At 43.6% G+C, this 57,671-nt stretch carries 54 protein-coding genes (1 of these 54 running past the window's edge); 28 read left to right on the top strand and 26 right to left on the bottom strand.

The features are described from left to right. From QVO88_RS07305 to glmS, 7 genes are all read right to left on the bottom strand, one after another. Window positions 1–1,019: part of a DEAD/DEAH box helicase coding region (locus tag QVO88_RS07305; protein WP_288177870.1), annotated on the bottom strand (this coding region is incomplete at its 3' end). 453 nt of the annotated region lie to the left of the window's left edge; the window shows 1,019 of its 1,472 annotated nt. Between the two features lie 30 nt (window positions 1,020–1,049). Continuing rightward, entirely contained in the window at window positions 1,050–1,259 is a 210-nt protein-coding gene (gene rpoZ / locus QVO88_RS07300; protein WP_022287844.1) for a DNA-directed RNA polymerase subunit omega, read from the bottom strand. Continuing rightward, window positions 1,249–1,893, bottom strand: coding sequence for a guanylate kinase (gene gmk, locus QVO88_RS07295; protein WP_022287843.1), 645 nt, complete (start codon window positions 1,891–1,893; stop codon window positions 1,249–1,251). Before gmk ends, rpoZ begins: the two co-directional genes overlap by 11 nt. Continuing rightward, window positions 1,886–2,143, bottom strand: a complete 258-nt coding sequence (gene remA / locus QVO88_RS07290; RefSeq protein ID WP_022287842.1) for an extracellular matrix/biofilm regulator RemA — start codon at window positions 2,141–2,143, stop codon at window positions 1,886–1,888. Before remA ends, gmk begins: the two co-directional genes overlap by 8 nt. Before the next feature lie 14 nt (window positions 2,144–2,157). Continuing rightward, a complete protein-coding gene (locus tag QVO88_RS07285; RefSeq protein ID WP_022287841.1) occupies window positions 2,158–3,036 on the bottom strand; it encodes a YicC/YloC family endoribonuclease in 879 nt (292 codons plus the stop codon). Window positions 3,037–3,176: 140 nt separating this feature from the next. After that, complete coding sequence (locus tag QVO88_RS07280) at window positions 3,177–3,824, bottom strand: HAD family hydrolase (RefSeq protein WP_022287840.1); 648 nt, start codon at window positions 3,822–3,824, stop codon at window positions 3,177–3,179. Between the two features lie 53 nt (window positions 3,825–3,877). Next, on the bottom strand, window positions 3,878–5,698 hold the full coding sequence (gene glmS / locus QVO88_RS07275) for a glutamine--fructose-6-phosphate transaminase (isomerizing) (RefSeq protein ID WP_022287839.1): 1,821 nt from the start codon (window positions 5,696–5,698) through the stop codon (window positions 3,878–3,880). A 236-nt stretch (window positions 5,699–5,934) separates the two neighbouring features. Between glmS and QVO88_RS07270 the strand changes: the two genes are divergently transcribed. The 4 genes from QVO88_RS07270 (at window position 5,935) to QVO88_RS07255 (ending at window position 10,201) form a co-directional block, all read left to right on the top strand. Next, window positions 5,935–6,534, top strand: a complete 600-nt coding sequence (locus QVO88_RS07270; RefSeq protein ID WP_022287838.1) for a hypothetical protein — start codon at window positions 5,935–5,937, stop codon at window positions 6,532–6,534. Further along, a complete protein-coding gene (locus tag QVO88_RS07265) occupies window positions 6,531–6,977 on the top strand; it encodes a YaiI/YqxD family protein (RefSeq protein ID WP_022287837.1) in 447 nt (148 codons plus the stop codon). The genes QVO88_RS07270 and QVO88_RS07265 overlap by 4 nt, the downstream gene beginning before the upstream one ends. 80 nt (window positions 6,978–7,057) lie before the next feature. Continuing rightward, entirely contained in the window at window positions 7,058–9,328 is a 2,271-nt protein-coding gene (locus QVO88_RS07260) for a glycoside hydrolase family 3 C-terminal domain-containing protein (RefSeq protein ID WP_022287836.1), read from the top strand. 6 nt (window positions 9,329–9,334) lie between these two features. After that, window positions 9,335–10,201, top strand: coding sequence for a helix-hairpin-helix domain-containing protein (locus QVO88_RS07255; protein WP_022287835.1), 867 nt, complete (start codon window positions 9,335–9,337; stop codon window positions 10,199–10,201). A 106-nt stretch (window positions 10,202–10,307) separates the two neighbouring features. Here QVO88_RS07255 and QVO88_RS07250 read toward each other — a convergent pair whose 3' ends face one another. The 4 genes from QVO88_RS07250 to QVO88_RS07235 form a co-directional block, all read right to left on the bottom strand. Then, window positions 10,308–11,027: an NPXTG-anchored protein gene (locus QVO88_RS07250; RefSeq protein WP_022287834.1), complete on the bottom strand. Its 720-nt coding sequence runs from the start codon at window positions 11,025–11,027 to the stop codon at window positions 10,308–10,310. Then, window positions 11,024–11,539 carry a hypothetical protein gene (locus QVO88_RS07245; RefSeq protein WP_022287833.1) on the bottom strand — a complete coding sequence of 172 codons (516 nt, stop codon included), beginning with the start codon at window positions 11,537–11,539 and terminating at the stop codon, window positions 11,024–11,026. The genes QVO88_RS07250 and QVO88_RS07245 overlap by 4 nt, the downstream gene beginning before the upstream one ends. Window positions 11,540–11,691: 152 nt before the next feature. Further along, window positions 11,692–12,204: a hypothetical protein gene (locus QVO88_RS07240; RefSeq protein ID WP_022287832.1), complete on the bottom strand. Its 513-nt coding sequence runs from the start codon at window positions 12,202–12,204 to the stop codon at window positions 11,692–11,694. Between the two features lie 18 nt (window positions 12,205–12,222). Continuing rightward, entirely contained in the window at window positions 12,223–12,762 is a 540-nt protein-coding gene (locus QVO88_RS07235) for a hypothetical protein (RefSeq protein WP_022287831.1), read from the bottom strand. A 338-nt stretch (window positions 12,763–13,100) separates the two neighbouring features. Between QVO88_RS07235 and QVO88_RS07230 the strand changes: the two genes are divergently transcribed. The 4 genes from QVO88_RS07230 to QVO88_RS07215 are packed head-to-tail and all read left to right on the top strand — an operon-like array spanning window position 13,101 to window position 15,529. Then, window positions 13,101–13,397 (top strand): hypothetical protein, encoded by a 297-nt coding sequence (locus tag QVO88_RS07230; RefSeq protein WP_022287830.1) that lies wholly within the window; start codon window positions 13,101–13,103, stop codon window positions 13,395–13,397. An 8-nt stretch (window positions 13,398–13,405) separates the two neighbouring features. Further along, window positions 13,406–13,771 (top strand): hypothetical protein, encoded by a 366-nt coding sequence (locus QVO88_RS07225; RefSeq protein ID WP_022287829.1) that lies wholly within the window; start codon window positions 13,406–13,408, stop codon window positions 13,769–13,771. Continuing rightward, a complete protein-coding gene (locus QVO88_RS07220; protein ID WP_022287828.1) occupies window positions 13,771–14,376 on the top strand; it encodes a flavin reductase family protein in 606 nt (201 codons plus the stop codon). Before QVO88_RS07225 ends, QVO88_RS07220 begins: the two co-directional genes overlap by 1 nt. 4 nt (window positions 14,377–14,380) lie before the next feature. Beyond that, complete coding sequence (locus QVO88_RS07215) at window positions 14,381–15,529, top strand: zinc dependent phospholipase C family protein (RefSeq protein ID WP_022287827.1); 1,149 nt, start codon at window positions 14,381–14,383, stop codon at window positions 15,527–15,529. Between the two features lie 42 nt (window positions 15,530–15,571). On the opposite strand, the gene QVO88_RS07210 is transcribed toward QVO88_RS07215, so the two are convergent. The 12 genes from QVO88_RS07210 to QVO88_RS07155 all read right to left on the bottom strand — a co-directional run bounded on the left by QVO88_RS07210 (window position 15,572) and on the right by QVO88_RS07155 (window position 30,538). Beyond that, window positions 15,572–16,354: a hypothetical protein gene (locus QVO88_RS07210; protein WP_022287826.1), complete on the bottom strand. Its 783-nt coding sequence runs from the start codon at window positions 16,352–16,354 to the stop codon at window positions 15,572–15,574. Further along, complete coding sequence (locus QVO88_RS07205) at window positions 16,348–17,046, bottom strand: ABC transporter ATP-binding protein (RefSeq protein WP_022287825.1); 699 nt, start codon at window positions 17,044–17,046, stop codon at window positions 16,348–16,350. The genes QVO88_RS07210 and QVO88_RS07205 overlap by 7 nt, the downstream gene beginning before the upstream one ends. A 60-nt stretch (window positions 17,047–17,106) precedes the next feature. Then, window positions 17,107–17,367: a stage V sporulation protein S gene (locus tag QVO88_RS07200; RefSeq protein ID WP_022287824.1), complete on the bottom strand. Its 261-nt coding sequence runs from the start codon at window positions 17,365–17,367 to the stop codon at window positions 17,107–17,109. Between the two features lie 107 nt (window positions 17,368–17,474). After that, entirely contained in the window at window positions 17,475–18,242 is a 768-nt protein-coding gene (locus tag QVO88_RS07195; protein WP_022287823.1) for a TIGR00282 family metallophosphoesterase, read from the bottom strand. Window positions 18,243–18,360: 118 nt separating this feature from the next. Continuing rightward, window positions 18,361–20,301: an ATP-dependent zinc metalloprotease FtsH gene (gene ftsH, locus QVO88_RS07190; protein WP_022287822.1), complete on the bottom strand. Its 1,941-nt coding sequence runs from the start codon at window positions 20,299–20,301 to the stop codon at window positions 18,361–18,363. A 38-nt stretch (window positions 20,302–20,339) separates the two neighbouring features. Then, entirely contained in the window at window positions 20,340–20,864 is a 525-nt protein-coding gene (hpt, locus tag QVO88_RS07185; protein WP_022287821.1) for a hypoxanthine phosphoribosyltransferase, read from the bottom strand. 99 nt (window positions 20,865–20,963) lie between these two features. Next, entirely contained in the window at window positions 20,964–22,289 is a 1,326-nt protein-coding gene (gene tilS / locus QVO88_RS07180) for a tRNA lysidine(34) synthetase TilS (protein WP_022287820.1), read from the bottom strand. Continuing rightward, window positions 22,282–23,643 (bottom strand): replicative DNA helicase, encoded by a 1,362-nt coding sequence (gene dnaB, locus QVO88_RS07175; RefSeq protein ID WP_022287819.1) that lies wholly within the window; start codon window positions 23,641–23,643, stop codon window positions 22,282–22,284. Before dnaB ends, tilS begins: the two co-directional genes overlap by 8 nt. A 2-nt stretch (window positions 23,644–23,645) precedes the next feature. Continuing rightward, complete coding sequence (gene rplI, locus QVO88_RS07170) at window positions 23,646–24,092, bottom strand: 50S ribosomal protein L9 (RefSeq protein ID WP_022287818.1); 447 nt, start codon at window positions 24,090–24,092, stop codon at window positions 23,646–23,648. Window positions 24,093–24,116: 24 nt separating this feature from the next. After that, window positions 24,117–26,093, bottom strand: coding sequence for a DHH family phosphoesterase (locus QVO88_RS07165; RefSeq protein ID WP_022287817.1), 1,977 nt, complete (start codon window positions 26,091–26,093; stop codon window positions 24,117–24,119). A gap of 47 nt (window positions 26,094–26,140) precedes the next feature. Continuing rightward, on the bottom strand, window positions 26,141–28,045 hold the full coding sequence (locus QVO88_RS07160; protein WP_022287816.1) for a ribonuclease J: 1,905 nt from the start codon (window positions 28,043–28,045) through the stop codon (window positions 26,141–26,143). A gap of 342 nt (window positions 28,046–28,387) precedes the next feature. After that, on the bottom strand, window positions 28,388–30,538 hold the full coding sequence (locus tag QVO88_RS07155; RefSeq protein ID WP_022287815.1) for a sugar phosphate nucleotidyltransferase: 2,151 nt from the start codon (window positions 30,536–30,538) through the stop codon (window positions 28,388–28,390). A gap of 159 nt (window positions 30,539–30,697) precedes the next feature. On the opposite strand from QVO88_RS07155, the gene QVO88_RS07150 reads away from it, so the two are divergent. Beyond that, entirely contained in the window at window positions 30,698–33,058 is a 2,361-nt protein-coding gene (locus tag QVO88_RS07150; protein ID WP_022287814.1) for an ATP-dependent helicase, read from the top strand. Window positions 33,059–33,160: 102 nt separating this feature from the next. Here the strand turns inward: QVO88_RS07150 and QVO88_RS07145 are convergent, their stop codons facing one another. Both QVO88_RS07145 and QVO88_RS07140 read right to left on the bottom strand, forming a co-directional pair. After that, on the bottom strand, window positions 33,161–33,373 hold the full coding sequence (locus QVO88_RS07145; protein ID WP_022287813.1) for a hypothetical protein: 213 nt from the start codon (window positions 33,371–33,373) through the stop codon (window positions 33,161–33,163). A gap of 56 nt (window positions 33,374–33,429) precedes the next feature. After that, the gene (locus tag QVO88_RS07140) at window positions 33,430–34,512 is read right to left on the bottom strand and encodes a nucleoside recognition domain protein (RefSeq protein WP_022287812.1); all 1,083 of its coding nucleotides are present in this window, start codon (window positions 34,510–34,512) and stop codon (window positions 33,430–33,432) included. Between the two features lie 91 nt (window positions 34,513–34,603). On the opposite strand from QVO88_RS07140, the gene QVO88_RS07135 reads away from it, so the two are divergent. From QVO88_RS07135 to gatB, 14 genes are all read left to right on the top strand, one after another. After that, window positions 34,604–34,885, top strand: coding sequence for a YabP/YqfC family sporulation protein (locus tag QVO88_RS07135; protein ID WP_022287811.1), 282 nt, complete (start codon window positions 34,604–34,606; stop codon window positions 34,883–34,885). Further along, complete coding sequence (locus tag QVO88_RS07130; protein WP_022287810.1) at window positions 34,885–36,072, top strand: sporulation protein YqfD; 1,188 nt, start codon at window positions 34,885–34,887, stop codon at window positions 36,070–36,072. Before QVO88_RS07135 ends, QVO88_RS07130 begins: the two co-directional genes overlap by 1 nt. 129 nt (window positions 36,073–36,201) lie before the next feature. After that, the gene (locus tag QVO88_RS07125) at window positions 36,202–37,161 is read left to right on the top strand and encodes a PhoH family protein (protein WP_022287809.1); all 960 of its coding nucleotides are present in this window, start codon (window positions 36,202–36,204) and stop codon (window positions 37,159–37,161) included. A gap of 7 nt (window positions 37,162–37,168) precedes the next feature. Continuing rightward, a complete protein-coding gene (ybeY, locus tag QVO88_RS07120; protein WP_117864595.1) occupies window positions 37,169–37,678 on the top strand; it encodes an rRNA maturation RNase YbeY in 510 nt (169 codons plus the stop codon). Further along, the gene (locus QVO88_RS07115) at window positions 37,665–38,168 is read left to right on the top strand and encodes a diacylglycerol kinase family protein (protein WP_022287807.1); all 504 of its coding nucleotides are present in this window, start codon (window positions 37,665–37,667) and stop codon (window positions 38,166–38,168) included. Before ybeY ends, QVO88_RS07115 begins: the two co-directional genes overlap by 14 nt. Then, entirely contained in the window at window positions 38,165–39,079 is a 915-nt protein-coding gene (gene era, locus QVO88_RS07110; protein WP_022287806.1) for a GTPase Era, read from the top strand. Before QVO88_RS07115 ends, era begins: the two co-directional genes overlap by 4 nt. Window positions 39,080–39,103: 24 nt before the next feature. Then, window positions 39,104–39,271 carry a hypothetical protein gene (locus QVO88_RS07105; RefSeq protein ID WP_195249467.1) on the top strand — a complete coding sequence of 56 codons (168 nt, stop codon included), beginning with the start codon at window positions 39,104–39,106 and terminating at the stop codon, window positions 39,269–39,271. Next, window positions 39,246–39,986, top strand: coding sequence for a DNA repair protein RecO (recO, locus tag QVO88_RS07100; protein ID WP_288177864.1), 741 nt, complete (start codon window positions 39,246–39,248; stop codon window positions 39,984–39,986). The genes QVO88_RS07105 and recO overlap by 26 nt, the downstream gene beginning before the upstream one ends. 44 nt (window positions 39,987–40,030) lie before the next feature. Next, window positions 40,031–42,427: an endonuclease MutS2 gene (locus QVO88_RS07095; protein ID WP_022287803.1), complete on the top strand. Its 2,397-nt coding sequence runs from the start codon at window positions 40,031–40,033 to the stop codon at window positions 42,425–42,427. Between the two features lie 55 nt (window positions 42,428–42,482). Next, window positions 42,483–43,112, top strand: coding sequence for a sporulation protein YunB (gene yunB / locus QVO88_RS07090; RefSeq protein WP_022287802.1), 630 nt, complete (start codon window positions 42,483–42,485; stop codon window positions 43,110–43,112). A 283-nt stretch (window positions 43,113–43,395) separates the two neighbouring features. Next, window positions 43,396–45,372 carry an NAD-dependent DNA ligase LigA gene (ligA, locus tag QVO88_RS07085; RefSeq protein WP_022287801.1) on the top strand — a complete coding sequence of 659 codons (1,977 nt, stop codon included), beginning with the start codon at window positions 43,396–43,398 and terminating at the stop codon, window positions 45,370–45,372. Window positions 45,373–45,413: 41 nt separating this feature from the next. Next, the gene (gatC, locus tag QVO88_RS07080) at window positions 45,414–45,683 is read left to right on the top strand and encodes an Asp-tRNA(Asn)/Glu-tRNA(Gln) amidotransferase subunit GatC (RefSeq protein ID WP_022287800.1); all 270 of its coding nucleotides are present in this window, start codon (window positions 45,414–45,416) and stop codon (window positions 45,681–45,683) included. Window positions 45,684–45,695: 12 nt separating this feature from the next. Beyond that, window positions 45,696–47,147 carry an Asp-tRNA(Asn)/Glu-tRNA(Gln) amidotransferase subunit GatA gene (gatA, locus tag QVO88_RS07075; RefSeq protein WP_022287799.1) on the top strand — a complete coding sequence of 484 codons (1,452 nt, stop codon included), beginning with the start codon at window positions 45,696–45,698 and terminating at the stop codon, window positions 47,145–47,147. Between the two features lie 17 nt (window positions 47,148–47,164). Beyond that, window positions 47,165–48,601 carry an Asp-tRNA(Asn)/Glu-tRNA(Gln) amidotransferase subunit GatB gene (gatB, locus tag QVO88_RS07070; RefSeq protein ID WP_022287798.1) on the top strand — a complete coding sequence of 479 codons (1,437 nt, stop codon included), beginning with the start codon at window positions 47,165–47,167 and terminating at the stop codon, window positions 48,599–48,601. A gap of 58 nt (window positions 48,602–48,659) precedes the next feature. Here the strand turns inward: gatB and mtaB are convergent, their stop codons facing one another. Then, window positions 48,660–49,964: a tRNA (N(6)-L-threonylcarbamoyladenosine(37)-C(2))-methylthiotransferase MtaB gene (gene mtaB / locus QVO88_RS07065; protein WP_022287797.1), complete on the bottom strand. Its 1,305-nt coding sequence runs from the start codon at window positions 49,962–49,964 to the stop codon at window positions 48,660–48,662. A 250-nt stretch (window positions 49,965–50,214) separates the two neighbouring features. On the opposite strand from mtaB, the gene QVO88_RS07060 reads away from it, so the two are divergent. The 5 genes from QVO88_RS07060 to QVO88_RS07040 all read left to right on the top strand — a co-directional run bounded on the left by QVO88_RS07060 (window position 50,215) and on the right by QVO88_RS07040 (window position 57,545). After that, the gene (locus QVO88_RS07060; protein WP_022287796.1) at window positions 50,215–50,445 is read left to right on the top strand and encodes an HPr family phosphocarrier protein; all 231 of its coding nucleotides are present in this window, start codon (window positions 50,215–50,217) and stop codon (window positions 50,443–50,445) included. A 498-nt stretch (window positions 50,446–50,943) separates the two neighbouring features. After that, on the top strand, window positions 50,944–51,198 hold the full coding sequence (locus QVO88_RS07055) for an HPr family phosphocarrier protein (protein ID WP_022287795.1): 255 nt from the start codon (window positions 50,944–50,946) through the stop codon (window positions 51,196–51,198). 109 nt (window positions 51,199–51,307) lie between these two features. Next, on the top strand, window positions 51,308–52,066 hold the full coding sequence (locus QVO88_RS07050; RefSeq protein ID WP_022287794.1) for a YdcF family protein: 759 nt from the start codon (window positions 51,308–51,310) through the stop codon (window positions 52,064–52,066). A 96-nt stretch (window positions 52,067–52,162) separates the two neighbouring features. Next, window positions 52,163–53,650: an L-fucose/L-arabinose isomerase family protein gene (locus QVO88_RS07045; protein ID WP_022287793.1), complete on the top strand. Its 1,488-nt coding sequence runs from the start codon at window positions 52,163–52,165 to the stop codon at window positions 53,648–53,650. 181 nt (window positions 53,651–53,831) lie between these two features. Beyond that, window positions 53,832–57,545 carry a phosphoribosylformylglycinamidine synthase gene (locus QVO88_RS07040; protein WP_022287792.1) on the top strand — a complete coding sequence of 1,238 codons (3,714 nt, stop codon included), beginning with the start codon at window positions 53,832–53,834 and terminating at the stop codon, window positions 57,543–57,545. Window positions 57,546–57,671: the final 126 nt, after the last annotated feature.

Below are 57,671 nucleotides of genomic sequence, written 5' to 3'. Positions count from 1 at the left end.
GTAAGGGATATTTCGGGCACGAGCATGACCGCTGTTTTACCCATATCCATAACGCTTTTTATAAGCTTTATGAACACAGAGGTCTTGCCGCTTCCCGTAACACCGTAAAGCAACGCACCTGCGGGCTTTTCGGCTTTTATAAGCCCCATTATGCCCTCATATGCCGCTGATTGTTCATCATTTAATTTGATATCGTCAGGGTCTTGCCTTTCGCCAAGTTCTCCTATGGCGTCACGCATGACCTCGTATTTATACTGCACGATAACTTTCTTGTCAGCAAGCCTTTTTAATATGCTTGAAGTGCAGTTGGTCATATAGCAGACTTCTTTCACAGAGGCACAGCCGCCCTCCTCAAGAAGCTTCACCACAAGGGTCTGCTTTGGAGTAAGAGTGGTCTGTATCTCCCCTGACACATACTCGTCAGAAAGCCTTACCATGCTGACGTTCTCATCACCGACTTTTCTTTTCAAAGCGTCGCTGATCTCAACATAGCCCTTATCCACAAGAGAATCCACAGTTTTCTTCTTTCGTGCGTCATTATGCACGTCAAGAAAGCTGTCTATCTCCCTCTGACTTTTTGCACATCGGAGAAAGTCCACCACATTTTTCTCATCTTCATTTAAAGTATCCTCGTCAATATAGGTATTGACAAGGCTGTAATGCTGTGAAAAAGTGTAGGAAAAGCCTGTAGGCACAACGGATTTATAAGCGTCATAATAGGTGCAGAAAGTGTTTTCTTTCAGCCACATTATTATCCTCATCATTTCCTCGGTGACAAGGCTTTCCCCGTCCACCACTGAAATAACAGGCTTCAGCTTATCGTTATACTCGGCTTCCGTATACGTTCTCGTAACAAACCCTACGGCTTTGCGGTTTCCTCTGCCAAAAGGCACAAGCACACGCACTCCGCTTTTCACTTTCTGAGCCAGCTCCTCCGGCACACTATAGCTATACAGTGCGTCAAAGCTGTATGATGCACGGCTTATTGCAACCTTTGCCACGATAAAAACTCCACGCACAGCCGTACACCTCCCCATAAAAAGCCTCGATTATTTTCTGAGGCTTGGATCCTCGATTATCTTGTATTCGCCATTATAAAGCTCGTCAACTGCTGTCTTTACTGGCTTTTCATCAAGCACCAGCTTGTTGTCAAAAGCGTCGCTTGTGATCTCTCTTGCTCTCTTTGCAACTGCAATAACTAGAGAATAATAGCTTTCATTGTTCTTCAAAATCTGGCTTACGGCCGGTCTAAGCATCATAATTAAGCACCTCGTCAATTAATTTCTTTGTATCATCATTTTCTGATCTGAATTTATCCGCCTTGCCGTCCTCGGCTTTCACGGAGTTCATAACTGCAACAAAATCTTCCACAGCGTCCTCTAGTCCGTCGTTCATTATCACATAATCATAACCGCCGGCTTTGCCGATCTCACCGGCAGCCTGACTTACACGGTCAGCAATAACATCGTCAGACTCAGTTCCACGCTTTCTAAGCCGTCTGTCTATCTCCTTAACAGACGGAGGAAGTATAAACATCAGCACAGCTTCAGGAAAGGCTTTCTTCACCTGAAAAGCACCGTTAGTTTCTATTTCAAGTATAACATCTCTGCCCTGCTCAAGATTAGCGAGAACAGGCTTCTTTGGCGTTCCGTAATAATGACCAACATAGCCTGCGTGTTCAAGAAATTCACCGCTGTCTATCATTTTCTTAAAGCTGTCATCGCTTATAAAATGATAATGAACGCCGTCCTTTTCGCCCTCTCTGGGCTTTCTTGTAGTGCAGGATATAGAATAGAACACATCTCTGTTTTTAAAGACCTCTGCAAGTATAGTTCCCTTGCCACAGCCTGAGGGAGCTGATATAACAAACAGCTTTGCATTGTTCTTATACATTGTCATCGTCCTCCTCGTCAACAGCAGCACGTCCGCCTACAGTTTCAGGTGCAACTGCCGACAGCACCACATGGTCGCTGTCCATAATAAGCACTGCTCTTGTTCTTCTGCCGTAGGTGGCGTCTATAAGAGTACCCTTATCCTTAGCTTCCTGAATGATACGCTTTATAGGCGCAGACTCAGGGGAAACTATGGCAATGACTCTTGCGGAGGACACCATATTTCCAAAACCGATATTAATAAGCTGCATATCTCACACCGCCGTTATTCGATATTCTGTATCTGCTCTCTGATCTTTTCGATCTCAGCCTTAAGATCCACCACCATTTTTGTGATAGTGAGATCGTTAGCCTTTGAGCCGATAGTATTCACCTCACGGTTAAGCTCCTGCACAAGGAAGTCAAGCTTTCTTCCCACAGGCTCGTCCGACTTGATAAGCCCTCTGAACTGTGAGATATGGCTTCTGAGCCTTACTGTTTCCTCGTCTATTGCCACCTTATCGGCGAAAATAGCCACTTCTGTAAGTATCCTCTGCTCGTCTATGTCCTTATCGCCGAGAGTTTCCTTTATCTTTGCATAAAGTCTTTCTCTGTAGCTTTCAGTAACGCTAGGTGACTGATCTTCTATCTTGCCCACAGTTTCCTCGATGTAATCAAGTCTGCCGCTGATATCGTCATACATCTTAACGCCCTCAGTTTCACGCATCTGAACAAATCTGTCTAACGCCACCTGAGCCACGTCCTTGACCTCGTTCCAAATAACTTCCTCGTCATCTGTTTTCTTCACAACTGTGAACACATCAGGAAGTTTCATGATATGTGACAGTGTGATATCGTCATCAAGGTCAAGCTCGTCAGCCGCACCTCTCAGTGCGTCAAGATAGCCCTTTGCAACAGCCTTGTTAAGCTCTATCTCAGCGTCAGTACCCTCCTGATTATAGATAGAAACAGACGCCTCTACCTTACCACGGGAGATACCGCTTTTAAGAAAGCCTTTCAGCTTTTCATCAAGATAGCCGTAGGCTCTCGGAGTTCTCGAAGTAAATTCATAATATCTGTGGTTTACAGAGCGTATCTCAACGATTATCTCTCTGCCGTTTGCCACGATATGCTCTCTGCCGAAACCGGTCATGCTTTTTATCATAGCATACCCGTCCTTTCATATATTAATATTTATGTTATCCGCTTGGTACTTAACATAGTACATCAAATTATATTATAACATCAAGCTCCGTAAATAGCAATAGTTTTTCACATTTATTTAAAATTATATTTACTTAAAATTTATATATTCTGAAATATGTCCAACAGTGACGAGCCGATATAGATATGAGGGTATTTTTCAAAATCCTCTTTAGTGGTAGAGCCAGTTGTTACTCCTGCAAAATCCACACCTGAATTGAGTGCAGTTTCAGCGTCGATGTAGCTGTCGCCTATATAAAGCACGTCCGATTTATCCGCACCGAAACGCTCTATTATCAGGTCAAGTCCCTGCGGGTCAGGCTTTGCCCTTGTAACGTCCTCACCGCCAACTATGATATCTACAGGCAAAGAGCCTGCCTGCTCATTGAAAGTATTGACTATCCTATAGCGATATTTCGTAGAAACTATGCCGACTTTTACCCCTGCGTTCTGCAAGGTCTGCAAAATTGCGATAGTATCGTCATAAAAATATGTTTTCTTCACCATTACCTCGTCTGCCTTTTTTACATACGCCTTGCGCATATCCTCACGCTGAGGATTGTCAGGCATATCTGTCAGCAGGTCGAAAGCGTCAACAAGGGTCATGCCTATGGTGTTGTAGATAGTCCTGTCGTCCTTTGGAGGATAGCCGAACTCTTTTAGGACGTGCTTGAAACACTCCAGAATACCCTCGGAAGAATCTGCAAGAGTAAGGTCAAAATCGAAAACAAAATATCTGTATTTGCTCATAATAAACTCCTTTTCAAACAGCAAGGGCAACCCTTTGCGGATTGCCCTGTATTTTATTCAACTGTAACTGATTTTGCAAGATTTCTCGGCTTATCAACATCATTGCCTCTGAGAACTGAGGTATAGTAAGCGATAAGCTGCAAAGGAACCACTGTCAGCATAGGCATGAGCAGATCGTCTATTGTCGGCAGACCGATCTTATAATCTGCCACCTCATCGTCAACGTTGATATATCCGTGAGTAACAAGGACAACGTACGCTCCTCTTGCCTTGACCTCCTTGACGTTGCTTATGGTCTTGTCAAGAAGCTCTCTTTGTGTTGCGACTGCGATAACAGGCATATTGTTTGTTACCAGTGAGATAGTGCCATGCTTAAGCTCGCCTGCGGCATATGACTCAGAGTGGATATATGATATCTCCTTAAGCTTCAGTGAGCCTTCCATAGAAAGTGCATAGTCAAGACCTCTGCCGATATAAAGAAGATTTTCCTTGTTTACAAGCTGTGAAGCAACATACTGACAATTATCAGGTGTTTTAAGAACAACTTCAAGCATATTAGGAACGTTCTGAAGCTCTGCTGTAAGTCTCATACACTCCTCTTTTGAGATAGCTCCGTGAGCGTATGCTATAGCAAAGCTCAGCAGATAGAATACAGAAAGCTGAACGATATATGCCTTTGTGGAAGCTACAGATATCTCAGGGCCTGCATGGGTGTAAAGCACCATATCAGACTCTCTTGCGATAGACGAGCCTTTTACGTTTACGATAGAAAGTGTTTCAGCGCCCCTCTCCTTAGCCATTCTAAGGGCTGCGAGAGTATCGGCTGTTTCTCCTGACTGTGAAACAAGAATAACAAGATCTCCCTTTGCAATGATAGGATCTCTGTATCTAAACTCAGAAGCCATATCCACTGTAACAGGTATTCTTCCGATCTTTTCAAGCACATACTTGCCCACAAGACCTGCGTGCATAGCAGTACCGCAGGCAACAACGAAGATGTTGTTATAGCCCTTGAGTCTGTCATATGTAAGACCACACTCTTCAAGATTTGGCATACCGTCAACTATTCTTGGTGTGATAGTTGTTTTTATAGCTGTTGGCTGTTCGTGAATCTCTTTGAGCATAAAGTGAGCATATCCGCCCTTCTCAGCGGCTTCCATATCAAAGTCAGCAACGAGCATCTCTTTCTCAACTGGCATTCCGTGAACGTCAAAGAACTCCACCTTGCCATCGTCAAGGACAGCTATCTCGTTCTCGTCAAGAAGATAATAATTCTTCGTATATTTCAGTATTGCAGGCACATCAGAAGCTATAAAAGCTTCGTCCTCGCCAACTGCAACGATAAGAGGAGAATCCTTTCTTACTGCATATATTCTTCTTGGAAAATCCTTGAATATGATACCGAGAGCATATGAACCCTCTATCTCAGCAAGAACCTTCTGTATTGTCGCCATAGGGTCGCCCTCATAATAATAATCAAGAAGCTTTGCAACTGTTTCTGTATCTGTCTGAGATTCAAAGACATATCCCTTTTTCAGCAGAAAATCCTTGATAGTTCTGTAGTTTTCAATGATACCATTATGAACGATAGAAATATTCGCATTTCCGTGAGGGTGTGAATTTATATCAGACGGCTCGCCGTGTGTAGCCCAGCGTGTGTGGCCTATACCGCAAGTACCGTTGAGCCAGCCCTCTCTTTTAAGCTTTTCTTCAAGGTCAGCAAGTCTGCCCTTTGTCTTTTTTGTCTTGATAGCATCGTTCTCAAAAACAGCTATTCCTGCTGAGTCATAACCTCTGTATTCAAGCTTTGACAGTGAGTCAAGCAGCACCTTTGTACAATCCTTTTTTCCCACATAGCCTACTATTCCGCACATGTATAAGCAACTCCTTTCATTCTCATTTGTTAAAAATCATTAAATTTCTTATATTTTTCCAAACCATATCCACATAAATATAATATATCATAGCATATTTTGCATGAAAAAGCAATAGCAAATGCAAAAATTAGCGAAAAGTACTGTTAATCTTACAAAAAATATGTTATAATTAGTTTGGTAAAACTAAAACGCTAAAGCTTATCATAATATAATATTTTTACAGGAGGTCAACTATGTCAAAGGTAACAGAACTTAAAGACAAATTCGTTGAAATCTACACGGAAAACATAAAGCGCCCGGGTTCGGAAAAGCTGCTCAATTATCTGCTTTCAGAAAACAGCGACTTCTTTGTTGCACCTGCTTCTACAAGATACCACGGAGCATACGAGGGTGGCTTGTGCGAACACAGCATACACGTTTATGAGTGCCTGAAAAGCTATCTGGAGCGTGAGCGTGTAAAGGAAGATTACAACATGGAATACTCTGACGAGAGCATTGCTATCGTTTCACTGCTTCATGACATCTGCAAGGTAAATCTTTACAGAGTAAGCTACCGCAATGCCAAGAACGAACAGGGCGTGTGGGAGAAAGTCCCATACTATGAATTTCACGAAACACTGCCATATGGCCACGGTGAAAAGTCGGTCTACATAGTAAGCAGCTATATGCGACTGACCCGTGAGGAAGCCATGGCTATACGCTGGCACATGGGCTTTTCAGGAGAAGAAAACAAGAACAGTATCGGTCTTGCCCTTGAAATGTATCCCCTCGCACTGGCGACCCACATTGCAGATATGGAATCTACATTTTATATAGAAGGCGGCAAGGCGTGAGGATACTTATAGACGCTGACGGCTGTCCTGTTACAAATATCGCAGTTTCTATAAGCAAAAGCCATGGGCTTGAATGTATCATAGTTTGCGACAGCTCGCATATTTTCAGCTCTGACTATGCACAGGTGATAACTGTCGACAAGGGTGCAGACAGTGCAGACATGAAGCTTGTGAACATCGCTCTAAAGGGCGATATTGCCGTGACGCAGGATTATGGGCTTGCGGCAATGTGTCTTGCAAGAAACGTTCTTGCTTTGGACCAGAACGGCAGGATATATGACAGCTCCAACATTGATGCACTGCTTCTGTCAAGACATACTGCAAAGAAGATACGCAGAAGCGGTGGCAGGCTCAAAGGTCCGCCAAAGCGCACCAAACATCAGGACGAGGATTTCAGAGTGGCTCTTACCAAATTAATCGAAGATAATATTAACTTTATGTAAAATATGCACAAAATATATAGAATTTCATAGAAAATTGTGTTACAATCAAACTATAGTTTTATAGAAAAGAGGTTTTCACAATGAACATAGACAAGATTTTGAAGGAACTCACACTTGAAGAAAAAGCTTCATTGTGCTCAGGCTCTGACTTCTGGCACACTGAGGAAATAAAAAGGCTGGATATACCAAGCATAATGGTGTCTGACGGCCCTCACGGACTTAGAAAAATGCGTGATGATACAGACAATCCTAACGAAGCTATCAAGGCAGTATGCTTCCCATGTGCCTGCGCACTTGCCTGCTCTTTTGACAGAAAGCTGCTTACAACTCTCGGCAAGGCTCTTGGCGAGGAGTGTCAGGCTGAGGACGTTTCCGTTATACTTGGCCCTGGCTGTAACATAAAGCGTTCACCACTTTGCGGCAGAAACTTTGAATACTTCTCAGAAGACCCTTATCTTGCTTCACAGCTTGCCACAGCACACATAAAGGGCGTTCAGAGCAAGGGCGTAGGAACTTCCCTTAAACACTTTGCCATGAACAATCAGGAAACAAGACGTATGAGCTATTCTGCTAACGTTGATGAGAGAACGTTCCATGAGATATATTTAAGTGCCTTTGAAACACCAGTCAAGGAAGCAAAGCCTTGGACAGTGATGTGTTCATACAACCGCATAAACGGCGAATATTCCTCGCAGAACAAGCTCCTGCTCACTGATATACTCAGAAACGAATGGGGCTATGAAGGACTTGTAGTTAGCGATTGGGGCGCAGTTGATGACAGACCTCTTGGCGTTGCCGCAGGTCTTGACCTTGAGATGCCTACCAGCAACGGCAAGAATGACGAGCTTATCATAGAAGCCGTAAACAACGGCTCACTTTCAATGAAAGACCTTGACAAGGCTGTGAGAAACGTGCTTACGCTTATTCAGAAAGCCGAGGACGGCTATGCCCCTGCAACAAAGTGGGATAAAGAAAAACAGCATGAGCTTGCAGGCAAGATAGAGTCTGAATGTGCGGTACTGCTCAAAAATGATGATAAGATACTGCCGCTTGACAAGTCTGCAAAGATAGCTTTCATTGGCGAATTTGCCGACAAGCCACGTTATCAGGGCGGTGGAAGCTCTCACATAAATTCATTTAAGGTGACATCTGCTCTTGAAGCTGTCAAGGGCATGGATAATATCACATACGCACAGGGCTTCGTCACCGACCGTGACGAAACTGTTGACGAGCTTCTCGATGAAGCTGTGGAGCTTGCCAAGAACAGTGATGTTGCCGTTATCTTCGCAGGTCTGCCCGAAAGCTTTGAGTCTGAGGGCTTTGACAGAAAGCATATGAGAATGCCTGATTGTCAGCTCAAGCTTATTGATGAAGTTGCTAAGGTAAATGAAAACGTTGTTATCGTTCTCCACAACGGCTCGGCTGTTGAAATGCCGTTTGCAGATAAGGTGAAGGGCATACTTGAAATGTATCTTGGCGGACAGAACATCGGCACTGCAGAAAAGGCCCTGCTTTTTGGCGAAGCTAACCCTAGCGGAAAGCTTGCGGAAACTTTCCCTGAAAAGCTTTCACATAATCCGTCTTATCTTAATTTCCCGGGAAATATGGACGATGTTGACTATACCGAGGGAATTTTCGTGGGCTACAGATATTATGATGAAAAGGGCATAAAGCCACTGTTCCCATTTGGTCACGGACTTTCATACACAACCTTTGAATACAGCAATCTTACTGTTTCAGAAAACGAGATAAAAGACGACAAGACCCTGACGGTCATGGTGGACGTAACAAACACAGGCGACAGAGATGGTATGGAGATCGTTCAGCTTTACGTTTCCAACAAGGAAAGCTCAGTGCGCAGACCTGTCCGTGAGCTTAAGGGCTTTGAAAAGCTTTTCCTTAAAGCTGGCGAGACCAAAAAGGCTGTGTTCCACCTTGATAAGCGTTCATTTGCATACTACGAGCCTGATATACACGATTGGTTCGTTGAATATGGTGAGTTTATTATCGAGGCAGGCTCTTCTTCAAGAGATATCAGACTTTCGACTTCTGTTTATGTATCTTCCGATACAAAACTCCCAGTGCATTTCACCTTGAACACCACCTGTGGCGAGATAAATTCTATCCCAGAGGGAAGAGCTATGTTCGAGGACATTTTAAGCAAAATAGACTGCGGTTTTGGCGACACGGCTTCCGACGATCTTGGCGCTTCTGCAAAGGAAATGATGGAAGCAATGATAAGAGATATGCCACTGAGAACCCTTGTTACATTTACAAATGTTCCAGACATCACAAGAGCGAAGATGTCAGAAATGGTGGAAAATCTCAACGAAATGCTTGCAGAAAAATAATCAATTATGGACAGCAAGTTAGACAGCAACAAAGACGAAAAATCGAATGTGACAGAAAATGATGCTTCAAAAGTAGAAACAAGCAGAATAAAACTTTTCGTAGGCTTGATCGCAGTTGCGATCGCCATTACTACAGCGATCGCTTCTGCACTTGTTAACAGACCACAGCGTGATGATGTGGTGATACTCACACCGCCTGCTGACAGCTCTCAGGCTGACAAGGTGGACAATTCAGGCAGTGAAAAGGTCATTAGCAAGACTGCAAAGGCACACACCACAAAGAAAACAGTGACATCAAAAGCCGTCACAAGCAGTATTGCTGAAACAAAAGAGGAATACAGATTTCCTGCTGACATAAACAAGGCTGATAAGGAAATGCTTATGGCGGTGAGCGGCATAGGCGAGGTAACAGCCGACAGGATAATAGCATATCGTGACAGAGTTGGTGTTATCAGCAACATGGATATGCTTCTTGAAGTAAACGGCATCGGAGACTCTACACTTGAACTTCTCAAAGGCTATTTTTATGTTGACAGTGCAGACTACCATGATATGCCGCAGGAAACGAAAGTCGCAGAAACTCAGCCTGTTCAGACAGAAATCCCTGCTGATACTGTAACAGAGCCTCCGGCCACAGAGGAGCAAACTGTTACAACGGCTGAAACTACTGAGAAAGTCAGGCAGAAAGTGAACATAAACAAGGCTGACGCTCAGGAGATATCAGACAAGCTGCTAATTGATATGGACAAGGCGAATGCTGTCATAGAACTTCGTGAGCTTATATCCTATTACGAAAGCCCTAACGAGCTTCTTTTGTGCAAGGGCTTTACAGAAAAACTTGTTTCCGAGCTTTGGGATTATATTGAAATATAACTGTATTTTATATATCTGCTACATAAAAAAAGAACTCGCACAATTTCGTGCGAGTCTTTTTTGCTTAATAACGCCAATGCAAACGGCGAGCCTTATGAATATCAGATCATTTATCCTTTGTTCTTTTTGACACGCTTACGGCAACGGCACCAAGCAGCAACATTGTCAATGCTGCACCTGCTCCTAAGCCTGTGTTAGGTGACTTATCACCGTCTTTGTTTACATTTTGAACTGCTGTCTGTGAACTGTTTTGTAAGCTATCATCTTTTTTACCAGTGCTGTCTGGTGATATATCTGATGAACTTTCAGGTGTTTTTGTACCAAGGACATAGAAAGGTGCATCGTCTGTGACAAAGGATATTTCTGCATCAGACTCTTCGCATTTAAGACTGCTTACTGTACCATCAGCTTTAACGGAATTTACCTGATCTTTGTCTATGTTTATCGTTACCTTTATTCCATTTGCCGGCAGAATAGAATCTCCGTCAATGTAATAAATATGAAATGCTACGGTGTTTTCAGACTTTTTTCCCATGACGCTGTTTAACCAGTCAAGAGCTTCTTTCTCTGTGACCTGATCCACCACAAGATTTTTATCTTTATCGGCATTCTCGATCTTCACGCTTGTGCCATCTGGAAAATCAATAACAGCATTTCCATCGTCGTCAACAGGCACACTGTTCCATGGAACATCTTCTGTATAGACCGCATAAACATTTCCATTTGCAGTTGTATTATTATCATCAAGCTTTGCCTCGGCTGCATAAGCACCAGAAGGTATGCTTAATGCAAGCACAAGAGCAAGAAATGAAGTCATTTTTTTCATTGGTCTATTTGACCCCCTATCTGTGTATTCAAGGAAGCCGCACCTGCACTATAATAAGTGTGCGGCTCGTAACCCATGATCTTAAGCTTTATCTTTGTACCGACCTCCGGCGTCTTTGAGAGCGTAACATATTTCACATACTCGTTTGGCTTGATAAGACCCGTTTCTCCAAGCATATTTCCCTGTTCGTCAAACACTCTGAGCTTTATCCAGGCATTGTTGCCCTCGATATTTGTAAGATATACTATTGCCTTGTCGCCTTCCATAGTGACGTTTCCACACACCGCAAAATCATAGCTCATATCATCTCTGTTCGGAGAGCTATAGCCTAAATTTTCTGAAACCTCAGGATTGCCATGCTGTGCTGTGCTTTCAAAAGGCGGTGGAGTAAATTCTGCACTTTTTTTATCATTTGGACGGCACAATGCAAATATCATCACGCCAATGGTAACTGCAAAACAGATCATAAGCACTGATACGATCAGCTTCCCGTCATTTTTTTGCTTATCCATCATAAGCCCCCTGATATGAATACTTTTTTTAATTACACTATCGGTACAATCCCAATATCATTGTTTCTTACTACCCTCCATGCTCCATTTGATCCTGTTACATAATAAAGAGTTGTATCAACATGGGTAGAAGCAACCATTGCGTCAGTTACTTACTGAATGTCTTCAGAGATCGTTACTGTGATAGTGCCAAGATCCGTATTGTTTGTTTCTATCCCTGCTCCACTTACACTGAAATATGTTGAATCTTTAGGTGCGGCGTCAACAGCAGTGCCTTCGGCTGTTTCCAATAAAATAACATCTTCATCAAACATGCCGTTAAGTCCTTCGACCTTTGATGCAAAATTCAACTGTGCTTTAATAGCCGAATTTGAATGGTTTGTTACAGTTATCTCCTTAGGCTCATCCCACCAGCATGCAGACTCTGTGGTATAGCTATGTGTTTCAGGATCCCATACCTTATGTCCGCCAAAGTAGGTAAAATTCATTTCCTCCCACTCAACGTCCACAGACATTGTCGTTGACTTGGAATCAATATAGCTTCCTGTAACCTTGATATTTGTTGGTTCGCTGCCGTCATTTTTTTCTGAATTTACCGCATATGCTGTAACCACGCTAGTGCTTGCAAGCACTAATGCGGCAATGATCGCAAATTTGTTTTTCATGATAAATTCCTCCGTTATTTATTTTTCCACAGTGACAGTTATTTTTGCCACCGTATCGACCATTGCTTTTTCACCTGATTGCGGATCATAACTTAAAACTCTAAAATTTGCGTCTGTATAAGTGCCTTCACTAAGTTTGTCCGCCTCGCCCTCAAGCAAAGGAAGCGTTTTAAGCTGATTACCTGGTTTTATGGTACCTGAGCGTGCGATGATCTCACCATTTACCTCGATACAAAGCACGATATCCTGAGTTGAACTGCTTGGATGCTTATAACTAAAATAAGCTGTTTTATCAGAAAGCTTGATATTCACTGTATTTTCGTATTCAAGAGAAATTCCTCCGCCACCCTCAGGCACATCAAGACTTCTGCTGTTGTCCTCCAAAGGTTCAGCATTCTGCTCTGTCTGCTGAGGTGCATAATCAGGTACAAGAGATTTTGTTTCTGACTTTCTGAAAAACACAGCCCAAATCGTAATGCCTATGCAAAACATCATGCCCAAAATAAGTGAGGCTATTATGATCCTTTGTTTTTTTGCTTTGTTCTCATTATTCTCCATCATTTTCCTCCTGCTTGTGCATTAGCCAGACATTCCTGCTAAATAGCATTAATGTTCACAATAATCATACATTGTTATTAACAAAAAGTCAACAACATTTGCACAAGTGGTAAAAATAATGCACAAGCGGTAGTTTTTTTTGATACATATGGCATTCATTTTTTGACAGTCCAACATCTCCGTGACCGTTAAAGCACAACAAAAACGATAGCTCTTATAATAACACCGTTACTTTTTTATTAATAGATAATACTTGAAATCTTCGGGATAATATAGTATAATAACTTTATATGTTGTTATCCTGATAGGAAAACTCAGGCAGAAGGAATGGTGATAGTATGAAAAAAGGAGTTATCTCTGTGAACTCAAATGCAGAGAAAACTATTATCGCAATGACGATATCCGTTGTTCTTGCCATTATTTTTGACGGCAAAAAGAAAAAGCCTGCAAAGCGCAAAAGCTTTGCTCAGCGTGTTTCAAAGCACTATAAAACTATCGACAATATAATGCTTATGACAGTTGCAAAGGACGTCAAGAAAAAAGAGCAGGAACGTGCGGCTCTTAAAAAGAAAAATTCATACAAGACCAAGCTCCGTGACCTTGAGATACAGGACGCTGAGTTTATTGAACTGTAGGTGATATCATGACGGAATATTTCAAGCGTTACCGCAGTTTTGTTGCAAGCTGTCTTGAGGATAAAGACTGCGACTTTGCAAAGCTCCTTGATTATCACAAAGAACATATCGCTTTTTTTCAGCACGAACGGCTGATACATCTTATCGTGACGGTGCTTTTTGCACTTTGTACTGTCATGACGTTCATTGCCATTGCAGTTTGGCAGGTCATGATACTCATACCCCTTGCCATTGCGTTTCTCGTACTGCTTGTGCCTTATATAAAGCACTACTATTTTCTTGAAAATCAGACTCAGCTTCTTTATAAGGACTATGACAAAATATACAGACGAGTACATAATTTTGGACTCGACAACGAGAAAGGCGTGAAATAATGGAGTACACAAAATACACCAAGGAGCAGTGGAAAGGCAGCGTCATAACCTCTCCCCTGCCACCAACTCTCGTTACCTGCGGCAGTATGGATAAACCCAATGTGTTCACAGTTGCGTGGACAGGCATTCTCTGCACTCAGCCGCCTGTTACCTACATCTCCGTCAGACCTGAGAGATATTCCCATGAGCTTATCACTCAAAGCGGTGAGTTCGTCATAAATCTGCCGACCAGAGAGCTTGTGAAAGCTGTGGATTGGTGCGGTGTGAAAACCGGCAGAAAAGTGGATAAGTTCAAGGGAATGCACCTTACCGCAGAACCGTCCGCAAAGGTATCGGCACCTTTGCTGGCCCAGTCCCCTGTGAATATCGAGTGCAAAATAAGAGAGATCGTGAGCCTTGGTACACATGATATGTTCATTGCGGACATTGTGGGGCTTGACGTTGCAAAAGAATTGCTTGACGAAAAAGGAAAGCTTTGCCTTGACAAAGCGGGGCTTCTTGCCTACGCTCACGGAGAGTATTACGGTCTTGGCAAAAAGCTTGGCACGTTCGGCTACTCAGTAAGGAAAAAGAAAAACAACAAAAATATCAGAAAAGGAAAATAGAGTTATGAAAAAAATTCTCACAGCCGCAGTTGCGCTGGCTGTATGCTACAGGCTCAGACCTATCAAAGCGTACGCATGGAGCGGCACTACTCACGAGGACATTGTGAAAAAATCACTTGCACTTCTGGAAAAGGAGAAAAAGCAGAAGCAGGTGACATTCTATAAAGACTATCACAGCGAGATACTCAAGGGCTGCACACAGCCTGACGATGAAAACGATATGGACAAGGGTCATGGCAAGCATTATTACTCCTGCGTTAATCCAAAGGGCAAGGAGCTTCCTGAAACTAACGGCTATTACCGCAACCGCTTTGGTGACCTTGCAGTGAGCGCAAGAACTTGCCTCGAAGAAAACTACACCGCCGCAGTATCTCTTTACAAAAGCGGTGACATAAAAAACGCCATGCGTGTTCTCGGCAGAGCCGCACATTTTATTTCAGACATGGGATGCACTGTTCACGTTGCAAACATGAAATATCAGGACAAGGCAAACAACGTGCATTACGCTTTTGAGAAGCACGTTTCCACCACCTGCACAAGACACACAGCCGACAGCTTCGACAAGCGCCTGCTGAAATACTACGGCAAGGATAACTTTGGCGAGGCTTCAAACAAGCTTGTAAAATACGCAGGCAAGTTCGTTGACACCATTTCTCACCTTGACCCAAGAGCTTTTGATGACGTTGCAAAGAACACTCTGCCGGTCACACAGCAGAATGTCACAGCGCTTCTTCTGAAATTCTATGACGATTGCACCTCTGACGCAGGGAATTACATACTTGACGGCAAGGCTTACACATTCAAAAACGAGATATCGGGACTTATCCTCACTGTTACCCCTAAGGGATTGCAGCTTGAAAAACCTGACAAGGAGCTTGAACAGAAGCTGACGGTCTGTCTTACAGAGGACGGCACATTCGGTTTAAAGATAGGCGACGGCGGATATGTAAACGCTTCATGCAAGGGCTATGACTATCTGAAAATAGACGGCAAGCCTGTTCAGTTCAGGGTCACTGCGCTGGGAAAAAGACGTTTCAGAATATCCACTGAGTCCACAGACTATGTAAAGGTGCTTGCAAACTCAAAGGGCGGAAAGCTCTCCTTCGCTGACCTTGAGCCTGAAAACTCAACTCAGATTTGGATACTTAACTAAAGATCACAACACAAAAAAGGCAGACTCATCGTCTGCCTTTTTTTACTGCAAATTATGTTTGCGTGTTATTATAAAGTTAGTCAACAGGAAATATGCCAAGATATATGCGAACTGATACATTGTCATAAACACAAGTCTTAGGTTAAATGCCACTTCTGTATCGGGCAAGCGTGACGTTGGCATAAAGAGCATATTCCACAGAGAAAGGTCGCCTGCCAGATTGCTTATCATCGAGGATAACATATTGCAAGCGAAGATTATGGCAAAGCCTACAAGAACTTTATGCTTGAAACAGTTTGAAAGGGAGATAACAAAATATAAGAATATCTGCAAGCCTGCAAACAGCGTCAGAGTATACAGGCATATCAGAAACGAAGTGAGCGGTTCTTCAGCAAAGCCGTTGCCCAAAGCGTTTATAAAATCTCCAACAGAGTCAAGATACTCTGTTGGGTCGATAAGCAACAGCGAAAGCACAAAAACGATCATGCTTGCCGCCGACCATATAACAGAAGAGATGAACTTTGTGAAAATGTGATAATATGGCTTGACAGGTATTGTCAGCATAAGATAGCCCTCGTCAGTGAAAAGGGTCTTGTGAAAGTTCGTCAACGATATGGTAAAACCCACAGTGAACAAAGCCCCCACGGCAATACCATAGGCAATGCTCACAACAATGAATATCATCAGAAAATTAGGGTTTTTAACGCTCTCACCATAACGGAGCATAAGAGAAAATATCAGTGCAACTATCATATATCCCACCACAAGAGGGAAAAACTTTCTTGCCGAGCGTTTAAGCTCATATTTCAAAAGCTTGCCTAACATCTGTACACCTCCCTGAAAAGCTGATCCACAGACTTGCCGGTTTCGTTATGGATAGCGTCAACAGATTTATGCAGCCTTAGCATACCATTTTGTATCATCACCACGTCGTCAAGAACAGGTTCGATATCTGCAATAAGGTGGGTGGAAATTACCACAGCCGCCCGCTCATTGTAATTTGAAATTATGGTGTTGAGAATATAATCTCTCGCCGCAGGATCAACGCCTGCAATTGGCTCATCAAGAAGATAAACGTCAGCCTCACGGCTCATAACAAGACAAAGCTGCACCTTTTCTTTTGTACCCTTTGACATTGTCTTGAACTTTGCCGCAGGGTTTATCCCCAGCCTGTTCATCATATCCTGAGCCTTTGCTACATTGAAATTGCTGTAAAAATCCTGAAAAAACCTAATCATCTCATTTACTTTCATATCGTCAGGTATGAAATTTCTGTCAGGCAGATAGGAAACCACTTTTTTAGTTTCCACGCCAATAGGCATTCCGCATATGAGTATATCCCCTGCCGTAGGTTTTATAAGTCCACAGCAAAGCTTGATAAATGTTGTTTTTCCGCTTCCGTTCGGCCCTAGCAGACCGATAATTTTACCCCTCTCCAGCGCAAGGTCAAGATTGCTCAGCGCTGTAAAGCTTCCATACTGCTTTGTAAGCCCATAAGTCTGCAAAACAGTTTCCATGCTGTCCCCTCCTTTGTAGCAAAAAGCAGCAAGACTTTAACACGCCTTGCTGCCGCATTATTATCTTTCTTCACAAATAAGCTTGATCGCAGTTCTTTCCTCACCGTCGATCAAAACGCTTGCAAATGCAGGGATACAAATAAGATCAATGCCCAATGGTGCAAGATAGCCCCTTGCGATTGCTATAGCCTTGATCGCCTGATTGGCTGCGCCTGCGCCCACTGCCTGTACCTCAACTGCACCGCTGTCACGGATAACGCCCGAAACTGCTCCTGCCACCGAATTAGGGACAGACCTTGAAGAAACCTTTAGAATTTCCACTTGAATACCTCCATAAGTAAATTCAAAGAATTTACCCCACTTATTATACACACTATATTATACTACATACATAATAAAATTTCAAGCTTTATTAATACTTTTCGTTATTATCGCTTAATAACACGCTGTATATTTGTTGCTTTTCCCGATTTTTCATCAAATTTTACCACAACTCCGTTTATAAAGCAATCGTTTGTGCTTTCTGAAAACCTCACAGGGGTGAGATATTTGAACTTATTTATGACTATATCACTGTCTACCCCAAGTACGGAAAGCTCAGGGCCTGTCATTCCAACATCGGTGATATAGGCGGTATGTCCGCCTAAGATCATTTCATCAGCCGTCTGAACATGGGTATGCGTGCCAAGCACAGCAGTGCATCGTTTTTGCAGATAAAAGCCCATAGCCTTTTTCTCAGAAGTTGTCTCCGCATGAAAATCAACGATTATATTAGGCGTATCAATGCTTTCAAGAAGCTTGTCAACATAGTTGAAAGGATTTTCCACTGCTTCCATATACATCGTTCCCATAAGATTTACCACGGCTATCTTATAAGGACACATATCGATATAAGTCACACCATGACCCATAACACCCTCAGGGTAATTGGCAGGTCTTAATAGTTGCTCGTTTGTGTCATAAAGCTCCTCAGCCTCACGTCGTCTGAAAGAATGATTTCCTGTCGTTACAACGTCAGCACCTATATTGAGAAGCTGTCTGTAAGACTGCGGTGTGATACCATTGCCCTGAGCAGAATTTTCACCGTTCACTACGGTCACATCTATATCATATTCACGCTTCAGCTTATACATTCTGCTTTCAAGAAAATCGCAGCCGCTTTGTCCCACAACATCTCCGATAAAAAGTAAATTCATTTGCTATCTCCGTTCTATACTGCATTTTACAGTTACCCTTATTATACACTATCCTTACTGCAAAATCAAGCAGACATCACAAAAAAATCAGACGCTTTTACACGTCTGATCTTTCATATCAATTATCGTCAACTGAAATATCATCAACTATCTCAGGAGTATCCTGGATTTCTGGTGTTTTATCAGGTTCGCCCATGAACTCGCTCTCTGTAAGCTCGCCATTCATAAGCTTCTCAAATGTTGCACCGTCAACCTTTTCATATTTCATAAGATACTTAGCCACAACATGAAGCTTATCCATATGCTCGTTGAGTATCTTTTCAGCGTCAGTAAATGCACTTTCAATAAGAGTTCTTATCTCATTATCGATCTCAGCCGCAACGTTATCGGAATAGCTTGGCGTATTAGTGTAATCCCTGCCAAGAAATACTTCATGATCGCCCTGACCGTATACAACTGGACCAAGATTGTCACTGAAGCCGTAGCGTGTTACCATGTTTCTAGCTGTGGAAGTAGCTCTCTCAAGGTCATTTGAAGCGCCTGTTGAGATGTCGTCAAGGATCAGCTTTTCAGCAACACGTCCGCCAAGAAGAACCACGATATTTTCGTACATCTCGTTCTTGCTAACATAAGATTTATCCTTGACAGGCAGGCTCATTGTGAAACCGCCAGCCTGACCTCTAGGTATGATAGATACCTGATGAACTTTATCTTGTGATTTGCTGTAGTATGTGCAGAGTGCATGACCGCCCTCGTGATAAGCGGTAAGCTTCTTTTCGTCCTCTGTGATGACCTTAGACTTTTTCTCAGGACCTGCCACAACCTTGATAGAAGCTTCCTCAAGCTCATCTTTGGTGATAGCCTTTTTATTCTTTCTTGCCGCAAGGAGCGAAGCCTCGTTCACAAGGTTTTCAAGGTCTGCACCTGTAAAGCCCACAGTTGATTTTGCAATAGTTTCAAGGTCAACATCAGGAGCGAGCGGCTTGTTTCTTGTGTGAACTTTCAGTATAGCTTCTCTGCCCTTAACGTCAGGATAGCCCACAAGTATCTGTCGGTCAAATCTGCCCGGACGAAGAAGTGCAGGGTCAAGTATATCACGTCTGTTTGTTGCAGCCATAACAATAACAGAATCGTTATCCTCAAAGCCGTCCATTTCAACAAGAAGCTGGTTAAGGGTCTGCTCACGCTCGTCATGACCGCCGCCAAGGCCTGCGCCTCTCTGTCTGCCCACTGCGTCGATCTCGTCTATAAAGATGATAGCAGGAGCGTTTTTCTTAGCCTGCTCAAAAAGATCTCTTACTCTTGAAGCACCGACGCCCACAAACATCTCAACGAAGTCAGAACCTGAGATCGAGAAGAATGGAACTTTTGCTTCGCCTGCAACGGCTCTTGCGAGAAGCGTTTTACCTGTACCCGGAGGGCCGAGGAGCAGAACGCCCTTAGGTATTCTCGCACCGATCTCGGTATACTTCTTATTATCACGAAGAAAATCAACGATCTCCTTAAGTTCTTCCTTTTCCTCGTCTGCACCCGCAACATCTTCAAAGGTAGCTTTCTTGCTGCTTGGCGCCATTTTGGCATTTGTTTTTCCGAAAGATGACATCTTTCCGCCGCCTGCATTCTTCATCATGAACACAAAGAAGAATATCATAACGCCCAGCATAAGCAGCGTCGGTATCAGATTGAGCCAGAAGCTGTTATCCGATATCGGTATAAGATTATACTGCAAAGGATCGTCTGGATTTTCAGTATTATATTTCTTACGATAATTCTCAGCATCCTCACCGCCAAGGACTTCATTTGCAAACAGTGAAACATTTGGAACTGTATAACTATATACCTTATCCTCGCCCTTGAGCTTATACTTAAGCTGTCCAGAGCCAAGGTCAAGCTCAAACTGTGACACGTTTAGGCTGTCAAACTGTTCCATTATCTCCGAATATTTTTTGTCGGAAGATTTTGTGCTCATGCTTGTTAGCATATAGACCAATCCGCAGATTATGGCAACCGATACCAGCAGATAGATCAACAGGGTCTTTCCATTATTATTGTTTTTCAATCGATCACAACCTTTTGTTCTGTATTATATTTGGCTCCTTATTCGGAAACTATACCGATAAAAGGAAGATTTCTATATCTCTCATCATAATCAAGACCACAGCCAACAACGAATCTGTCCTCGATCTCATAGCATTTGAAATCAGGTGTTATGTCTGCAACACGTCTTGACGGCTTATCAAGCATAACAGCTATCTTAACACTTGGCGCACCCATTGACGCAAACTTCTTTTTTAACTCGCAAAGCGTTCTTCCTGTGTCGAGAATATCCTCAACCAATAAAACGTCCCACTCTCTCAGGTCAAGACCCATAAAATCATGATCTCCTGAAATTGAAACATTTCCTGTTGAGCTTGTGCCAACATAACTCTTTGCAGTAATAAAAGCGATCTGCATATCGTTGTCGATACTTCTTACAAGATCAGCAGTAAACACGAACGCTCCCTTAAGAACGCACACAACAAGAAGCTTTTTTCCTTTATACTCTTCAGTTATCTCTGCTCCAAGCTTTTTCACAGACAATGCAAGCTCTTCCTCAGAATAAAGAACCGATATATTGTTCATTAACTAACAACCTCTCTGATTATATATTATCAATGTGACAGAAAAGTGAAAAAATACAAGTTCACACAAAAAACTTTTCAGCTTAGGGTGATATTCATCTCACTTTATGGTAAAAGCCAATATTTTAACGGTTTCAGAGTCTATCTTCACCCTTTCAGCCGCACCGCTTCCTTCAACGAAAACAACGCCCTGACTATCTTTTAGGATAACGGCACTGCTCCTGTCCTCAAGTCTGAAGGACTTGTTCACCAGCTTTCGCACATCGCTGTCAAAATCTCTGTTCACAAGGCGTATCTTCTCGCCCTCTCTGCGATTTTCGACAACAATCTCACCCTTTATTTTATCATAATCCAGGCAACAATTTGCAAACTTTTTATGAACATTTGCGATTTTTCCGTCAAAAGGATAGATTTTGAACTCTATCTCCTTATTGCCGAACTGATAAACGCCCTCGTTGCTTACCTTAACGCTCCTGAGAGTGCTGTTTTCAAGCATCTCGCCCTTTGCAAAGCTGAGCACACCTTTTGAGCAGACCGCAAAGACTCCGCCCTTGACGTTCGCCTTACCCACGTCAAGTATCAGCCTGTCGATATCCTCGATACTGTCATGGCTCACAGTAAGCCCCTCTTTCTCAAGAATGTGCATTATTGCACGTCGGCGTACACTTTCGTGGAGCTGTCTTAGACACAATGCGTCATAACCCTTTGGCAAGACCGCTTTCTCAAAGGCTTCAAGCCCCTGACTTTCAAGATAGTCGCTGTCTGTTCTAAGCCTGTCAGCTGTCATGGAATATGAGCCAAAAAGCGAACTATTAAGCTCCGCAAGCCTTGGCACAACAAGGTGGCGAATCTTATTTCTGGTATAATCGTCAGTAAGATTTGTGGAGTCAGTAACAAAGTCCTGTCCTCTCTCTTTAAGAAAGCCCTCTATTTCCTGACGAGTACAATTTATAAGCGGTCTTATGATATTTCCCCTCACAGGCGGTATTCCGCAAATACCTTTCAGACCTGTACCTCTTGCGAGGTTGAATATGGCAGTTTCAAGGCAATCCGAAAGACTGTGTGCTGTGCATATCTTGTCTGCACCGATACTGTCGAAAAAGTCATATCTAAGCTTTCTTGCCCCCTCCTCAGTGGATACAGAATGTTCCTTGCAATAACCCACAACGTCGGCATGAAACACCTTCAGCTCGACCCCAAGCTTCTCGCAAAGTTTTTCACAAAAATGCTGATCTCTGTCGCTTTCCTCCCCACGGAGGTGGTGATTGACATGACAAGCGCATACATCATAGCCCAGCTCATATAAACACAAAAGGAGCGTAACGCTGTCGGCACCTCCTGAGAGGCACACAAGCAAGCGTTCGCTCTTATTTGCCATATTAAATTTCTCTATGGTAGAAGCTACCTTTACAAGAAAATTATTCATCATCTCTCCTGAAATCAAGACCTCTGAACAGGGTATATTCGCCTATCCAGCCAAGCTGCACCTTATCTGTCTGTCCGTGACGGTTTTTCGCAACGATACACTCAGCCACCGACTTGTCGCCCTCATCGCTGTAGTAAGCGTCACGATAGAGGAACATGATGATATCAGCGTCCTGCTCGATAGAACCTGATTCTCGCAGGTCTGAAAGGATAGGTCTTTTATCGTCACGCTTCTCTGAGCTACGGGAAAGCTGTGAAAGTGCGATAACAGGCACATTAAGCTCCTTAGCCATAAGCTTCAAGGAACGTGTTATCTCAGACACCGCCTCAACACGGCTGGCGTTTTTATTTGCTGATTGCATGAGCTGTATGTAGTCGATGACCACAAGTCCAAGATTTCTCATTCTTCTGAGCTTTGCTTTCATCTGCGGCACTGTACAGCCTGCACCGTCATCAAAATATATAGGAAGCTGTGACAGCGTATCTGCCGCACCTGCTATCTTCTCCCAATCGGAAGGCTCAAGATTGCCCGACCTAAGCAGGGTATTATTAACAAGTGCCTCTGAAGCGAGCATACGGGACACGAGCTGTTCCTTACCCATTTCGAGAGAGAATATAACAACGTCACGCTTTGTCGCCTTGCAGGTATTCACCGCAATATTAAGTGCAAATGCAGATTTTCCCATCGCAGGACGTGCAGCGATAATGATAAGGTCAGTTCTGTTAAGACCTGTTGTGATTGCGTCAAGCTGGCCAAAGCCTGTCTTTGCGCCAAGATGTTCGCCTGCGTCAGGACCTGATATCTCCTGCAAATGCTCGAATGTATCAACGATAACGTCGCTTATTCGTGTAAGGCCCTGAACATCTCTGCCCTGTCTTATCTCAAATATAGACTGCTCGGCAGCGTCAAGCTGCGTCTGAGAATCCTCACCGCCGTCATACGCCTTTTCAAGAATCTGATTAGCGGCATTTATAAGCGACCTTACCCTTGCTTTTTCCTCGATTATCTTGCAATAGCTCTCGATATTATCCGTTGACGGCACCATTTCCATAATACCAAGAAGATAATTCTTAGCCATTGCAGACGTTTCAAAAACACCCATTGTGACGGCTTCATTAATTACCGTGATAAGGTCCTCTTTGCTGCCTGTGGTGAACATTCTCACTATTATGGTGAAAAGCTGCTGGTGCTGTGGACGATAAAAGCTTTCAGGCTTTAGTATCTCAATGACCTTCGGAAGCACCGAAGGATCACGAAGAACTCCTCCCAGAACAGCTTCCTCAGCCTCCTGAGAAAATGGCAGCTCCCTGCCAAGGGTCGCTCCTGTGGTAAGCCCACGGAAATTATCAGCCATGATTACTCCTCAACGACCTTTACTTTAATGCTGCATGATACGCCATGAGTAAGCTTTATCTGTGCAGTATAGTCACCGAAAGCCTTTATCTCGGCTGTAAGATTGATCTTCTTCTTCTCGATAACAACGCCATACTGAGCCTTGAGGCAATCTGAAATAACGTTTGCTGTAACTGCGCCAAAGAGCTTTCCGCCCTGACCTGCCTTAGCCTTTACCAGAACTTCCTTATCCTTTATTTTCTCTGCGATAGCTTTATTGTCGGCTGTTTCAACATCTATCTTGTGCTGAGCGGAAGCCTTTTTGCCTGCAAGGTCATTAAGGTTTTTAGCTGTAGCTTCAAGTGCAAGACCCTTTCCGATAAGAAAATTTCTTGCATATCCGTCTGCAACGTTGATGATATCTCCCTGCTTGCCTGAACCCTTTACATCTTTTAACAAAATAACTTTCATATTATTCACTCTGCCTTTCTTTTTTTATTCCTGCGAATTATTTTCCCAGTATTCGTCAATGGCGTCTGCAAGGCGCTTTCTCGCCTCATTCATTGAACAGTTGAGCTGAGTTGCCGCCATAGTAAGATGACCGCCGCCACCCAAAGACTCCATGACGATCTGCACATTACAAGCACCCATGCTTCGTGCAGAGATATTTATCACACCGTTCGTTTCATAGATAACGAACGAAGCTTTTACGCCTGTTATACCAAGCAGCTCGTCTGCCGCCTGTGAAGCCGCTATCCTTATTTCAGAGAAGCTTTCCTCTGTATAAGCCACTGCACACTCTTTATAAAGGTGAGCACTGTTTATAAGCGACGATTTTTGATGATAAGTCTCGATAGAGTTTGCAAAAAGCTTTTTGACAGCTATGGTATCAGCGCCCTTTTTCTTCAAAAATGCTGCCGCTTCAAAAGTGCTTACGCCTGTTTTCATAATGAAATTCTTTGTATCCAGCATTATTCCCGCAAGCAGAGCTTCCGCCGCATGGACTGTGATGTTGGAATCCTCACCGAAATACTCGATAAGAGCGGTCACAAGCTCGCAGGCTGATGACGCATTCGGCTCTAAGAACGACATGATAGTCGGCTCGATTCCGTTCACCATTCTTCTGTGGTGGTCGATAACTACCACATTTTTCGCCCTTGCAAGTATCTCCTTTGACTCCACCAGTGCAGGGTTATGGGTATCAGTTACCACAAGAAGCGTGTTATCGTCAAGTCTTTCAAGACCCTCCTGAGGGGTTATGTAATAATGCTCCGACTCATTTTCATTTATATAATTTATAAGCGTTTTCGACAAATTCTGCTCAGGGTCTACCACAACGTAAGCTTCTTTTACCATGTTTCTGATAGCACAGCAGAAGCCTGTTGCAGAGCCTACGCTGTCAAGGTCGCCAAATCGATGACCCATTATAAGCACCTTATCGTGGTTGCAGATAAGCTCCAGCATAGCCTTTGCCACCATACGGATACGGGTCTTATTGTTCTTGTCAGGTGCAGAAGAAATGCCGCCGAAGAACTTGAACTCACCGTCCTCCTTGACAGCCGCCTGATCTCCGCCACGTCCAAGGCACATTTCGAGAGCCTGCTTTGCAAACTTCTCGCTCTCCGCAAGGTTTGCACCATCTCTGCCCACACCTATGGACAATGTAAGGTTAGAACGCTCGCCAACGGCTATTTTTCTTGCCTGCTCGAGTATCTTAAATCTCTGCTCGATTATAGGTGCAAGGTGGCGTTCCTCCATATAAACATAGAACTTGTCGCTTGCTACTTTCTTTGACACCGCAGTAGTATTCTCCAAAAATTCCTCTATGAGCTTTTCTATCTCAACAACAACGTGAGCCTTTTCACTCTCTCTGATATTTGACATAAGCTCGTCAAAGTTGTCGATAGTTATGATTATTACCGCCTTGTGGGACATTCTGAACTCATATTCAAGCTCCACATAATCGGTAACGTCATTGAAATAGACCATTGAAAGCTCACCGTTCACATCGGTGTGTATAGCCTTCGCCTTATAAAAATGGGCGTTTATGCACACAAGGTCGCCGTCAGAGGAATATATCTTGTCCATATCAATGTTCATAAGCTCAGTGAGGTCAATGCCGTAAGCCTCTTCCTCAGAGTAGACCTGTCTGCCAAAAAGTCTGTTATACCACACGATGACGTTTTCGCTGTCGATTATTATAGCAGGAGCAGGAAAATTCAGGAGAGAATCTCTCTCCGTCTTTGAGATCATCGTGGAAAGCTTTGCCACATACTTGCGAGTGTGATTGTGGAAAACCACTTCTTCAAGCACCCACAATACAGCCGCCGCCACAGACACTAGGATAAGCACACTGCCCGACTCTCTGTGAGACGGAGTAGAATGCAGCATAAAAGCGCCTATAAGTGACGAAAGCATGGTAACGCACACTGTTATTCTTATTATGATCTGTAATCCGTTGTTACTTTTCATTTTAAAGCTCCTGCATTTCTATAAACAACCGCACTGTTGACAGGCGGTCATAATTCCATTATTATCGGCAAAATCATAGGACTTCTCTTTGTCTTTGTGAAGATAAAGTCCGAAAGATTGTCCTTCATTCTGCCCTTTATGGTATTCCAATCCTTCATATTTCTGTCAAGACAATCCTGAAGTGTTTCGGTAAGAAGCTTCTGAGCTTCGGTCATAAGCTCCTCGCTCTCTCTTACATACACAAAGCCTCTTGAAACCACGTCAGGCCCTGCAAGGATATCTCCCGAAGCCCTGTCGATAGTTGCCACGGCAATGATAAGTCCGTCCTGAGCAAGATGTTTTCTGTCACGGAGAACTATTGCGCCAACGTCGCCAACGCCAAGACCGTCCACAAGTACCTTGCCCGCAGGCACTTGTCCTGTTATCTTCATGTCAACGCCGTCTGTTTCGATAACGTTGCCTATATCAGCAATGATTATATTGCTCTCAGGGATTCCCACAGAAAGTGCCGTATCTCTGTGTTTCATAAGATGCTTATACTCACCGTGTACAGGGATAAAGAACTTTGGCTTTGTGATAGAAAGCAACAATTTCTGCTCTTCCTGACAAGCGTGTCCTGAAACGTGTACCTCGTACATTGACTCATATATTACCTCTGCACCCAATCTCATAAGGTCGTTTACTACCTTTGTGACATACTTTTCATTGCCGGGGATAGGATTAGCCGAGATTATGATAAAGTCCATAGGAGTGATAGTAACGTTCCTATGCTCGTTTGCCGACATTCTTGTAAGCGCCGACATAGGCTCACCCTGACTTCCCGTTGTGACGATGACCATTTTTTCAGGTGCATATCTCGATATAGTGTCGATATCCACAAGCACACCGTCAGGCACTTTAAGATAGCCAAGCTCGATGCCCTTTGAGATAACATTCACCATACTTCTGCCCGACACAGCTACCTTTCTGCCGTGTGTGACAGCGTTATTTATTATCTGCTGAACTCTGTGAACGTTTGAAGCGAAAGTGGCAATGATTATCCTCTTGCCCTCAGCCTTGTTGAAAAGCTTCACAAAGCTTTCGCCAACCTTGCGCTCGCTCATGGTATAGCCGGGTCTTTCAGCGTTTGTAGAGTCAGCCATAAGAGCCAAAACGCCCTTGTTTCCAAGCTCTGCAAATCTAGGCAGGTCGATTATACCGCCCTCGATAGGTGTATAGTCTACCTTGAAGTCACCGGTATGGATAAGCACACCAGCAGGGGTATGGATAGCCATTCCCACGGCATCAGGAATAGAGTGATTTACTCTTATAAACTCCACCGCCATACAGCCAAGCTTAACTGTCTGTCTTGGCGTTACAACGTTGAGTTTTACAGTTTCCAGAAGCCCATGCTCTTTCAGCTTGCCCTCAACAAGACCAAGGGTAAGCCTTGTGCCGTAAACAGGTACGTTGAATTTTTTCAGAAAATACGGCAGACCGCCTATATGATCCTCATGACCATGTGTAAGCACAACGCCCCTGAGCTTTTCCTGATTTTTCTCAACGTATGAGAAATCAGGGATAACGATATCAACTCCAGGCATTTCACTGTCAGGGAATGCCAATCCGCAGTCGATAACGAACATATCGTTTGAACACTCGATAACAGTGAAATTCTTGCCTATCTCGTTAAGACCGCCAAGAGGGATTATCTTCACAGGCGTTCTTCTTACAGGCTCTTTCACTCTGTTCGCCGCAGGTCTTGGACGTCTTTGCTGAGTATTCTGCGGTTTTCTCTGTGGAGTTTCATTTCTCGGCTGAAGCGTTTTTTTCACACTGCCCGAAGCTCTCTGACTTTTTACACGGTCAAGCTCTTTTGAAGCCTGAGCCAAAGGTATCTCGCTCTTATTCTGTTTTTTTCTAAAAAAACGTTTTTGTGTAGGATTTTTTAATGTGTTGTTCTTTTCGTTCATAAAATAATGTACTTTGCCCTGCTGTACTCCGCTTTTAAGCCTTCAAAGGCACAAAATGCCGCAAAAAAGCAGCACAAACATACGGCAGGAGCAATTATCTCCTTCCTGCTGCATTTTATCATGCTCAAATAATATTCGATTTTTCCGTTTAGATTCAATATACCGCTGCGTTTGGGCTTTATTATCATGTGCTGTCAAAAACGCTTAAAGCCTCAAAGAAAGACAAAATGGTGTGATGAACGCAGTTTAAATACAGCGGCATGAGCCGCCTTTGTCCGAACAAAAATATCTGATTATATTGTACTCCATTTTCATCTCAATGTCAATAGCAATTTATTACATTTATCTGAATATGCCCTTTATCCTGCTTGTTATATCCTCGCAAAAGGCAGCCGCCTGCTCGCAGCTCACACTTTCTACAAACACTGTTATACCTTTTTTATCCCTCAGCGGTCTGATAACTGCGTGGGTCTTGCCCATTGTTATCTCACCCTCTGCCGAACAGCCAAGCTCTGAAAATATCTTTTCCTTGTTTTCACGGCTCATTGTTATGCCCACAAATCGGCTTGAAGTGTATGCGTCAGGCACATCACAGAGAGCTTTTTGTAGCGTTATCCCCTGCTCTGACAGATAAGACGTCACCGCTGACGCAAGGTAAAGTCCGTCATAGGCAAACATATTATGGGTCGAAACCGCAACGTCCTTTGCTATGTCAGCGTTGTTTTCGTATCGGTAAAGCCTGCCACAGTGGTCTTCAGCAGTAGCATCGGCATTAGAGGGGAAATTCTCAGGCAATGCCACCGCAAGCCCCTTTTCAAAGCACACCCCTGCATACATTGCCACCAGCTTTTCCCACATGACATAGCTTGTTTTCTCACTGTAAGCTGATACTTTTGTGCCGTCTGCGGAAAGATTGAATATTATACGCTCACCGTCTATATCGTTCCTGCCGTGAAAAAGTCTGTCGGCAAGGGTCGCCTTTTTAACATCATATGTGCGGATATCCACATTTACGCCTTTAAATCGATCAGGGAGTATTTTTTCAAGCTCTGCGACGTATATCTCCCTCACCGCTGAAAAATCTGTCACACAACCCGTCTGAGAAAGCCCCACACTGCGATAAGCTCTGTCGTCAGCTATGCTTCCAATGCGGTCAAGAAGCTTTTCATCAGGCAACATTCCCCCAGCCGAAATAAGCCTTGCATGACCTGAAATGTTTGCGCCTATGAGTATGCCGAACTCTCCGCCAAATCTGTTCACAGCATAAGAAAGCTCTGAAATGCCTGCTCTGCCTATACTGTACACGTTCACTCCAGCCTGACATATGCCGCAGTCAAGGGCTTGTTTGAGCAAAAGGCTTTCGTCAGAGCCATAGGCTGTCACTATACTTCCGCCTTTTTTTGCGGCGCTTGCGGCACAAAGTCCAAAAAGCATAGCCTTTTGTGCTGTGGCTTCACCGCCCCACAAACTGCACTCGCCGTTTTCGTCTATGACCAGTCGGCTGTCAGATGATCTTTTCACGTTTTCATAAAGCCTTGCGCCCTTTTCAACAGTTTTTCCAGACCATATGCCCACGCCTTTTTCAATGACGGCTTCACTTGCGATATGAGCCTTTTCGCCTATGACGGAATATTCACCGCACTTCACACCGCTGTCAAGGACAGCCCCACGGCATACCACTGCACTGTTTATATCACAGCGTTCAGATATCACCGAGCCTATGCCAACATATCCGTTCACCTTGCCGCCCTTTACAACAGCGTTATTGTCTATGACGCTTCCGCTTTCTATGACCGACCCTGACATGACAGAAACGTTCTCTCCTATATAAACAGGCTCACCTATTGCCGCACCGCTGAAATTATTTTCCGTCAGCCTTTGTGGCATATTTTCGTTGTAAAGCATATGCCTTTGACAATCGAGAAAAGCCTCAGGCGTGGTTATCCTTTTATAATAGCCTTTTCCGTCAAGCAGGACAGCTTCGCCACTTTTCACAGCCTCGGGTATAATATCCTCCGTCATATCCATAGGCTTTTCAGGATTAAGACTTTCAAAAAGCTCTCTTTTCACTATATATATGCCAGCAGGTTTGTTTTCAGTATCATAAGTCAGAGCCGTACAAAAAGTATCGTGGCTCAAATGAACTTTTATGATCTCATCAAGAGGGTGGGTGCATATACAGTTACATTCCACGGCAAGAATTTCTGTTTCATCGCACATTGCTGTTCTAACAGCCTGCACAGTGCTTTTGCCTGCGGTGTTTATCATATGGAGCTTTATCTTACCTGAGTATTTTTCATCAAGAAGCCTTTCTACCTGTTCAGAGCCATAGCCCACCGCAAGGACAGCTTCTTCAAAGCCTGCTTTCTCCAGCATTTCAAGAGTAAAAAGCAGAATTTCTTTTCCGCATAATCTCAGAAGAGCCGCAGGTCGCCTGTCTGTCATGGGCATCAATCTTTCTCCACGTCCTCCGCATAAAACAACAGCTTTCATATATGTTCCTCCGTTCATAATATTTGATTTAATGTATTATTGGAAAACATACCCACTGTTATTCATGTGAAAAAAATTTGCCACCGCCCTTTTCAAGATAGAAAAAATATGCTATAATGTAGGATGCGGCATAAAAGAAATTCTACGGAGGTGTATATAATGGAGCAGTTTACGGCTCTTAAAAGAAAAGCACTTGAAAAATATTTTTCACGAATGAACGACCAACAGCGCAAGGCTGTGTTCAAAATAAAAGGACCTCTCCTTATACTGGCAGGAGCAGGAAGCGGCAAGACCACTGTTTTGGTAAACCGCATCGCAAACATGATATACTTCGGCAACGCATACAACACAGAGCAGACATACGGCACGCCCTCTGAGCAGGACATACAGTTTCTCAAAGACTACATTGACGGCAAGACAAATGACGCTTCTACCCTCGCAGACATTGTGGCATATGACTGCATAAAGCCGTGGAGCATACTTGCTATCACGTTCACAAACAAGGCGGCAGGCGAGCTTAAAGAACGTCTTGCAGGAATGTTGGGAGAGGCAGGTCAAGGCATAACGGCGGCGACTTTCCACTCCGCCTGCGCAAGGATACTCAGGCGAGAATGTGACAAGCTTGGATTTTCAAGCAGTTTCACCATTTATGATTCTGACGATTCTCAGAGAACTGTAAAAAGCATATTGAGAGAGCTTGGCATATCCGAGAAGATGTTTCCACCGAGAACGATACTCAGCGAGATATCCCACGCTAAAGACCTGCTCCAAGAGCCTGATGAATACATCGCCTCAGCCGCAGGAGATTATCGTAATCTGACCATAGGCAAGGTATACAAGCACTATCAGAAGAAGCTCAAAGCCGCAAACGCTATGGACTTTGACGACATGATCTGCCACACAGTCAAGCTTTTTGAGCAGTTTCCTGACGTCCTCGACCACTATCAGAACTTGTATAAATATATAATGGTAGACGAGTATCAGGACACCAACAAGGCTCAGTTCAGACTTGTTTCGCTGCTGTCACAGAAGTATAACAACCTGTGCGTTGTGGGTGATGACGACCAGAGTATCTACAAGTTCCGTGGTGCGACTATCGAGAACATCCTCAACTTCGAGGAGCAGTTCGACTGCAATGCTGACACTGATGTTATAAAGCTTGAACAGAATTACCGTTCAACACAGAACATTCTTAACTGCGCAAATCAGCTTATAAGCAACAATCAGGGAAGAAAGGGTAAAAATCTGTGGACAGCTTCGGGTGACGGTGAAAAGGTAACAGTCTACAAGGCTTCAAGCGAACGCAGTGAAGCAAAATTCGTGGCTGACACTATTTTAGAGGACATAAACAAGGGCAGAAAATACAATGACCATGCCATTCTCTACCGAATGAACGCACAATCGAACGCTTTGGAGCAGACGTTCATACAAAGTGGAATACCATATAAAATAATAGGCGGTCTGAAATTCTATGACAGAAAGGAAATAAAGGATATCCTCGCTTATCTTTCTGTTATAAACAACCATTTCGACTTTCTCCGTCTGAGAAGAATAATCAACGAGCCGAAACGTGGTATCGGCGAAGCCACTGTAAACGCTCTTGAGCAGATAACCTCAGACCTTGGGGATTCACCTATCCACATCATGCAGGAAGCCGATATGCTTGCACCCCTTGTGAAGCGTTCAAAACAGCTTATGCCTGTGGGCGATATGCTCTCAGAGCTTACTGAGCTTTCTGACACTCTGCCACTTGCGGAGCTTTTGGACAAGCTTCTTGATATGACAGGCTACAAGCGTCATCTTGAAATGCAGGGCGACGAGGGTCTTACACGTCTTGAAAACATCAACGAGCTTAAATCCACTATGTCAAGCTATGAAGAAAATGCTGACGAGCCGTCGCTGTCGGGATTTTTGGAGGAAATATCACTTTACACTGACGTTGACAATCTCGACTCTGATGCTGACTATGTTGTGCTTATGACAATGCACTCTGCAAAGGGTCTTGAGTTCCCCATAGTTTTTGTTGTGGGCATGGAGGACAATATCTTCCCATCATCAAGAAGTCTTGAATCAGAAGCTGACACGGAAGAGGAACGCAGACTTGCCTATGTTGCGGTGACACGAGCAAAGGAAAAGCTTTATCTTACCCACGCAGAGGAGCGTATGCTCTATGGTCGTACTGACAGAAACAGGATATCACGCTTTATAAAAGAGCTTCCTGCCGATTGCATAGAAAAGCAAGCCGAGGAAACAAAGGCTTCACCTTATCTCAACGGCTATGAAAAGCCTCACAGCATGAGCCTGCAACAGCAATTGGCTCAGCGAAAGGCTGATAAGAGCAATTTTTCTGTTAATACTGAAACTTTTGCACCAGGCGACAGAGTTTTGCACAAGATATTCGGTGAAGGCACTGTTTTAAGTTCAAAACCTATGGCTAACGATACTCTTGTTGAGATAGCATTCGATAATCGTGGTACAAAGAAGATAATGGCAAATTACACGAAGATAAAAAAGATATAAAGATATAAGATAGAAAGATCCGCAGGGCGAAACAAAACGCTCTGCGGATTTTTTGCAATATAAAAGCCGTACACCCAAAAAATGTACGGCACATTTTATGTATCAGATAACATCGTCTTCCTGATTTGGAATGTTAAGCTGTTTCTTTGGAACACGCTTGATAGGATCATAGACCCACTTCTTACAGCTATAATCAGCGTCTACCAGACCCTGCTTCTCACAAAGGACCTTATTTCCTTCTCTTGATCTGTTGCCGAAAAGGCAGTAAGAACATGACGGTGAAATTCTGTTACCAAAATAGCTCTTCTTTGCCATGATTTATACAACTCCTTTAAGATAAGTTAATCTTTTTTCATTTGTTATTAATTATATCATACTGTTTTAGAAAATGCTAGTCTTTTCTTCAAAGTTAGTAATAAAATCATCATAATCAAGCAAAATGAGGGAACAAAATTGTTCACTTTGACGAATTTAACATTATTTGTAACAGAAGTCAAAACTGAATCAGGAATAAAGAAAGGATAGATAAAACGGCATATGACAGCAGACAAAAAGGCTGATGTCAAACGTGAGATAAAAAACGGCACAAGGGAGAAATCCACGCCAAGTGCAGATATTTGTATAATCACACACAAACCACCGAAGGAGCAGACAGCAGCTATAAATGGCAGAAGATAAAATGGACTTCCCGAAAGCTCAGTGAGAGAGGTTATTTCAAGACAGCTTTTCACAAGCACAAGCTCGTTTTCTGACAGTGAAAACGCATTTTTCAGAAAGCTGAACGCTCCGCAGTATTCAAGAGAGGACATAAACGCTCCGAAAAAGACTATCATAACGCAGATAACAAAAAGCGACTTTCCTGCTGAGATAACGCTGTCGGTGAACATTCTGCCGTCAAGTCTGAAAGTCGGCTTTGATGTTTTCTTATCCTCATTTATAGCTCTGCCGAGAACAAGTGCAGTGAGAAAATTTGCCGCTAGTATGGATACGAACACTGCAATGCCTGCTCCTGTACAACCAAACACCGCAAGACCCACTGTACCAGAATAAAAAGCAGGCCCTCCACAGCAGCAAAAGCAGGACATTATCTTTGCAGTACGCTTGGATATTATCTTTCTCTGACACAGATCCGAAAGAAGCTTTACTCCCACAGGATAGCCTGCGGTATTGCCAAGAAGAAATACAAAGAAAAGCTGAGGCGGTATGCCCATTATAAATCTCGATATAGGATAAAAAGGCATTGAAACGCAGTAGTAAAGCCCACTTGAAACAAGTATCTGTGACAATGCCATAAAAACAAACAGCGACGGGATTATGATATTCATACAGCGGTCAACGGCTTCGGAGATACCAAGCTTTACGCTCTCGCCCCCTGATATGGTGATAATGCAGAACCATATGACCACCCCCGCAAGTATGTATACGCAAAGCTCCTTTGCAAGTCTTTTCAACATTTTTATTACCTCCCTACTTTTACTTTTTAAGTATATGTCAGTCTGTCTAATAATATAATTAAGCATAAGACAATGAACGGAGGACGCAAAAATGAAGAAGATACCATTTTTAAGCTTTTTCGGCATGACAAAAGAATTGACCGCACTAAGCTCATACATAAGCATAACTGACGACAGAGCCGCCGTTATCGAAAACTGCAAGCAGATAGTTGAGTGCAGCGAGATAATGGCAAAGGTGCTGACAGGCTCTTTTGAGATAGAGATATGGGGCAGCGGACTAACAATGTCAAATTTCTGCTCCGACAGCGTGGAGATAAGAGGAAAAATAGAGTCGGTCAAGCTTGTGTCAAGAAGTATCAGGGAGAGAGGATAATGATTTTCGGTTATATAGATTATGTTATCACAGGGGACAGCTTCACCAAGTTTTTCCGCAGGATAATGTCAAAAAAGCTTCCCGTTAGCAAAATGTGTGAAAAGAACGGAAAGCTCACTTTGCGTATGCCTGCGGAACACTGTAAGGCACTTGAAAGACTATGCGATGAACTTGGGCTTGAATACACCGCCACAAAACGTCACGGAAGCTTTGTTCTTGCAAAACGTTTTTTCGGAAGAGGAGGACTTGTCATAGGCACTGCGGCTGTCATGCTTTCGTGCTTCTATCTATCAAACGTGGTGGTGAGGTTTGACATACTCAGTGATGATGAAAATATCAGAAAAGGCGTTATGTCGGTGCTTAAAGAGGAGGGCGTTGAAACCGGCACTTATATCCCAAGCATTGATCTTATAGTCACAGAACGTGCCTTAAAGCAAAAAGTGGAGGGCATATCATGGGCAGGCATAACACGCAAGGGTGACACGCTGATAATCGACGTTATCGAAACTGAGGGTGACACAAAGCGTGAGTCAAACCGCTATCCCTCAAATCTTGTTGCCTGCGAAAACGGAGTTATCGAAAAAGTCGAGGTTTATGACGGACAGCTAAAGATACCAGTGGGAAGCGGTGTGACAAAGGGCGATATCGTTGTAGGCGGTGAGATCATCACATCAAAATCAAGCTGGATAGACGGCAAGGAAAACGTTGAAACAAAGACAAGCTATGCACGCTCAAAGGGTAAGATACTAGGCACTTTTGAGCGCACTGTCACATTCACACAACCCTTTGAGGACAAGACAGAAAAGACGACAGGCAAGAGAGATACAAAGCGTTTTTTCACTGTGTTTGACGCTGATATCCCTCTTTTTTTCTCAAAGCCTGAGGGTTACTGGAAAAATGAGCAGAGATATTCTCCTCTGTCGCTTTTCGGGCTTGAAATGCCTTTTGGCATAACCACCTGCGAACTTGAAGAATATAAATTTTCACAAGACACCCTGACAGAACAGCAGGCACTTGACGCCGTTCATGAAAAGGCGTATTTATATGAGGAAAATTTTCTCTCAGACTATGAGATTAAAGACCGGCAAGTGGAGGATAATGTGACAGAAAACGGAGTAACCGCTACTGTAACATACACCCTATATGGCGAGCTTTGCAGAGAGGTGGAATTTTTTATTAAGAAATGATCAAAAAGTGTGAAAAGGTGCATAAAAAAAGTGTTAAATCTTACTGAGATTGTTGCAATCAGAGGAAAAATGTGATATAATAGCTTTGTATAATAGGTATATCAGAACAAAAAAGAGGAAGTTGTGCTAATGGCGGAAAAACTTATCAGCGTGGACAGAATGGAAACTGTACTCAGCCTTTTCGGCAATTATGACGAGAATGTTAATCTTATCCAAAAAGAGTATAATGTTGTGATTCTCAGCAGAGGTGACGATATCAAGATAACAGGCGATGAGGAGAACGTATTTAACGCCTCGGAGGCTATAAACAGTCTTATTGCTCTTATCAACAAGGGCGAGGCTATCACTGAGCAGACTATAAGATATGTTTTCACACTTGTGCGTGAGGGCAAGCAGTATGAGATAAAGCATATGTCTGATGACGGCGTGTGCGTAACAGTGAGCGGAAAGCTCGTCAAGCCGAAAACTCTCGGTCAGAAAAGATATGTTGAAGCAATAAGGAAAAAGACTATCGTCATGGGCATTGGTCCTGCGGGAACGGGCAAGACTTATCTTGCGGTGGCAATGGCGGTAAAGGCTTTCAAGGCGCACGAGGTAGAGAAGATAATCCTCACACGTCCTGCGGTTGAAGCAGGAGAAAAGCTGGGCTTTCTTCCGGGCGACCTGCAATGTAAGGTAGACCCATATCTCAGACCGCTTTATGACGCACTTTTTGAAATGCTCGGTCCTGACACTTTCGCTAAACAGCAGGAGCGTGGCTGTATCGAAGTCGCTCCGCTGGCATACATGAGAGGACGTACTCTTGACGATTCTTTCATTATCCTTGATGAAGCGCAGAACACCACTCACGAGCAGATGAAGATGTTCCTTACACGTCTTGGATTCAACTCAAAGATAGTCATAACAGGCGATATAACGCAGATAGACCTGCCTGACCAGAGAAAGTCAGGACTTATTCAGGCAATGAACGTACTCAAAGGCATTGACGATATATCAATAAACAGATTTACCGACAAGGACGTTGTCCGTCACAAGCTTGTGCAGGACATAATCCTTGCTTATGAAAAATATAACAAAAAAGGAATGTGAAAAAGTAATGGGCAAGGTAAAAGTAATGATAACCAACAACCAGACAGAGGTAAAGATACCTGTTGGCATAAGGCTTCTTGTAAGACGCTGTTGCCATGCTGTTTTGGAATATGAGGGCCACAATGATGATTTTGAAGTTTCTGTATCTTTTGTGAATGACGAGCAGATACATGAGCTTAACAAGGAGCATAGAAACATAGACCGCTCAACAGACGTGCTGAGCTTTCCTCTTGGCGAGAACGGTGATTTTGACATGAACCACGAAACAGGCGCTTACCTGCTGGGAGATATAGTCATAAGCCTTGAAACTGCTTACCGTCAGGCTGAGATATATGGTCACTCTCTTGAAAGAGAGATAGGTTTTTTGACAGTACATTCAATGCTTCATCTCCTTGGCTATGACCATGAAGAAAGCAATCTTCAGGAGAGGATAATGCGTGAAAAGGAAGAAGCTATACTTGGCAATCTGGGCATATCCCGTGACGCCACTTTCTTAGGCGAGCATGAACACAGGTAAAACAGGGATAGGACGTTTCTTCAAGGGCTTTGTTTATGCCTTTGAGGGCGTTGTGAGCTGCATAAAAACAGAGCGCAATATGCGTTTTCACATTGGCGTTGCAGTGCTTGTGATACTGCTTATGCGATTTTACGGACTTAGCGCCGCCGAAACTGCCGCAGTTTATATCTGCATAGGGCTTGTTATTTCACTAGAGCTTGTGAACACGGCTGTTGAAGCCGCTGTGGATATGGCGTGTAAAGATAAAAACCCCCTTGCTAAAAAGGCTAAAGACTGTGCGGCAGGGGCTGTTCTCATTGCGGCGGTAGCTTCTGTGGCTGTGGGAATAAGGATATTCTGGGACTATTATGCTTTTATGGCTATAGCCTCTTATTTTGCAAGAAACATATGGCTAGGGATAGCTTTAGCCGCAGGTGTGATACTGTGGCTCGTATGGGTGTTCAAAACGCCTGCTGACAAAGATAAAAAAGATAAGGAAAAATATATATGAACAAGAAAAATGCAAATTCAAAAAATGCGTTCGTCACCATTGTTGGACGTGCGAACGCAGGCAAATCCTCATTGCTAAACGCACTTGTGGGCGAAAAGATAGCCGCAGTGAGCGACAAGCCGCAGACAACAAGAACAAAGATAACAGGTGTTCTCACAAAGGGAGAAACACAGTTCGTTTTCATGGACACACCTGGTATGCACAAGGCTAAAAACAAGCTTTCCGAGCATATGCTCAACGCTGTGAACGAGTCTGTTGCAGGGGTTGACCTTATTATACTTATGGCTGACTGCACAAAGAAAATATCCGAAAACGAGCGTGAGCTTGTAAAGGGCTTCAAGACAGGCAAGACTAAGGTGATACTTGTGCTGAACAAGATAGATCTTCTTGAAAACAAAGAGGATCTTATCGCAGTGATAGCAGAGTATTCAAAGCTTTTTGATTTTATAGATATCGTACCAGTGAGCGTTCTTGAAAAGGACGGTCTCGATATTATTATGGAAGATCTTGAAAAGAATGCTGTGGAGGGTCCGCACTACTTCCCTGATGATAAATTCACAGACCAGCCTGAAAAGGTCATAATGGCTGAGATAATAAGAGAAAAGGCACTCAATAACCTTAATGACGAAGTTCCTCACGGCATAGCTGTGACTATCGAACAGCTTAACGAGCGTGAAAATAGAAACGGTGAAGCTATACTTGACGTTACCGCTACTATTTACTGTGAGAGAGAGTCACACAAGGGTATCCTTATTGGAAAAGGCGGCTCTATGCTTAGAAAGATAGGTCAGGAAGCAAGAGCTGACCTTGAAGATTTCTTCCAGATAAAAGTAAATCTCCAGTGTTGGGTTAAGGTAAAAGAGGGCTGGAGAAACCGTGAGGGCATGATAAAGAATTTCGGTTTGGAATAAAGGCAACATATTTTTCCGCTTATAATGACCGCCAAAAAAGCTGATAATATCAGTAAGGCGGTGAATATCATGACTTTATGGGACAAGTTCTTTGAAAGCGGCAGGATAGAGGATTATCTCACATATGCCGCACACAGAAAAGAGGATACTGACAATGCTGACCTTTATGGGACTGATACTGAGGGAAAATGACAGGGGCGAAACAAGCAAATCCGTCACTGTTCTCACAGCAGAGCGTGGAGTCATAGATATATTTGTTCGTGGTGGCAGGAAAAGCACGAAAAATGCGTCATCAACGCAGCTTTTTGCATACTCTAAGCTGTGCGTTGATGAAAAGAAGAACGCTAAAGACCAATCAATGTTTTTTCTCAACAGCAGTGAATCAGAGAAGCTTTTTTACAACATCAGGCTCGACCCTAAGAAAACGGCTCTTGCCTCTTACTTTTCTGAGCTTCTCATGTATATACGAACAGAGGAAAGCGGCTGTGACGAGATAATGCGGCTGACTCTGAACACACTTTATTTTCTCGATAAGGGCGACAGAGATAGCGAACTTCTCAAATCTATATTTGAGTTTCGTCTGCTGTGCGAAGCAGGATTAAGACCTGCGCTTCTTGGCTGTTCAGTGTGCATGGCGTATGAAGCTGACATTATGCACTTCAATCTGTCAACAGGTGTCTTGGAGTGTGACAAGTGCTGTTACAATCCTGACAGCATTTACGATATTGAATTAGACAGGACTATGCTATACATAGTCCGATTTATTGCACTGACGGAATATGAGCGGCTTTTTGCTTTCAAGATAAGCGAAAGATATCAGAAAAAGCTGACGGCTTTTACAGAGCGGTTTGTTAGATATAATCTGAAAGGCAAGTTTCCGTCGCTTGATTTTTACAGACTTTTGTAGGCATTGCGTAGCTTTGCCTATTGTCATATTTTGAGGTATATATAATGGACGAAAGATTTTACGATTCATTGGAGCTGAACAAAATTCTTGAAATGCTTTCAAAAGAATGCTCCAACGAAAAAACGAAAAAAATGGCTTTGGGGATAAAGCCTTGTTCTGATCTTTACACGGTCAAGAAAGAAACAGGCAAGACCGCCGAAGCCCTTGAACTCAGCGTAAGATACGGCACGCCGAATTTCTACAACATAAATGACGTATCAACTTACATCAAAAGGGCCGAGGCAGGCGGTGTGCTTTCTTTGGGCGAGCTTATCCAGATAAGACGCTTGCTTGCGCAGACCTATGAGCTTCACCACTGGTATGAGCAGTGTGAGAACAAGGACACTTCCCTTTCATATCTCTTTGAAATGCTCTATCCAAACAAGTATCTGCAGCAGCGACTTGAAACGGCTATCATAGATGAAACAAAGCTTTCTGACGACGCAAGTGCGGAGCTGAGAAGCATAAGACAGAAGATAACACGTTCAGGGCTTAAGATAAGAGAGACACTTGACAAGATGATAAAATCCCCGAGCACTCAGAAATATTTGCAGGAGAGCATTGTCACAATGCGTGACGGACGTTTCGTTCTTCCGGTAAAGACTGAGTTCAAGGGCAATGTCAGCGGTCTTGTTCATGACACCTCCGCAACAGGCTCAACGCTTTTTATCGAGCCTATGTCAGTTGTGGAGGCAAACAATGATATCAGAATTTTGCAGGGTCAGGAACAGGACGAGATACACAGGATAATCGCTGAATTTTCCATGGAATGTGCCGAAATGAAAGACCAGCTCATTTCAAACTACAATGCGGTAACAGAGCTTAACCTTTATTTTGCAAAGGCAAACCTCGGTGCAAAAATGAGAGCAATGCTCCCTGAGATATCCAATGACGGAGTTATTGTGCTGAACAAGGCACGTCACCCTCTTATCGACCCGAAAAAGGTCGTGCCTATAAACTTTTCTATTGGCACTGACTATCACTCCCTGATAATAACAGGTCCTAACACGGGCGGTAAGACAGTTGTGCTTAAAACTGTGGGTCTGCTCACGCTTATGACAATGTGCGGTCTGCTCATTCCTGCGTCAGACGGAAGCAGGATATCTGTATATAAAAACGTGCTTGTTGATATCGGCGACCAGCAGTCTATAGAAAACAATCTGTCTACATTCTCCTCTCACATAAGCAGAGTAAAGACCATACTTGACGAAGCAGACAGCGAAAGCCTTGTGCTTCTTGACGAGCTTGGTTCAGGCACTGACCCTGTGGAGGGTGCTGCGCTGGCGGTAGCTATAATCGAACGCATAAGGATATTCGGTGCGACCCTTGTTACAACTACTCACTATCAGGAGCTTAAAATGTACGCTATCGACACTCCTGACGTTGAGAACGCTTCATGCGAGTTTGACGTGCAGACTTTGCACCCGACATACAGGCTTATCATAGGCTCACCCGGTAAGTCCAACGCTTTTGCTATCTCTGAAAGTCTTGGTATCGACAAGGATATAATCAAGTACGCTGAGTCGCTTATTTCTGAGGATAACAGAAAGTTTGAAACTATCATAGACAATCTTGAACGCACAAGAATACAGCTTGAAGAAAACAACAGGCTTGCGGAGAAATACCGTGCGGAAAGCGAGGCTCTCAGAAAAGAGCTTGCAGAGCAGAAAGAAAAATTCTACGATCAGAAAGAAGCCGAGCTTGAAAAGGCAAGACGTGAGGCTCAGCAGATCGTAAATCGTGTTCAGCGTGAGTCGCAGGCGCTTGTTGACGAACTTGACAAGCTGAGAAAAGAGAAAGAAAATCCAAACTTCACTCAGAAAGCCATTGACGCAAGGCACAAGCAGAAGTCCACAATGAACAAGCTATACAGCGAGGCTAACCCTGTTTCTGAAAGCAGGAACGAGGGATATGTGCTGCCAAGGCCGCTGAAAAAGGGCGACAACGTGCTTATCGTTGACACAAACAGAAAGGGTATCATTATAACGCCCCCTGACAACAGCGGAATGTGCTTCATTCAGGCAGGCATAATGAAAACCAAGATAGATGTAAAGAAGCTTCAGCTTATTGAAAAACAACAGCCGCAAAAGCAAACAAAGAAGCCTGTTAAAAAAGGCGGTGTATCCAAAAGCGGCATTGAGAGCCGTATGACACGAAAGGTATCCACCGAGCTTGATATCAGGGGCTATGCCGCAGACGAAGGCGTTCACGAAATGGAGCAGTTTATTTCTGACGCTATCATGTCAGGAGTGACGATGCTCACCATAATCCACGGCAGAGGCACTGGTATTCTCCGTGACGCCATAAGGCGCGCGCTTAAACACCACCCGTCTGTAAAATCATTCAGAAAAGGCGTTTACGGCGAGGGCGAGGACGGCGTAACTATCGTTGAATTAAAGTAAAATAATCACATATCACCGCATTTTGGTATATAATAAGCCAAAGGCGGTGATTTTTTTGAGCGTTCACAAACGTTCTTTCAAGAACAAAATTTCATACATAATTCTTGCTGTCGTTATTATTCTTGCACTGCTCACGACGGTGTTTTTTGCACAGCTTTCAAGGCACATCAGCGAAATAAGCGAGTTTGAAAGCAAGCAGGCGGCACTTGACGTGATAAATGCGGCCATAAACAGAGAGCTTGAAAAACTGCCCCAGAGCAGTTATATAAAGATATCTGAAACTGACGGCAGGATAACATCTATAAACAGCGACACGAACGCTGTGAACAGGCTTCAAAGCAGTGTTTCAAAAGCTGTGAACGAAAGCCTTTCACAGCTTGAGGGTACAAAACTCAGCGTACCCATCGGCACACTTTCAGGAATAAATATCCTCACAGGCAGAGGTTTTGACATACCACTGCGGCTTCATCAGATAGGTGCGGCAAAAACAGAGCTTAAAAGCGATTTAACGGAAGCAGGGATAAATCAGACAAAATACAGCCTCTATCTCACTGTGACCATAGAAATGACAGCCATTCTTCCTGCACACTCTACGGATATCGTGGTGAGATATGACTATCCCGTAAGCGAAACTGTTATCGTAGGGGAGATACCTGATATGTACTTAAGCAAGGAAAAAGGCTGATTTTTTCGCAGTTTATAGAAAAAAGGCTTGTATTTCACCAGCAATTATGGTATAATATAAAGGGCAATACCGCATAAGGCACGCCTAACGGCTTTGCACGCAATCTGCTTGCAGATTTTCCGTTATCTCGCACAGAAACTCCTTGAAATACGGAAGTATTCCTGCGTCGTTTCTATACAAGCTAACGAAAAATCTGGCTACGCATCTTGCGTACAATCCTTATGTGGTATTGCCCTGCGTATGATATGCCGTAAAAAGTTGGCAGAAATGGAGTTGTGTTATTTTGAACGAACAGGACGCTAAAAAACGTATAGACGAGCTTGTGAAGCTTTTGAATTATCACTCTCAGCTTTACTATGTTGAGGACAGGAACGAGATCACAGACTATGAATACGATATGCTCCAGCAGGAACTAAAGGGTCTTGAGGAGCAGTTTCCGCAGTTTATCAGAAGCGACTCCCCTACTCAGCGTGTAGGCGGCAAGGCGATATCAATATTTGAGAAAGTCACACACCGTGTGCAAATGGGTTCTTTGCAGGACGTTTTTTCCTTTGAACAGGTGAGAAGCTTTATTGAGACAGTTCAGCAGGCTGTGGATAAGCCGCAATTCGTTGTTGAGCCGAAAATAGACGGACTTTCGGTATCCCTTGAATATCACAACGGTGAGCTTGCCATAGGTTCTACCCGTGGTGACGGCTTTGTGGGCGAGGACGTTACTTCTAATCTGAAAACTGTAAAGTCCATTCCTATAAAAATAAACGAGGAACTGCCTTTGATAGAAGTCAGAGGTGAAACATATATGCCGAGAAATGTTTTTCTGAAGCTTGTTAAAGAGCAGGAGGATAATGACGAGCAGCCTTTCAAAAACCCTAGAAACGCTGCCGCAGGTTCTCTTAGACAGAAAGACCCTAAGATAGCGGCAAAAAGAAAGCTTGATATCTTTGTGTTCAATGTTCAGCAGATAGAGGGCAAGGAGCTTACTTCCCACAAGGAGTCTCTGGACTATCTGAAAACACTGGGATTCAAGACTATCCCTGATTACAAGCGTGTGTCTACCGCTGATGAGGTCATAGGCTGCATAAAGGCTATCGGAGAAAAGCGTTTTGACCTGCCATTCGATATTGACGGCGTTGTTATAAAGGTTGACGATTTCAGACAGCGTGAGATACTTGGTGCAACCGCAAAAGTGCCAAAGTGGGCTGTGGCTTACAAGTTTCCGCCTGAGGAAAAGACCTCAAAGCTGCTTGATATAGAGCTTAACGTGGGCAGAACTGGTGCTATAACACCTGTGGCCGTGTTTGAGCCTGTTTTTCTTGCAGGCACTAGCGTTTCAAGGGCGACCCTACACAATCAGGATTTTATAAGAGAGAAAAACATTTCCGTGGGGGATATCATCAAGGTGCGCAAGGCAGGAGATATAATCCCTGAGGTGCTGGGTTCTGTGGAAAAACATGGCGACGGAGTTTTCACGCTCCCTGAGTGCTGTCCTGTATGCGGAACAAAGCTTGTGAAGTCCGAGGAAGAAGCGGCGGTAAGGTGTCCGAACGTTGAATGTCCTGCGCAGATATTCAGAAGCATCGTTCACTTTGCTTCAAAGGGGGCAATGAACATTGACGGTCTTGGTCCGCAGATAGTTCACACCCTTCTTGACAACAAGCTTATCACCTCTGTGGCTGACCTTTACACTCTGAGCGAAAACAAGCTTTTACAGCTTGACAACTTCAAGGAAAAATCAGTGAACAATCTGCTTAGTGCTATAGAAAAGTCAAAGTCCAATTCTTTGGACAGATTGGTGTTTGGTCTGGGCATAAGAAATATCGGACAGGCTTCTGCGAAGCTTCTGTGCGACAAGTTCGGCGACCTTGACAACATCATGAACGCTTCCGCTGAGCAGATATCCGAGATAGACGGCTTTGGCGGCGTAATGGCGCAAAGCGTTTACAACGCTTTCCATGAAGAGCATATGATAGAGCTTATCCAAAGGCTCAAAGAATGTGGGATAAACACTAAGTATGAGAAGATACAGATAGACGACCGCTTTGCAGGAAAGACTTTTGTTCTCACAGGCACTTTGCCGACACTGAAAAGGAGCGAAGCAAAAGCACTCATTGAGAAATACGGTGGCAAGGCAAGCGGCTCAGTGTCCAAAAAAACGGACTATGTTCTTGCAGGTGAGGAAGCAGGAAGCAAGCTTGATAAAGCTCAGCAGCTCGGTATCGAAATAATCACCGAAGAACAGTTCAAGGATATGATAAAATAAGATAATATCTTTTTATATAAATAAAACAGGAGGAATGTAAAATGAACATTGACATTAAACACATTGCCAAGCTGGCAAGACTTCGCATCGAAGACGATCAGCTTGATAAGTTTGAGTCAGAAATGGAAAACATCGTGGGAATGGTTGAAAAGCTCCCCGACATTCAGGACGAAATGACCCTTGACCCTGACAACCCGATGATACTCAGAAAAGACGTGGCTGTTCAGGATAAATTCACAAGACAGGAGCTTATGCAGAACGCTCCTCAGGTAAAGGCAGGCTGTCTTGTCGTGCCTAAAACAGTAGAGTAAGGAGTGTTATAATTGGAACTTTTTGAAAGAAATGCCTGCGACTTGTCAGAAATGATAAAGAACAAGGAAATAAGCTCCGCAGAGCTTACAAAGTCTGTTTTTGACAGAATAAAAGCAGTTGAGGGCAAGGTAGACGCTTATCTGACACTTGACGAAGAAAACGCTATGAAAAAAGCCGCTGAGATAGATGAAAAGCTTGCAAAGGGCGAGGAGCTTTCACCTTTGGCCGGTATACCTGTTGGTATCAAGGACAATATCTCAACAAAGGGCCTGAGAACAACTTGTGCATCAAAAATGCTTGGCAATTATGTTCCGCCTTTCAATGCGACTGTAATGAACAAGCTTGACGATATCGTTGTAACAGGCAAGCTCAACATGGACGAGTTCGCTATGGGTTCATCAACCGAGAACTCACATTTTAAGCCTACTAAAAACCCATTTGATACAGAGAGGATACCTGGCGGTTCATCAGGCGGATCTGCTGCGGCTGTTGCAGCAAGAGAGGCTATCGTTACTCTTGGCTCTGACACTGGCGGATCTATCAGACAGCCTGCTTCATACTGCGGCGTTGTAGGTCTGAAGCCTACATACGGCAGCGTTTCAAGATACGGTCTTGTTGCTTTCGCTTCATCACTGGATCAGATCGGACCTCTTGGCAAGTGCGTAAAGGACGTTGCTATGGTACAGTCCGCTATCGTTGGTCATGACAAGTATGACGCTACTTCTTCCTATAGAGAGTATCCTGATTTTGCGGCTGACCTCAAGGCTGACGTAAAGGGTCTGAGGATAGGTATACCAAAAGAGTATTTTGGCGAGGGTATCGACCCATTCGTTAAGCAGTCTGTAATGAATGCTGTGAAAGAGCTTGAAAAGCAGGGCGCAACTGTAAAGGAGATTTCTCTGCCTTCTACAGATTATGCACTTTCATCATACTACATCATTTCTTCTGCAGAAGCTTCTTCAAACCTTGCAAGATTTGACGGTGTAAGATACGGCTTCAGAGCTGAAGAATATGACGGACTTGTTGATATGTACGAGAGAACACGTTCAGAGGGCTTCGGCGACGAAGTAAAGAGAAGAATAATGCTAGGCACATTCGTGCTTTCATCAGGTTTCTATGACGCTTACTACAAGAAAGCAAAGCTCGTTCAGAAGAGAATAATGCAGGAGTTCGCATCTCAGTTCGCTGACGTTGACGTTATCGCTACTCCGACAGTTCCGTCAACAGCATTCAAGATCGGTGAAAACACTGACGATCCCCTTAAAATGTACGCAAACGATGTCTGCACTGTTACAGTGAACATTGCAGGTCTGCCTGCAATAAGCATTCCTTGTGCATATGACGACAAGGGTCTGCCTGTTGGTATGCAGCTTATCGGTGGAAAGTTTACAGAGCAGCGTCTGCTTAACACAGCTTATGCTTATGAGCAGCTTGTTGGCGGATTCAAAATGCCTGAGCTTTAAGGAAAGGGGTCACAAAAATGGTAAAAGGCTACGAAGTTGTAATCGGTCTTGAAACTCATGCTGAGCTTAATACCGAGTCTAAAATATACTGCGACTGCAAGAACCAGTTCGGTCTTGAAGTCAATTCACAGGTTTGCCCTATCTGCATGGGTATGCCTGGCACACTGCCTACTCTTAACGAAAAGGTAGTTGATTATGCAATAAGAATGGGTCACGCACTCAACTGTGAGATAAACCGTGTCTGCAAGCAGGACAGAAAGAACTATTTCTACCCTGACCTGCCAAAGGCTTATCAGATATCACAGGCAGAAGTTCCTCTCTGCGGCAAGGGTTATGTTGATATCCTTGTTGACGGCGAGGAAAGAAGAATAGGTATCACAAGAATACACATCGAGGAGGACGCAGGTAAGCTTCTCCACTCTGACAAGTTCCATGGTGTATCACTTGTTGACCTTAACCGCTGCGGTGTTCCGCTTATCGAGATAGTTTCTGAGCCTGATATGCGTTCCTCACAGGAAGCAAAGGTTTATCTTGAAACACTGAAATCTATCCTACAGTATCTTGGCATATGCGACTGTAAGATGCAGGAAGGCTCTATCAGATGTGATGTAAACGTATCTGTTCACAAGCCTGGCGAGCCATTCGGCACACGTTCTGAGATGAAGAACGTAAACAGCTTCTCTGCCGCTGTAAGAGGTATCGACTACGAGGTAGAAAGACAGATAGCTGTTCTTGAAGCAGGCGGAAAGGTCGAGCAGGAAACACGCCGTTGGGACGACGAAAAGGGAATGAGCATTCCAATGCGTTCAAAAGAGGACGCACAGGATTATCGTTACTTCCCTGAGCCTGACCTGCTCACTATCGTTGTTGAGCAGGAGCGTGTTGACGAGCTTAAAAAGAGTATCCCAGAGCTTCCAAACGTAAAGATACTCAGATATGTAAAGAAGTTCGGTCTGAACATAAAGGACGCAACATTTATCGCAGAGTCTGTTTCCCTGGCAAAGCTTTTTGACGACTGCATGGCAAAGGACAAGTTCCCTGCAAAGTGCTATACAACATGGATACTTGGCGACCTTGTTAAGTACATGAACGCAACAGGCAAGACTCTCGAAGATACAAAGCTCACTGCTGACAATCTTACTGACCTTGCCGCTGCTATCGAGGCAAAGACCATTTCCAACGCTGGCGGAAAGAAAGTCTTTGCAGTTCTTCTCGAGGAGGACAAAAAGGTAAGCGACATTATCGAGGAGCAGGGTCTTGCACAGGTCTCTGATGACAGCGCACTTGAAAAGATCGCTGACGAAGTTCTTGCCGCAAACGAAAAGTCTGTAAATGACTACAAGGGCGGAAAGACAAATGCTCTGGGCTATCTGGTAGGTCAGTGCATGAAGGCTTCAAAGGGCAAGGCTAACCCTGGAAAAATGAAAGAGATAATTCTTGCAAAGCTTGGATAAGCACAGAAAAATCTGATATAACGAAAGAGGATCGCATTTGCGGTCCTCTTTTTTGTACTCATATAAGTTTTCCGTAACAAAACTCGCCATCTGACGAGGTTATCTCTATCTTTAAAAGCTGTCGCCTTAAGGAAACTTCTTCGTTCGTCCTCGGTATTTTCACAGTCACATAATTTGGCGCATGACCTTGGTGCCACTGAGAGCTTGTTTCCTTTTCAAACAAAACCTCCTGCACTGTGCCAACAAGGCTTTTGAGATACAAAGCCTTTGTTTCGTTGCATACATCTGCCATTTGAGCCGCACGACTGTGCTTGGTCTTGCGGTCGAGCTGACCTTTCATTTTGTCGGCAACAGTGGTAGGTCTGCGTGAATACGGGAAAATATGCGTTTCTGCAAAAGATATCTTCTTTGCAAATGCCAGCGACTTTTCAAATTCCTCGTCAGTTTCCTGTGGAAAGCCCACCATTATGTCGGTGGTTATAGCGCAGTTTGGAAAATGCCTGCGAAGCTTCTCGCAAAGCTCAGCATACTCCACCGTATCATAATGGCGATTCATGCGCTTCAAAGTTTCGTCACAGCCGCTTTGCAGGGAAAGATGAAAATGCGGACAAAGTTTTTCAATCTTTGACATTCGCAGGATATCTTCATCTGAAATAAGCTCAGGCTCAACAGAGCCGATACGCACTCTGTAATCGCCATCACAGCCGCAGGCGGCTTCAACAGCGTCAATGAGCCGTGTGCCGTTTTTGAAGTCTCTGCCGTAACAGCAAAGATTTATGCCCGTGAGGATTATCTCCTTGTGACCTGAGTCAACGAGCTGCTGAACTTCGGGAGCGATATCCTCCAAAGGTTTTGAGCAGATGTGTCCTCTCGCAGTGGGGATAATACAGTAGGTGCAATACTGATCACAGCCGTCTTGAATTTTGATATACGCACGAGTTTTTTGGTCAGCACCTGAGTTTGTCATTTTCTCAAAAGCCTCTCCCCTCTCACGAGGAACTATCCTGATAATACGCTCGCCACTTGTGATATACCTTTTTATAAGGGCAGGTATCTCCTTTTTTGCACCTGTGCCAACTATGATACCGCACTCGTCAAGAGCAGAAGCTTCCTTTTCAAAAGCCTGCGGAAAACAGCCTGCCAAAACTATCAGACACTCAGGATTGGCTTTTTTTATCTTGTGGATAAGCTGTCGGCATTTTGAGTCCGACTGAGCGGTAACAGTGCAGGTATTTACAACACAGACCTCTGCATCAGCATAATCCTCAGTGACCTCATACCCCTCGGACAGCATTGCTTCCTTTATATTTTCTGTTTCATATTGGTTTACCTTGCAGCCGAATGTATAGAAAAAGGCTTTCATATTTGATTTCCTTTCAATAGCCAAATGTTTATAATGCACAATAAATTGCAATTATATATGTGCATATTGTATAAATCTAAACTTTGATTTTTATCACTCTTGACTATTGTACCATATTTTAAATTTTTTTGCAAATATCCATTGACAAATCAGAAAAATCGTTTATAATATAAATTGTAGAGAAAAGATCTACAGAATTTATGTGGGAATCAAGATCGGATATACCGATCATTCTGAAGGAGGAATATTTATGACAAAGGTAAAAATCATGCTCGATTCCATTGCAGCGGTAAAGAAGTTTGTAAGCGTAGTTTCTATGTACGACTTTGATGTGGATCTTGCGTCAGGAAGATATGCAGTTGACGCTAAGTCAATTATGGGTATTTTCAGCCTTGACCTTTCAAATCCTATCCAGCTCGTAGCACACACAGACGACGCTACTAAATTCCTTGACGAGATCAAAGAATTTATTGTTGACTAAACTTTGATATCACGAAAGCACTGAGTTTTAAAAGCTCAGTGCTTTTTTTGTTGCAAAATTTAAACGATTTCGCATTTTTGCAAAATTTCATCATATAGTTTAATATATTTACGAATATACACTTTCTACTTTTGCTGTATTTTCATTCAAAGCGCATATAAAACGTTTGATATTTTCGTAATAAGAAAACTTTTAGCTGATTTGTTATAGCTTTTATATAAGTTCCACATTAACTAAAACGTTTTAATATGATTAATTATCCAAATTTTATATAATAAATTAACATGAAATAAGTAAAATTCATATTAATATCTTCACATATAATATTTTACACAATATCTGTTTACTATTTGTTCACATTGGCATATAATTATATATGGATTAAGATATGTGACATATAAGTATAGAACTGCTGTTGCCAATGTAAAAAGAAACGAAAATCTCAGAAATTTTCGGTTCTTTTTAGTTTTTCAGAGGTTATTATTGCGAAAGGAGGATATGCCAAAGGGCATAATCACGAACATGATCAAAGCTTATATCAGGATAAACGATCTTAATGACATCAAGACTTTGCATGAAGCGGCTTTAAGCTGCAAATACGATCTGGTGGTGCAGTCAGGAACAAAAATACTCAATCCAAAATCACTTATGGGTATTTTCGGTCTTGGCACAAAGAAAACTGTATCGCTGGTAGCTAAATATGACGACAAGCGTGATTTTCTCGAAAAATTCGGTGATCTGATCTCAACTTAGATCATTCCTTATAAAAGCGTTCTGCTGCTGCGGAGCGCTTTTCTCTTTTGCCCTTGTAATCACAAAAGCTATATGTTATAATAGTACAAAAAAGACAAGGAGATAACTAATGAGCGTAAAAATAATATTGCTTGCACTGGAAACTTTGCTGTTGTTTCTGTTTCTTGTTCCATTACCTGTTATATGCTCTGGCAACCTGCTTGGCATCATCGTTTCGGTGATGCTAATGATCATAACGGCAAACTGGACAAAATTCTGCGGTATTATATCAAAAATATGGGGACATGGCGCAGGTAAATTCGGGCTTATCTTTGTAATCACATTGATACTTGCTGGGATAATATATGTGGGTATTCTTTCCATACTTATGTACAAAGCACAGGAAAACCGCCCTGAAAAAGCCAATGTTATAGTTGTGCTTGGCTGTCAGGTAAAAGGCGAACGCCCCTCACGAATGTTACGCAGACGACTTGACGCTGCAATTACGGCTATGAACGACAATCCCGATACGCTTTGTATAGTTTCAGGTGGCAAGGGTGATGATGAGAAAATAAGCGAAGCCTTGGCAATGAAAAACTATCTGCTAGAAAAAGGCATGGACAGCGACAGGATAATAATGGAGGACAAGTCCACTTCAACTTACGAAAATATCCAAAACTCTCTCAAGATACTCGATGAACTCGGCATGAGCCATGATATGACTATCGTCACAGACGGCTTTCATCAATACCGTGCAAGCCTTATAGCAAAGGCTCAGGGCGTGGAGAATGTCACCGCTTATTCAGCCTACACCGAGCCACGATACCTGTTCACATATTGGGTGAGAGAGTGGCTTGGGCTAACGCACTTTTTCATGCTTGGCAGCTAACTAAATTTCACGAAAATTTGCACAAAAAGCTATTGAAAACAGCACAAAGGTATGCTAGAATAAAGTCATAAATAAATGAAAATCGGAGGTTAAAACATGAAAAATATACCAGAAGTAAAACTTGGCATCGTTGCAGTTTCAAGAGATTGCTTCCCTATGTCGCTTTCAGAATCAAGACGTATCAAGGTCTGTCAGGAGTACAAAAAGGCTTACGGAGATATCTACGAATGTCCTACAGTTGTGGAGAACGAGAATGATATGCTCAAAGCCCTTGACGAGGTAAACACAGCAGGCTGTAACGCACTTGTTGTATATCTTGGAAACTTCGGACCTGAGTCCTCAGAAACACTTCTAGCAAAGAAGTTTGGCGGTCCTGTTATGTTCGTTGCGGCTGCTGAAGAGCCATGCGGTGATGCACTTATCGACAACAGAGGCGACGCTTACTGCGGAATGCTCAACGCAAGCTATAACCTTGCACTGAGAAACATCAAGGCTTATATCCCTGAGTACCCTGTTGGTACACCTGACGAGTGCGCAAAGATGATAAGCGAGTTCGTTCCAGTTGCAAGGGCTATCCTCGGTCTTAAGGATCTGAAGATAATCTCATTCGGACCACGTCCACAGGACTTTCTTGCCTGCAACGCACCTATCAGACAGCTCTACAACATGGGTATTGAGATAGAAGAAAACTCAGAGCTTGACCTTTTCGAGTCATTCAACGCCCATGCCGGCGACGAGAGATTATCTGCTGTTGTGGCTGACATGGAAGCAGAGCTTGGCAAGGGCAATAAAATGGAAGGCATTCTTCCAAGACTTGCGCAGTATGAGCTTACTCTTCTTGACTGGGCAGAAGCTCACAAAGGCTCAAGGAAATATGTTGTATTTGCAAACAAGTGCTGGCCTGCATTCCAGACGCAGTTTGGCTTCGTTCCTTGCTATGTTAATTCAAGACTTACAAAGATAGGCATTCCTGTTGCCTGCGAAGTAGATATCTACGGTGCTGTCAGCGAATACATAGGCGTTTGTGTATCACAAAAGCCTGTTACGCTCCTTGACATCAACAACACTGTTCCTGCGGACATATACAATGATGATATCGCAGGAAAGTTCCCTTACACACATAAGGATACATTCATGGGCTTCCACTGCGGAAACACAGCTTCATGCCTTGTAAAAGAGCCTGAGATGAAGTTCCAGCGTATCATGAAGAGAAATCTTGAGCCAGACAGCGAGCCTAATATTTCAAGAGGTACTCTTGAGGGCGATATCGTTGACGGAAATATAACATTCTTCCGCTTCCAGTCAACGGCTGATGCACAGCTCAAAGGATATATTGCAGAGGGCGAAGTTCTTCCTGCTGCAACACGTTCATTCGGCTCTATCGGTATTTTCGCTATCAACGAAATGGGCAGATTTTACCGCCATGTTCTCGTTCAGAAGAACTATCCTCACCACGGTGCTGTTGCTTTTGGTCACTATGGAAAGGCACTCCACAGTGTTATGACATATCTTGGCATGACAGACATAGGCTTCAATCAGCCAAAGGGTATGCTTTATCCAACAGAAAATCCGTTTGCAGATTAATATTTTAGGGATACCGCACTGTAATGGTGCGGTATTTCTGCTTTTATGAACTAAAAAATCAACAAGTGAGCCAATGCTTATTCACACATAATTATATGCCCTGCCGAATAATAAGAATTTTATTGACAAATATGCGAAAAATGTAGTATAATAGAAGTAACTATTATAAGGAGATGTAGCCATGTCTGTTTACCGTATTTATGTAGAAAAAAAGCCTGAATTTGCAGTTGAAGCAAATTCACTTATCGGCGGAATAAAGTCAGCTCTGGGACTTGAAAACCTTACAGGTCTGAGAGTTATAAACCGCTATGACGCAGAGGGTCTTTCAAGAGAGGATTTCGACCTTGCAGCGCCAGTCGTTTTCTCTGAGCCTGCTGTTGACGTTACTTACGATCACCTGCCTGCTGTAAAAGCTGACGAGTTTGTTTTTGCAGTTGAGTATCTGCCAGGTCAGTTCGATCAGAGAGCTGATTCCTGCGCACAGTGTATCTCACTTCTCACTGGAGGAAAAAGACCTACTATCAAGTCAGCGAGAATTTATATCGTTTCTGGCAAACTCACAGAAGCAGAGCTTGACCAGATCAAGCACTATATGATAAACCCTGTTGAGTCAAGAGAAGCTTCCCTTGATTGCTTCGATACACTTGATATCAAGTATACTATCCCTACCACAGTCAAAACTGTTGAGGGCTTTATCTATTCAACAGACGATGACCTTAGATTCATGCTTACAGACTTGGGTCTTGCAATGGACTTTGACGATATCAAGTTCTGTCAGGATTATTTCAAGAACGTTGAAAAGAGAAATCCTACTATCACTGAGATAAGAATGATAGATACATACTGGTCTGATCACTGTCGTCATACTACATTCTCCACTATCGTCGATAACGTTTCTATCGACTCTGACTACATAGCTGCTACCTTTGCAGACTATATCAACACAAGAAAAGACCTTTATGCAGGCAGAACTGACAAGCCTGTTACACTTATGGATCTTGCTTGTATCGGCGCAAAGCAGCTTAAAAAGGCTGGTCTGCTCAAAGACCTTGACGAGAGTGAGGAGATAAACGCTTGCTCGGTTAAGATAACTGTTGACGTTGACGGCAATCCTGAGGACTGGCTGCTCATGTTCAAAAACGAAACACACAACCACCCTACAGAGATCGAGCCTTTCGGCGGTGCGGCAACTTGTCTTGGTGGCGCTATCAGAGACCCTCTGTCAGGACGTTCATATGTATATCAGGCAATGAGAGTAACAGGCGCAGGCAATCCGCTGGTTCCTGTTGAGGACACTATCACAGGTAAGCTTCCACAGAGAAAGATAGTTGTAGGTGCGGCAAATGGTTATTCTTCATACGGCAACCAGATAGGTCTTGCTACCGGTCACGTTCACGAGATATATCACCCTGGCTATGTTGCAAAGAGAATGGAGATAGGTGCTGTAGTAGGTGCTGCTCCTGCTGAGAACGTAAGACGTGAAAGACCTGAGCCTGAGGATATCGTTATCCTCCTTGGCGGAAGAACAGGACGTGACGGCTGCGGCGGAGCAACAGGCTCTTCAAAATCACACAACCTCCACTCACTTGAAAACTGCGGAGCTGAGGTACAGAAGGGTAACGCACCTGAGGAAAGAAAGCTTCAGCGTTTGTTCAGAAACCCTGAAGTTACTTCAATGATAAAGCGTTGTAACGACTTCGGTGCAGGCGGAGTTTCCGTTGCTATCGGCGAGCTTGCTGACGGACTTTCTATCAACCTTGACGCTGTTACAAAGAAGTATGACGGTCTTGACGGCACTGAGCTTGCTATCTCTGAGTCACAGGAGAGAATGGCTGTTGTTATCGCAAAGAGCGACCTTGAAAAGTTCATGGCTGAGGCTGCAAAGGAAAACCTTGAAGCAACAATGGTGGCAAGAGTAACTGCTGAGCCAAGACTTAAAATGAACTGGTGCGGCAACACTATTGTTGACCTTACAAGAGAGTTCCTTAACTCAAACGGAGCTGAAAAGCACACAGATATTTCTATCCCTGCTCCTGTTTTCGCAGCAGAGAGCAACGACGCTGACACTGCTGACCGCTGGGAGTCTATGATATCAAACCTCAACATCTGCTCACAGAAGGGCCTTATTGAGAGATTTGACTCAACGATCGGTGCAAACACAGTTCTTATGCCATTTGGCGGTAAATATCAGAACACACCTACACAGGCAATGGCTGCAAAGCTCCCTGTTCTTCACGGCAATACAAAGACAACGTCCATTATGGGCTGGGGCTATGACCCATATCTCTCATCTGTAAGCCCATACCACGGCGCAATGAGTGCTGTAGTTGAGTCTATCGCAAAGGTCATCGCAACAGGCGGTACATACGAGAAGTGCTGGCTCACATTCCAGGAGTATTTCGAGAGAACACAGAATGATCCTGAGCGTTGGGGCAAGCCTATGTCTGCTCTCCTCGGTGCATACAAGGCACAGATAGAGCTGGGATGCGGTTCTATCGGCGGTAAGGACTCAATGTCCGGTACATTCGAGGAAATAGACGTTCCACCTACACTTGTTTCATTCGCTGTTTCAGTAACAGACGCAGACAAGGTAGTTTCACAGGAATTCAAGAAAGCAGGCTCTAAGGTGATCCTTATCAAGCCTGAATATGACGACAACAAGCTTGTGAACTTCGATTCACTGAAGGCAGTATTTGAAAAGGTAGAAAAGCTTATCGCTGAGGGCAAGGTGCTTTCATGCTGGGCTGTATCCTACGGCGGTGTATCTGAGGCTGTTGCAAAAATGGCATTTGGTAACAAGATAGGCTTTAAGTTCACAGACAAGCTCACAGCAGAAGAGCTTTACAGAGCTTGCTATGGCGCATTTGTTATCGAGCTTGCAGAGGGCGTTGACACTGACGAGAGAGTTATCGGTGAAACAACAGAAAGCTACGAGATAAAGTCAGACAACTACACAATAAGCCTTGACAAGCTCCAGACACTTTGGGAGGGCAAGCTTGAGCCTGTATATCCTGTTCATGTGAAAGAGCCTGCTGAAAAGCCTGAAAAGTACAGCTACAAGGCAGACAAGAGAGTTGCACCTGCTATCAAGGTGGCAAAGCCAAAGGTGCTTATCCCTGTATTCCCTGGCACAAACTGCGAATACGATACAGCAAGAGCCTTTGAAAAGGCAGGCGCTGAGGCTGACATCTTCGTTGTAAGAAACCTTACAGAACAGGCTATCAAGGAGTCTGTTGACGCAATGGAGAAGAAGATAAAAGAGTCACAGATAGTAATGCTCCCAGGCGGATTCAGCGGTGGCGACGAGCCTGACGGCTCAGGCAAGTTCATCGTATCATTCCTGAGAAACCCAAGACTTACAGACGCTATCCATGACCTGCTGAAAAACCGTGACGGTCTTATGCTTGGTATCTGCAACGGCTTCCAGGCACTTATCAAGCTTGGTCTTGTACCATACGGCGAGATAAGAGATATGAGGGACGACTCCCCTACACTGACATTCAACACCATTGCAAGACACCAGTCTAAAATGGTAAACACAAGGATCGCTTCCAACAAGTCACCATGGCTTGCAGGCTGTGAGGTAGGCGATATCCACAGCGTGGCTATCTCACATGGTGAGGGACGTTTCGTTGCAACAGCAGAGGAAATCGCACAGCTTGCAGCAAACGGACAGATCGCTACACAGTATGTTGACTTTGACGGAGAGCCTACATTTGACATTCATTGCAACCCTAACACATCATTCCAGGCTATCGAGGGTATCACCTCACCTGACGGACGTGTTCTTGGTAAAATGGGTCACTCAGAGCGTAAGGGCTGCTGCGTATCAAAGAACGTTCCTGGTGAAAAGGATCAGAAGATATTTGAAAGCGGCGTAGCTTACTTCAAGTAAAAAAACAAAAATACAAGGGCGGAGCTTTTCCGCCCTTTGTTTATACGAGGACAAAGATATGCTGAAATACATTATAATATATCTTTCCGCAATGAGCCTTTTGACGTTCATACTTTTTGGTGCAGA

The sequence above is a fragment of the Ruminococcus sp. CAG:57 genome (assembly GCF_000435935.1).
GTDB lineage: Bacteria > Bacillota > Clostridia > Oscillospirales > Ruminococcaceae > Hominimerdicola > Hominimerdicola aceti.
This window is presented reverse-complemented; position numbering and strand designations above follow the sequence as displayed.

What these genes read in the sequence shown, in the direction of transcription:
- rpoZ (WP_022287844.1), bottom strand. Translation starts at nt 1,259, where the DNA reads ATGATGCTTAGACCGGCCGTAAGCCAGATTTTGAAGAACAATGAAAGC.
- gmk (WP_022287843.1), bottom strand. Translation starts at nt 1,893, where the DNA reads ATGTATAAGAACAATGCAAAGCTGTTTGTTATATCAGCTCCCTCAGGC.
- remA (WP_022287842.1), bottom strand. Translation starts at nt 2,143, where the DNA reads ATGCAGCTTATTAATATCGGTTTTGGAAATATGGTGTCCTCCGCAAGA.
- QVO88_RS07285 (WP_022287841.1), bottom strand. Translation starts at nt 3,036, where the DNA reads ATGATAAAAAGCATGACCGGTTTCGGCAGAGAGCATATCGTGGCAAAC.
- QVO88_RS07280 (WP_022287840.1), bottom strand. Translation starts at nt 3,824, where the DNA reads ATGAGCAAATACAGATATTTTGTTTTCGATTTTGACCTTACTCTTGCA.
- glmS (WP_022287839.1), bottom strand. Translation starts at nt 5,698, where the DNA reads ATGTGCGGAATAGTAGGCTATGTGGGAAAAAAGGATTGTACAAAGGTG.
- QVO88_RS07270 (WP_022287838.1), top strand. Translation starts at nt 5,935, where the DNA reads ATGTCAAAGGTAACAGAACTTAAAGACAAATTCGTTGAAATCTACACG.
- QVO88_RS07260 (WP_022287836.1), top strand. Translation starts at nt 7,058, where the DNA reads ATGAACATAGACAAGATTTTGAAGGAACTCACACTTGAAGAAAAAGCT.
- QVO88_RS07255 (WP_022287835.1), top strand. Translation starts at nt 9,335, where the DNA reads ATGGACAGCAAGTTAGACAGCAACAAAGACGAAAAATCGAATGTGACA.
- QVO88_RS07250 (WP_022287834.1), bottom strand. Translation starts at nt 11,027, where the DNA reads ATGAAAAAAATGACTTCATTTCTTGCTCTTGTGCTTGCATTAAGCATA.
- QVO88_RS07245 (WP_022287833.1), bottom strand. Translation starts at nt 11,539, where the DNA reads ATGGATAAGCAAAAAAATGACGGGAAGCTGATCGTATCAGTGCTTATG.
- QVO88_RS07240 (WP_022287832.1), bottom strand. Translation starts at nt 12,204, where the DNA reads ATGAAAAACAAATTTGCGATCATTGCCGCATTAGTGCTTGCAAGCACT.
- QVO88_RS07235 (WP_022287831.1), bottom strand. Translation starts at nt 12,762, where the DNA reads ATGGAGAATAATGAGAACAAAGCAAAAAAACAAAGGATCATAATAGCC.
- QVO88_RS07230 (WP_022287830.1), top strand. Translation starts at nt 13,101, where the DNA reads ATGAAAAAAGGAGTTATCTCTGTGAACTCAAATGCAGAGAAAACTATT.
- QVO88_RS07225 (WP_022287829.1), top strand. Translation starts at nt 13,406, where the DNA reads ATGACGGAATATTTCAAGCGTTACCGCAGTTTTGTTGCAAGCTGTCTT.
- QVO88_RS07220 (WP_022287828.1), top strand. Translation starts at nt 13,771, where the DNA reads ATGGAGTACACAAAATACACCAAGGAGCAGTGGAAAGGCAGCGTCATA.
- QVO88_RS07215 (WP_022287827.1), top strand. Translation starts at nt 14,381, where the DNA reads ATGAAAAAAATTCTCACAGCCGCAGTTGCGCTGGCTGTATGCTACAGG.
- QVO88_RS07210 (WP_022287826.1), bottom strand. Translation starts at nt 16,354, where the DNA reads ATGTTAGGCAAGCTTTTGAAATATGAGCTTAAACGCTCGGCAAGAAAG.
- QVO88_RS07205 (WP_022287825.1), bottom strand. Translation starts at nt 17,046, where the DNA reads ATGGAAACTGTTTTGCAGACTTATGGGCTTACAAAGCAGTATGGAAGC.
- QVO88_RS07195 (WP_022287823.1), bottom strand. Translation starts at nt 18,242, where the DNA reads ATGAATTTACTTTTTATCGGAGATGTTGTGGGACAAAGCGGCTGCGAT.
- hpt (WP_022287821.1), bottom strand. Translation starts at nt 20,864, where the DNA reads ATGAACAATATATCGGTTCTTTATTCTGAGGAAGAGCTTGCATTGTCT.
- tilS (WP_022287820.1), bottom strand. Translation starts at nt 22,289, where the DNA reads ATGAATAATTTTCTTGTAAAGGTAGCTTCTACCATAGAGAAATTTAAT.
- dnaB (WP_022287819.1), bottom strand. Translation starts at nt 23,643, where the DNA reads ATGGCTGATAATTTCCGTGGGCTTACCACAGGAGCGACCCTTGGCAGG.
- rplI (WP_022287818.1), bottom strand. Translation starts at nt 24,092, where the DNA reads ATGAAAGTTATTTTGTTAAAAGATGTAAAGGGTTCAGGCAAGCAGGGA.
- QVO88_RS07165 (WP_022287817.1), bottom strand. Translation starts at nt 26,093, where the DNA reads ATGAAAAGTAACAACGGATTACAGATCATAATAAGAATAACAGTGTGC.
- QVO88_RS07160 (WP_022287816.1), bottom strand. Translation starts at nt 28,045, where the DNA reads ATGAACGAAAAGAACAACACATTAAAAAATCCTACACAAAAACGTTTT.
- QVO88_RS07155 (WP_022287815.1), bottom strand. Translation starts at nt 30,538, where the DNA reads ATGAAAGCTGTTGTTTTATGCGGAGGACGTGGAGAAAGATTGATGCCC.
- QVO88_RS07150 (WP_022287814.1), top strand. Translation starts at nt 30,698, where the DNA reads ATGGAGCAGTTTACGGCTCTTAAAAGAAAAGCACTTGAAAAATATTTT.
- QVO88_RS07145 (WP_022287813.1), bottom strand. Translation starts at nt 33,373, where the DNA reads ATGGCAAAGAAGAGCTATTTTGGTAACAGAATTTCACCGTCATGTTCT.
- QVO88_RS07140 (WP_022287812.1), bottom strand. Translation starts at nt 34,512, where the DNA reads ATGTTGAAAAGACTTGCAAAGGAGCTTTGCGTATACATACTTGCGGGG.
- QVO88_RS07135 (WP_022287811.1), top strand. Translation starts at nt 34,604, where the DNA reads ATGAAGAAGATACCATTTTTAAGCTTTTTCGGCATGACAAAAGAATTG.
- QVO88_RS07130 (WP_022287810.1), top strand. Translation starts at nt 34,885, where the DNA reads ATGATTTTCGGTTATATAGATTATGTTATCACAGGGGACAGCTTCACC.
- QVO88_RS07125 (WP_022287809.1), top strand. Translation starts at nt 36,202, where the DNA reads ATGGCGGAAAAACTTATCAGCGTGGACAGAATGGAAACTGTACTCAGC.
- ybeY (WP_117864595.1), top strand. Translation starts at nt 37,169, where the DNA reads ATGGGCAAGGTAAAAGTAATGATAACCAACAACCAGACAGAGGTAAAG.
- QVO88_RS07115 (WP_022287807.1), top strand. Translation starts at nt 37,665, where the DNA reads ATGAACACAGGTAAAACAGGGATAGGACGTTTCTTCAAGGGCTTTGTT.
- era (WP_022287806.1), top strand. Translation starts at nt 38,165, where the DNA reads ATGAACAAGAAAAATGCAAATTCAAAAAATGCGTTCGTCACCATTGTT.
- QVO88_RS07105 (WP_195249467.1), top strand. Translation starts at nt 39,104, where the DNA reads ATGACCGCCAAAAAAGCTGATAATATCAGTAAGGCGGTGAATATCATG.
- recO (WP_288177864.1), top strand. Translation starts at nt 39,246, where the DNA reads ATGGGACTGATACTGAGGGAAAATGACAGGGGCGAAACAAGCAAATCC.
- QVO88_RS07095 (WP_022287803.1), top strand. Translation starts at nt 40,031, where the DNA reads ATGGACGAAAGATTTTACGATTCATTGGAGCTGAACAAAATTCTTGAA.
- gatC (WP_022287800.1), top strand. Translation starts at nt 45,414, where the DNA reads ATGAACATTGACATTAAACACATTGCCAAGCTGGCAAGACTTCGCATC.
- gatB (WP_022287798.1), top strand. Translation starts at nt 47,165, where the DNA reads ATGGTAAAAGGCTACGAAGTTGTAATCGGTCTTGAAACTCATGCTGAG.
- mtaB (WP_022287797.1), bottom strand. Translation starts at nt 49,964, where the DNA reads ATGAAAGCCTTTTTCTATACATTCGGCTGCAAGGTAAACCAATATGAA.
- QVO88_RS07060 (WP_022287796.1), top strand. Translation starts at nt 50,215, where the DNA reads ATGACAAAGGTAAAAATCATGCTCGATTCCATTGCAGCGGTAAAGAAG.
- QVO88_RS07055 (WP_022287795.1), top strand. Translation starts at nt 50,944, where the DNA reads ATGCCAAAGGGCATAATCACGAACATGATCAAAGCTTATATCAGGATA.
- QVO88_RS07050 (WP_022287794.1), top strand. Translation starts at nt 51,308, where the DNA reads ATGAGCGTAAAAATAATATTGCTTGCACTGGAAACTTTGCTGTTGTTT.
- QVO88_RS07045 (WP_022287793.1), top strand. Translation starts at nt 52,163, where the DNA reads ATGAAAAATATACCAGAAGTAAAACTTGGCATCGTTGCAGTTTCAAGA.
- QVO88_RS07040 (WP_022287792.1), top strand. Translation starts at nt 53,832, where the DNA reads ATGTCTGTTTACCGTATTTATGTAGAAAAAAAGCCTGAATTTGCAGTT.